This window comes from Methylobacterium aquaticum (genome assembly GCF_016804325.1).
Taxonomy (GTDB): Bacteria; Pseudomonadota; Alphaproteobacteria; order Rhizobiales; family Beijerinckiaceae; genus Methylobacterium; species Methylobacterium aquaticum_C.
Genome location: NZ_CP043627.1, coordinates 2024976 through 2081887, shown reverse-complemented (window position 1 = coordinate 2081887; position 56912 = coordinate 2024976). Strand labels below are relative to the sequence as shown.

General features: G+C 68.7%; 53 protein-coding genes, 1 tRNA gene and 4 pseudogenes (2 of these 58 cut by a window edge). 10 read left to right on the top strand and 48 right to left on the bottom strand.

What is annotated here, in order from left to right:
- The 9 genes and pseudogenes from F1D61_RS09265 to F1D61_RS09225 form a co-directional block, all read left to right on the top strand.
- Positions 1-2222, top strand: partial view of a hybrid sensor histidine kinase/response regulator gene (locus F1D61_RS09265; RefSeq protein ID WP_203157590.1) — the 3' portion only. The gene continues 100 nt to the left of window position 1, outside the view; 2222 of the gene's 2322 nt are visible here — the last part of the coding sequence; the start codon falls outside the window, past its left edge; its stop codon occupies positions 2220-2222.
- A 17-nt stretch (positions 2223-2239) separates the two neighbouring features.
- On the top strand, positions 2240-3292 hold the full coding sequence (cheB, locus tag F1D61_RS09260) for a chemotaxis-specific protein-glutamate methyltransferase CheB (RefSeq protein ID WP_203158985.1): 1053 nt from the start codon (positions 2240-2242) through the stop codon (positions 3290-3292).
- Positions 3289-5028: a response regulator gene (locus F1D61_RS09255; protein WP_203157589.1), complete on the top strand. Its 1740-nt coding sequence runs from the start codon at positions 3289-3291 to the stop codon at positions 5026-5028. The genes cheB and F1D61_RS09255 overlap by 4 nt, the downstream gene beginning before the upstream one ends.
- Positions 5025-6941, top strand: coding sequence for a response regulator (locus F1D61_RS09250; RefSeq protein WP_246775797.1), 1917 nt, complete (start codon positions 5025-5027; stop codon positions 6939-6941). Before F1D61_RS09255 ends, F1D61_RS09250 begins: the two co-directional genes overlap by 4 nt.
- Positions 6942-7161: 220 nt before the next feature.
- The gene (locus F1D61_RS09245) at positions 7162-8388 is read left to right on the top strand and encodes an efflux RND transporter periplasmic adaptor subunit (protein ID WP_203157588.1); all 1227 of its coding nucleotides are present in this window, start codon (positions 7162-7164) and stop codon (positions 8386-8388) included.
- Positions 8389-8434: 46 nt separating this feature from the next.
- A pseudogene (locus F1D61_RS09240) lies at positions 8435-11607 on the top strand (efflux RND transporter permease subunit).
- Between the two features lie 188 nt (positions 11608-11795).
- Entirely contained in the window at positions 11796-12734 is a 939-nt protein-coding gene (locus F1D61_RS09235; protein ID WP_203157587.1) for an AraC family transcriptional regulator, read from the top strand.
- Between the two features lie 110 nt (positions 12735-12844).
- The gene (locus tag F1D61_RS09230) at positions 12845-13105 is read left to right on the top strand and encodes a prevent-host-death protein (protein WP_203157586.1); all 261 of its coding nucleotides are present in this window, start codon (positions 12845-12847) and stop codon (positions 13103-13105) included.
- The gene (locus F1D61_RS09225) at positions 13102-13506 is read left to right on the top strand and encodes a type II toxin-antitoxin system VapC family toxin (RefSeq protein ID WP_203157585.1); all 405 of its coding nucleotides are present in this window, start codon (positions 13102-13104) and stop codon (positions 13504-13506) included. The genes F1D61_RS09230 and F1D61_RS09225 overlap by 4 nt, the downstream gene beginning before the upstream one ends.
- A 54-nt stretch (positions 13507-13560) precedes the next feature.
- Here F1D61_RS09225 and F1D61_RS09220 read toward each other — a convergent pair.
- The 48 genes and pseudogenes from F1D61_RS09220 to F1D61_RS08985 all read right to left on the bottom strand — a co-directional run bounded on the left by F1D61_RS09220 (position 13561) and on the right by F1D61_RS08985 (position 55867).
- Positions 13561-14831: pseudogene (locus F1D61_RS09220) on the bottom strand (aminotransferase class I/II-fold pyridoxal phosphate-dependent enzyme).
- A gap of 98 nt (positions 14832-14929) precedes the next feature.
- Positions 14930-15193 (bottom strand): PepSY domain-containing protein, encoded by a 264-nt coding sequence (locus F1D61_RS09215; RefSeq protein WP_203157584.1) that lies wholly within the window; start codon positions 15191-15193, stop codon positions 14930-14932.
- 131 nt (positions 15194-15324) lie between these two features.
- Positions 15325-15746: pseudogene (gene rplQ / locus F1D61_RS09210) on the bottom strand (50S ribosomal protein L17).
- 147 nt (positions 15747-15893) lie between these two features.
- Positions 15894-16931 carry a DNA-directed RNA polymerase subunit alpha gene (locus F1D61_RS09205; RefSeq protein ID WP_432443232.1) on the bottom strand — a complete coding sequence of 346 codons (1038 nt, stop codon included), beginning with the start codon at positions 16929-16931 and terminating at the stop codon, positions 15894-15896.
- A gap of 101 nt (positions 16932-17032) precedes the next feature.
- Positions 17033-17917 (bottom strand): MBL fold metallo-hydrolase, encoded by an 885-nt coding sequence (locus F1D61_RS09200; RefSeq protein WP_246775796.1) that lies wholly within the window; start codon positions 17915-17917, stop codon positions 17033-17035.
- 63 nt (positions 17918-17980) lie between these two features.
- Positions 17981-18370, bottom strand: a complete 390-nt coding sequence (gene rpsK / locus F1D61_RS09195; RefSeq protein ID WP_015928609.1) for a 30S ribosomal protein S11 — start codon at positions 18368-18370, stop codon at positions 17981-17983.
- 142 nt (positions 18371-18512) lie between these two features.
- Complete coding sequence (gene rpsM / locus F1D61_RS09190; RefSeq protein ID WP_048425835.1) at positions 18513-18881, bottom strand: 30S ribosomal protein S13; 369 nt, start codon at positions 18879-18881, stop codon at positions 18513-18515.
- 214 nt (positions 18882-19095) lie between these two features.
- Positions 19096-19695: an adenylate kinase gene (locus tag F1D61_RS09185; RefSeq protein ID WP_203157582.1), complete on the bottom strand. Its 600-nt coding sequence runs from the start codon at positions 19693-19695 to the stop codon at positions 19096-19098.
- Between the two features lie 186 nt (positions 19696-19881).
- On the bottom strand, positions 19882-21219 hold the full coding sequence (secY, locus tag F1D61_RS09180) for a preprotein translocase subunit SecY (RefSeq protein ID WP_203157581.1): 1338 nt from the start codon (positions 21217-21219) through the stop codon (positions 19882-19884).
- 135 nt (positions 21220-21354) lie between these two features.
- Positions 21355-21843 carry a 50S ribosomal protein L15 gene (rplO, locus tag F1D61_RS09175; RefSeq protein ID WP_203157580.1) on the bottom strand — a complete coding sequence of 163 codons (489 nt, stop codon included), beginning with the start codon at positions 21841-21843 and terminating at the stop codon, positions 21355-21357.
- Between the two features lie 10 nt (positions 21844-21853).
- The gene (gene rpmD / locus F1D61_RS09170) at positions 21854-22045 is read right to left on the bottom strand and encodes a 50S ribosomal protein L30 (protein WP_048431924.1); all 192 of its coding nucleotides are present in this window, start codon (positions 22043-22045) and stop codon (positions 21854-21856) included.
- 12 nt (positions 22046-22057) lie between these two features.
- Positions 22058-22639, bottom strand: a complete 582-nt coding sequence (rpsE, locus tag F1D61_RS09165; protein WP_203157579.1) for a 30S ribosomal protein S5 — start codon at positions 22637-22639, stop codon at positions 22058-22060.
- 157 nt (positions 22640-22796) lie between these two features.
- A complete protein-coding gene (rplR, locus tag F1D61_RS09160) occupies positions 22797-23159 on the bottom strand; it encodes a 50S ribosomal protein L18 (RefSeq protein ID WP_048444838.1) in 363 nt (120 codons plus the stop codon).
- Between the two features lie 10 nt (positions 23160-23169).
- Positions 23170-23702 (bottom strand): annotated as a pseudogene (gene rplF / locus F1D61_RS09155) (50S ribosomal protein L6).
- A gap of 36 nt (positions 23703-23738) precedes the next feature.
- Positions 23739-24134, bottom strand: coding sequence for a 30S ribosomal protein S8 (gene rpsH / locus F1D61_RS09150; protein ID WP_048425827.1), 396 nt, complete (start codon positions 24132-24134; stop codon positions 23739-23741).
- Between the two features lie 16 nt (positions 24135-24150).
- A complete protein-coding gene (gene rpsN, locus F1D61_RS09145; RefSeq protein ID WP_165085704.1) occupies positions 24151-24456 on the bottom strand; it encodes a 30S ribosomal protein S14 in 306 nt (101 codons plus the stop codon).
- A 41-nt stretch (positions 24457-24497) separates the two neighbouring features.
- The gene (rplE, locus tag F1D61_RS09140; RefSeq protein WP_203157578.1) at positions 24498-25007 is read right to left on the bottom strand and encodes a 50S ribosomal protein L5; all 510 of its coding nucleotides are present in this window, start codon (positions 25005-25007) and stop codon (positions 24498-24500) included.
- Between the two features lie 48 nt (positions 25008-25055).
- Entirely contained in the window at positions 25056-25373 is a 318-nt protein-coding gene (rplX, locus tag F1D61_RS09135; protein WP_048425824.1) for a 50S ribosomal protein L24, read from the bottom strand.
- On the bottom strand, positions 25373-25741 hold the full coding sequence (gene rplN / locus F1D61_RS09130) for a 50S ribosomal protein L14 (protein WP_048425823.1): 369 nt from the start codon (positions 25739-25741) through the stop codon (positions 25373-25375). Before rplN ends, rplX begins: the two co-directional genes overlap by 1 nt.
- Before the next feature lie 288 nt (positions 25742-26029).
- Positions 26030-26284 (bottom strand): 30S ribosomal protein S17, encoded by a 255-nt coding sequence (gene rpsQ / locus F1D61_RS09125; protein ID WP_139035991.1) that lies wholly within the window; start codon positions 26282-26284, stop codon positions 26030-26032.
- A 13-nt stretch (positions 26285-26297) separates the two neighbouring features.
- Positions 26298-26513, bottom strand: coding sequence for a 50S ribosomal protein L29 (gene rpmC / locus F1D61_RS09120; RefSeq protein ID WP_048425821.1), 216 nt, complete (start codon positions 26511-26513; stop codon positions 26298-26300).
- 14 nt (positions 26514-26527) lie between these two features.
- Positions 26528-26941 (bottom strand): 50S ribosomal protein L16, encoded by a 414-nt coding sequence (gene rplP / locus F1D61_RS09115; RefSeq protein ID WP_139035992.1) that lies wholly within the window; start codon positions 26939-26941, stop codon positions 26528-26530.
- Between the two features lie 40 nt (positions 26942-26981).
- The gene (gene rpsC, locus F1D61_RS09110; protein WP_048431917.1) at positions 26982-27713 is read right to left on the bottom strand and encodes a 30S ribosomal protein S3; all 732 of its coding nucleotides are present in this window, start codon (positions 27711-27713) and stop codon (positions 26982-26984) included.
- A 10-nt stretch (positions 27714-27723) separates the two neighbouring features.
- A complete protein-coding gene (rplV, locus tag F1D61_RS09105; RefSeq protein ID WP_048431916.1) occupies positions 27724-28107 on the bottom strand; it encodes a 50S ribosomal protein L22 in 384 nt (127 codons plus the stop codon).
- 1 nt (position 28108) lies between these two features.
- Complete coding sequence (rpsS, locus tag F1D61_RS09100) at positions 28109-28387, bottom strand: 30S ribosomal protein S19 (protein WP_048425817.1); 279 nt, start codon at positions 28385-28387, stop codon at positions 28109-28111.
- A 12-nt stretch (positions 28388-28399) separates the two neighbouring features.
- Complete coding sequence (gene rplB / locus F1D61_RS09095) at positions 28400-29236, bottom strand: 50S ribosomal protein L2 (RefSeq protein ID WP_203157577.1); 837 nt, start codon at positions 29234-29236, stop codon at positions 28400-28402.
- 26 nt (positions 29237-29262) lie between these two features.
- On the bottom strand, positions 29263-29559 hold the full coding sequence (locus F1D61_RS09090) for a 50S ribosomal protein L23 (RefSeq protein ID WP_048425815.1): 297 nt from the start codon (positions 29557-29559) through the stop codon (positions 29263-29265).
- Positions 29556-30176: a 50S ribosomal protein L4 gene (gene rplD / locus F1D61_RS09085; RefSeq protein ID WP_203157576.1), complete on the bottom strand. Its 621-nt coding sequence runs from the start codon at positions 30174-30176 to the stop codon at positions 29556-29558. Before rplD ends, F1D61_RS09090 begins: the two co-directional genes overlap by 4 nt.
- Entirely contained in the window at positions 30176-30928 is a 753-nt protein-coding gene (rplC, locus tag F1D61_RS09080) for a 50S ribosomal protein L3 (RefSeq protein WP_203157575.1), read from the bottom strand. The genes rplD and rplC overlap by 1 nt, the downstream gene beginning before the upstream one ends.
- A 47-nt stretch (positions 30929-30975) precedes the next feature.
- Complete coding sequence (gene rpsJ / locus F1D61_RS09075; RefSeq protein WP_012330343.1) at positions 30976-31284, bottom strand: 30S ribosomal protein S10; 309 nt, start codon at positions 31282-31284, stop codon at positions 30976-30978.
- Between the two features lie 80 nt (positions 31285-31364).
- A complete protein-coding gene (tuf, locus tag F1D61_RS09070; protein WP_109973750.1) occupies positions 31365-32555 on the bottom strand; it encodes an elongation factor Tu in 1191 nt (396 codons plus the stop codon).
- Between the two features lie 102 nt (positions 32556-32657).
- Entirely contained in the window at positions 32658-34733 is a 2076-nt protein-coding gene (fusA, locus tag F1D61_RS09065; protein ID WP_203157574.1) for an elongation factor G, read from the bottom strand.
- Between the two features lie 57 nt (positions 34734-34790).
- Positions 34791-35261: a 30S ribosomal protein S7 gene (rpsG, locus tag F1D61_RS09060; RefSeq protein WP_203157573.1), complete on the bottom strand. Its 471-nt coding sequence runs from the start codon at positions 35259-35261 to the stop codon at positions 34791-34793.
- A gap of 120 nt (positions 35262-35381) precedes the next feature.
- A complete protein-coding gene (gene rpsL, locus F1D61_RS09055; protein WP_048429408.1) occupies positions 35382-35753 on the bottom strand; it encodes a 30S ribosomal protein S12 in 372 nt (123 codons plus the stop codon).
- Between the two features lie 439 nt (positions 35754-36192).
- The gene (rpoC, locus tag F1D61_RS09050; protein WP_203157572.1) at positions 36193-40398 is read right to left on the bottom strand and encodes a DNA-directed RNA polymerase subunit beta'; all 4206 of its coding nucleotides are present in this window, start codon (positions 40396-40398) and stop codon (positions 36193-36195) included.
- Positions 40399-40533: 135 nt separating this feature from the next.
- On the bottom strand, positions 40534-44658 hold the full coding sequence (gene rpoB, locus F1D61_RS09045) for a DNA-directed RNA polymerase subunit beta (protein ID WP_203157571.1): 4125 nt from the start codon (positions 44656-44658) through the stop codon (positions 40534-40536).
- 354 nt (positions 44659-45012) lie between these two features.
- Positions 45013-45390: a 50S ribosomal protein L7/L12 gene (rplL, locus tag F1D61_RS09040; RefSeq protein WP_203157570.1), complete on the bottom strand. Its 378-nt coding sequence runs from the start codon at positions 45388-45390 to the stop codon at positions 45013-45015.
- A gap of 51 nt (positions 45391-45441) precedes the next feature.
- The gene (gene rplJ / locus F1D61_RS09035; RefSeq protein WP_203157569.1) at positions 45442-45975 is read right to left on the bottom strand and encodes a 50S ribosomal protein L10; all 534 of its coding nucleotides are present in this window, start codon (positions 45973-45975) and stop codon (positions 45442-45444) included.
- A gap of 527 nt (positions 45976-46502) precedes the next feature.
- A complete protein-coding gene (locus F1D61_RS09030) occupies positions 46503-48116 on the bottom strand; it encodes a B12-binding domain-containing radical SAM protein (RefSeq protein ID WP_203157568.1) in 1614 nt (537 codons plus the stop codon).
- Positions 48117-48302: 186 nt separating this feature from the next.
- Entirely contained in the window at positions 48303-49010 is a 708-nt protein-coding gene (gene rplA, locus F1D61_RS09025; RefSeq protein ID WP_048450718.1) for a 50S ribosomal protein L1, read from the bottom strand.
- Positions 49011-49022: 12 nt separating this feature from the next.
- Positions 49023-49472 (bottom strand): 50S ribosomal protein L11, encoded by a 450-nt coding sequence (gene rplK / locus F1D61_RS09020; RefSeq protein ID WP_048430287.1) that lies wholly within the window; start codon positions 49470-49472, stop codon positions 49023-49025.
- Between the two features lie 182 nt (positions 49473-49654).
- A complete protein-coding gene (gene nusG / locus F1D61_RS09015) occupies positions 49655-50188 on the bottom strand; it encodes a transcription termination/antitermination protein NusG (RefSeq protein ID WP_099903970.1) in 534 nt (177 codons plus the stop codon).
- Positions 50189-50254: 66 nt separating this feature from the next.
- Positions 50255-50560: a preprotein translocase subunit SecE gene (gene secE / locus F1D61_RS09010; RefSeq protein ID WP_203157567.1), complete on the bottom strand. Its 306-nt coding sequence runs from the start codon at positions 50558-50560 to the stop codon at positions 50255-50257.
- Between the two features lie 198 nt (positions 50561-50758).
- A tRNA-Trp gene (locus F1D61_RS09005) sits at positions 50759-50835 on the bottom strand.
- Positions 50836-51217: 382 nt separating this feature from the next.
- Positions 51218-52408, bottom strand: coding sequence for an elongation factor Tu (gene tuf, locus F1D61_RS09000; protein ID WP_109973750.1), 1191 nt, complete (start codon positions 52406-52408; stop codon positions 51218-51220).
- A 98-nt stretch (positions 52409-52506) separates the two neighbouring features.
- A complete protein-coding gene (locus tag F1D61_RS08995; RefSeq protein ID WP_203157566.1) occupies positions 52507-52887 on the bottom strand; it encodes a hypothetical protein in 381 nt (126 codons plus the stop codon).
- Positions 52888-53029: 142 nt separating this feature from the next.
- Positions 53030-54730: a lysine--tRNA ligase gene (locus tag F1D61_RS08990; protein ID WP_203157565.1), complete on the bottom strand. Its 1701-nt coding sequence runs from the start codon at positions 54728-54730 to the stop codon at positions 53030-53032.
- 111 nt (positions 54731-54841) lie between these two features.
- A complete protein-coding gene (locus F1D61_RS08985; RefSeq protein ID WP_203157564.1) occupies positions 54842-55867 on the bottom strand; it encodes an LLM class flavin-dependent oxidoreductase in 1026 nt (341 codons plus the stop codon).
- A gap of 288 nt (positions 55868-56155) precedes the next feature.
- On the opposite strand from F1D61_RS08985, the gene F1D61_RS08980 reads away from it, so the two are divergent.
- Positions 56156-56912, top strand: partial view of an SDR family NAD(P)-dependent oxidoreductase gene (locus tag F1D61_RS08980; protein ID WP_203157563.1) — the 5' portion only. 26 nt of this gene lie beyond the right edge of the window; only the first 757 of its 783 coding nucleotides appear in the window; its start codon is at positions 56156-56158; the stop codon falls past the right edge of the window.

Genomic DNA, 56912 nt, shown 5'->3' with positions numbered 1-56912 from the left:
GTCCGGCGGACTGGAACGACGTCTTCCGCCGCGCCCACAGCCTGAAGGGGGCGGCCCGGGCCGTCGACCTGCCGGCGGTGGAGGAGATCGCCCACCGGCTGGAAGCCCTGTTCGACCGGGTGGTGCAGGGCCGCACCGGCCTCGACCGGGCGACCGCCGGGGTGGTCGATCTCGCCCTCGACCGGATCGAGGGGCTGGTCGCGGGCCTCGCCGAGACCCCTGAGCCGGCGGCTCCCGCCGACGCCATCGCGGCGCTCGATGCCTGCCTGTCCGGCGCGCCGGTCCCGTCGGCCGAGCCCGCCTCCCGATCCGAGCCGGAATCCGACCCCAAGCCCGCACCCAAGACGGAGGCGAAGCCCAAGACGGAACCGAAGCCCGAGCCGAAGCCGGCGTCCGAGCCCGCCCCGCAGGACGGCGCGATTTCCTACCTGCGCATCGCCAGCGACCAGGTCGAGAGCCTGTCAAAGGCGGTGCACGACCTCACCGCCGTGCTCCAGGGCCAGGAGGCGATCGGGGGCGCGATCACGGGCCTCGAATCCGGGGCGCGGTCCTTGCGCCGCAGCGTCGACACGGTGCAGGGCCGCACCGGCGAGATGGTGGCGCTCGCCCGCCGCCTGCGCGAGGCCGGCGACCCGGCGGGGATCGCGCTCGACGGCTTCGTCGACCGGGTGCGCCGCCTCGACGGCGACCTGAGGGCGGTGATCCGCGGCATCTCGGGCCTCGCCCGGGTGCAGAGCCGCAGCACCGGCGCGGTCGATACCGCCCTGCGGCGCCTGCGCGACGATGCCGACCGGCTGCTGCTGGTCCCGGCCGAGACGGTGTTCGGCGGCTACGGCCGGATGGTGCGGGAGATCGCCCGCGAGGCCGGGCTGCCGATCGAGGTGCGGCTCCACGGCCTCGACCTCCAGGTCGATCGCGGGTTGCTGCAGGCGCTGAAGGACCCGGTGCTGCACGCCCTGCGCAACACGATCAGCCACGGTGCCGAATCCCCGGACGCGCGCCGGGCGGCGGGCAAGCCCGAGGCCCTGTCCGTCACCCTGTCGGTCGCCTCGAAGGGCAGCCAGCTCGTCGTGACGATCCGCGACGACGGCCGCGGCCCCGATCTCGCCCGCATCCTCGAGACCGGACGGCGCCAGGGCCTGGTGGCCGCGGGGGACGAGCCCGGCCCGGACGAGATCCTCGACCTCGTCTTCGCGCCGGGCTTCTCGACCGCGACGGCGGTCGACCGGATCGCCGGGCGCGGCATGGGCCTGTCGGTGGTGGCGGAAGCCGCGCGGTCCCTGCGCGGCCGGGCGTCCTTGCGGCCGGCGGAGCCCTCCGGCACCGAGGTCGTCATCACGGTGCCGCTGTCGGCCGCGCGCCAGCCGGTGCTGCTCGTCGAGGCGGCCCTGGCGCCCGGCGAGGCGCCCCAGACCTTCGGCCTGCCGAGCGGCGCGGTCGCCGGCCTCCTGCGCCTCGCCGAGCGCGACCTCGCGTCCGTGGCGGGCGAGCCGGCGGCACGGATCAAGCAGGGGGGACGGGACGTTGTCGTGCCTCTCGTTCCCCTCGCCTCGCTCCTCGGATCCGGTGTCGCTCCCCTCCCCCTCCGTGACGGCCTCGTCCGCGCCGTCCTCCTGCGCTGCGGCCCCGCGCTCGTGGCCGTCGCCGTCGACCGGCTCCTCGACGTGCGGGTGCTCCTCGTCGGCCCGGCCCCGCCCTTCGGCGGCGACCCCGCGCTGATGTCCGGCACCGTCATGCTCGCCGACGAGATGCCGGCCCTGGTGCTCGACCCGGACGGCCTGTGCGCCCGGGCGCGAACCGGCGGGCTGGTGGCCGCCGCTCCCGCGCATACGCCGGAGCGCCGCGCGAAGCGCGTGCCGACCGTGCTGGTGGTCGACGATTCGATCACCACCCGGACCCTGGAGAAGAGCATCCTGGAGGCGCATGGCTACCGGGTCTTCGTCTGCGTCGACGGGCAGGACGCCCTCGACCGCCTGCGGCGGGACGGGGCCGACGTCGACCTCGTGGTCGCCGACGTGGAGATGCCGCGCCTCGACGGGTTCGGCCTGCTCCAGGCGGTCAAGGCCGATCCGGGCTTGACGCGGCTGCCGGTGATCCTGATGACCTCCCGCGGCGATCCCGCCGACATCCGCCGGGGCCTCGATCTCGGGGCCGACGCCTACATCACCAAGCAGAAGTTCGACCAGCGCGAGCTTCTCGACACGATCGGTCAGCTGCTGTGAGCACCCCCGTCCGCGTCATGCTGGTGGAGGATTCGCTGGTGGTGCGCCAGCTCCTCGCCCACATCGTCAGCCGCGACCCGCGGCTCGCCCTCGTCGCCGCGGTCGATTCCGGCGAGGAGGCCTTGCGCGAGATCCACCGGGTCCAGCCCGACGTGATCTCGATGGACATCCGCCTGCCCGGCATCGACGGGCTCGAGACCACCCGGCGGATCATGGCCGAGCGCCCGACCCCGATCGTGGTCGTGGCCGACGCGGTCGAGGATTCCTCGCTCAAGATCTCGATGAACGCCCTGCGGGCGGGCGCGCTCAGCGTGGTCGAGAAGCCGGTCGGCACCGGGAACCGCGCCTACGAGGCGATCGCCGACCAGATCTGCACGCAATTGCGCATCATGAGCCAGGTGCCGGTGATCCGGCGCCGGCCGATCGGCGCGGAACGCCTCACCCGCGGCGATGCACCCCGGGAGGATCTTCGAGGCACGATCCCCGCGACCCAGGCGCCGAGCGTGCTGGCGGTCGCCGCCTCGACGGGGGGACCGCCCGCCTTCGCCAAGCTGCTCGGCGGCCTGCCGGCGGATTTCCCGCTCCCCGTGCTTCTCGTCCAGCACATGGGCGCGGCCTTCATGGAGGGCTTCGCCGACTGGCTGAACGGCGTCGTGCCGCTCACCGTCGTCATCGCCACCGAGGGCGTGCGGCCGCAACCCGGCCACGTCTACGTCGCGCCCGGCGACCGGCACCTCGCCCTTGGTCCCGGCGGGCTCCTGGCCCTCCTCGACGAACCGCCGGTCGGCGGGCAGCGCCCGTCGGCCACCGTTTTGTTCCGCTCCGTCGCCCGCTCGGCCGGGCCGCGGGGCTTCGGCGTGCTGCTCACCGGCATGGGCGAGGACGGCGCCACCGGCCTCCTCGACATGCATCTCGCGGGCGCGGCCACCATCGCCGAGCACGAGAGCTCGGCCGTCGTCTACGGGATGCCGGCGGCGGCGGTGCGGCTCAAGGCGGCGGGCAGCGTGCTCCCCCTCGACCTGATCGCCCCGCGGATCCTGCGGGCGGTGCAGCCGGGCTTTCCGGCGTGACGGGCTCGCCCGCTTCCTCGCCCCGCATCCTGCTGGTCGAGGATTCCGAGACCCAGGCCCTGCAATTGCGCCTCTTCCTGGAGCGCAACGGCTTTGCGGTGACGCGCCACGCCACCGCGGAAGCGGCGCTCGAGGCGATGAATCACGGCCTGCCCGACCTCGTGGTGGCCGATTACCACCTACCGGGGATGAACGGCGACGAGCTGACGCGTCAGATGCGGCTCGCCATGCGCACCCGGGCGACGCCGGTGCTGATGCTGACCGAGGCGAGCGGGCGGGACATCGAGCGCCAGGGCCTGGAGAGCGGCGCCGACGCCTACGTGCCGAAATCCGCCGACCGCGACCTGCTGCTGCTGCGCATCCGGGCGCTCCTGCGCGAGCGCACCGCCGTGCCGGCGGACGAGCCGGGCCGGACGGCGAATTTTCGCCGCGCCCGCATCCTCGTCGTCGACGGCTCGGCGACCTTCCGGGCCTATCTCTCGGCGCTGCTCGGCCAGGAGGGCCACGAGGTCGTCGCCGCCGACGGGCCCGACCAGGCGATGGCGGCGCTCGAGGCGCCTGGCAAGCATTTCGACTGCGTCACCGTGGACCTCCTGGGCACGGGCTTCGACGCCATCGCGCTGTGCCGCCGGATCGACGGCTTTCGCGTCGCCGCCACCGGCGCCGGCGCACCGGGCTTCTCCCTCGTCGGGATCGGCTCGGCCGCCTCCTCCAGCAAGGACCTCCTGGTCGAGGCCTTCTCGGCCGGCGCCGACGACGTGGTGACCAAGGACGTCTCGCCGCGGGGCGGCGATGCCGACCTCCTGGCGATCCGGGTGCGGACCCTGGTGCGCCGCAAGCTCCTGGAGGAGGATGACCGCCGGGTCGCCGACGAGGTGCGCCGCCACGCGCTCGCCGCCGAGCGCGCCAAGGCCGAGGCCACCGCCGCGGAAGCCAAGGCGGCTCTCGCCGGCGCCCTGGCGCAGGCCAACCACGACCTCGAACAGGCCAATCACCGCCTCAAGGACACCCAGGCCAAGCTCGTCCAGGCCGCCAAGATGGCGTCCCTCGGCGAGCTGGTCGCGGGCATCGCCCACGAGATCAACAATCCGCTGGCCTTCATCCTCGCCCACCAGGGCACGGTCGAGCGGCTGATCGGCGAGGTCGCGGCGGCGGTACCGGAGGGCGACCCGTCGCGGCGCGCCCTCGACAAGGCCCGCGACCGGGTCGGGTCGATGCGCCTCGGCCTGTCCCGGATCCAGGATCTCGTCGTCAACCTGCGCAAGTTCTCGCGCCTCGACGAGGGCGAGATGCAGACCGTCAACGTGCCGGACGCGATCGAGAACGTGCTGGCGCTGATCCAGCACAAGCTCGGCACGCGCATCGCCGTGCGCAAGGAGTTTGCCGGCGCGCCCGAGATCCGCTGCTCGCCGGCCCTGCTCAACCAGGTGGTGATGAACATCCTCGGCAACGCCGCCGACGCGATCCCCGATGAGGGCACCATCACGATCGAGACCGCGATCCGCGACGACCACGACGTGATCCGGATCTGCGACACCGGCCCGGGCGTGCCGGAGGATCTTCGCGAGCGTATCTTCGAGCCGTTCTTCACGACGAAGCCGGTCGGATCCGGCACCGGGCTCGGTCTCGCCATTGCCTATAGCGTCGTGCAGGCGCATAGCGGACAATTATCCGTGGAATCGTCGCCCGAGGGAGGGGCCTGCTTCGTGATCAGCATTCCGAGGCGGGCGGCATGACCATGGGTGTGACGGGCAAGGCATCGCCGCCGACGGTGCGCGGCACCATCCTGGCGGTCGACGACGAGCCGGACATTCTGGTCGCCCTCGAGGACCTGTTCGAGGACGAGTACCGGGTGATCACCACCAGCCGGCCGGCCGAGGCCCTGGAGCTGATCGCCGCCGAGCCCGACATCGACGTGATCCTGTCCGACCAGCGCATGCCGGGCCTGACCGGCGACGCCCTGCTGGCCCGGGCTCGGGAGATCTCGGACGCGCAGTCGATCCTGCTCACGGGCTATGCCGACATCTCGGCGGTGGTCTCGGCGCTCAACCGCGGCGGCATCACCGGCTACATCACCAAGCCGTGGGACCCGGCGCTCCTGCGCAACGCGGTGCGCAGCGCCTACGAGCGCCACCGCCTCGCCCGGGAACTGGCCACCGAGCGCGCCCTCCTGCGCGGCCTCCTCGACCATTCGGGCGACGCGATCGCCTTCAAGGACACCGACGGGCGCTTCCTGCGCCTCAACGCCCGCATGGCGGAGCGCCTGGGCGCTCCCTCGATCGAGGCCTGCCTCGGCCGCACCGAGGCGGCTCTTCTCGGCGCCGACGCGGAAGCGGCCGAGGCCGCCGACCGGGCGGCGATCGAATCCGGCGCGCCGACCGAGATCACGGCGGCGGGCGGCGGCCCGGAGGCGGGGCAGACCCGGGAATCCTGGAACCAGGTGACGCGGGTGCCGATCCGCGATCCCGCCGGGGCGGTGGTCCATCTCGCCGTCATCGAACGCGACATCACCGAGCAGCGCCTGCTGGAGCGGCGCCTGCGCCAGGCCGACAAGATGCAGGCGCTCGGCACGCTGGCGGGCGGCGTCGCGCACGATTTCAACAACCTGCTCACCGCAATCCTCGGGAGCCTGGAACTCGCCCTGCCGAAGGTGGCGGGGGATGCGCGCCTGACGCGGCTGATGACCAACGCCGCCCAGGCCGCGCAGCGCGGTGCGGCGCTGACCAAGCGCCTGCTGACCTTCAGCCACCGCCGCGACCTCCAGGCCCGGGTCGTCGATCTGAACGCCGTGATCCTCGGCATGGACGACCTGCTCGGGCGCAGCCTGGGCGGCTTCGTGCAGGTCGAGCGCGCCTTGAGCGACGATGTGTGGCCGGTGAAGGTCGATCCCGACCAGCTCGAACTCGCGATCCTCAACCTCTGCATCAACGGCCGCGACGCGATGCCCGAGGGCGGGGTCGTCGCCCTCGCGACCCGCAACGAGACGGTCCGGGCGAGTTCCGATCCGAACCTGAAGCCCGGCGACTATGCGGTGATCGCGATCCGCGACACCGGCACCGGCATCCCGCCGGAGATCTTGGGCCGGGTGTTCGAGCCGTTCTTCACCACCAAGGGCGTCGGCCAGGGTACGGGTCTCGGCCTCGCCATGGTGTTCGGCCTCGTCCAGCAATCCGGCGGCACGATCCGGATCGAGAGCGAGGTCGGGCACGGCACCACGGTGCTGCTCTACCTGCCGCGCTCCCACGAGGCAGTGGAGGCGGGCCCCGTCGCGGCGAGCACCCCGGTCCCGGCGCCGCGCCGGGCCCGCATCCTGGTGGTCGACGACGATCCCCAGGTCCGCCACGTCACCGCCTCGTTCCTCAACGGCTTCGGCTACGACGAGACCGCGGTGCCGAGCGGCGAGGCGGCCCTCGAACGGCTGGAGACCGCGCGGTTCGACCTCGTCGTCGCCGACCTGGCGATGCCCGGCATGAGCGGCATCGACCTCGCCGAAGCGGTGCGCGGCCGTTGGCCGGCCTTGCCCTTCCTCCTCGTCACCGGGCACGCCGAGGCGGTGCGGATCCCGCCGGATTTCTCGGTGCTGGAAAAGCCCTTCCTCTCCGCCGACCTGGCGGCCCGGGTCGCGGCCCTGCTCGCGCCGGAGGGCTGACTCCGTAGCCGCCTCATCTTCTCTCGCACCTTCGATCTAGTACGGTCGAACTAAGACGGACGAGTGTATCGCCGGCGGCACAGCCGGCCGCGAAATGTTCGGGCCTGGAATCCATTCACGCTTGCGTCAGCAACTTTGGCTGAGTATTGCCCGCGCGTTGCCGATCGGTGATTCCCGTCGCGCCGCGACCCTGCGCCCGCCGTCGAAGAGTGTGACGAACATGCCCCGGACGCTGAGACCGATCAGCCAAGTCGTCATCCTGGCCGTCGTGGCCGCCGGGGCGGTCGTCGCCTATCCTTATCTGCGCCCGGGCCACCGCCAGGAACCGATCGCCACCTTCGCGGACGTGCCGGCCAAGCCGGCCTCGGGCAAGCCCTTCACCCTCACGGCGTCCCAGCTCGCCACGGTGTCGAGCGAGCCGGTGGTCAAGCGCCGGTTCTTCGAGGAGATCGCCACCGAGGGCAAGATCGGGGTCGACGAGTACCAGGCGACGCCGGTCTTCTCGCCCTATCCCGGCCGCGTGATCGCGATCTTCGCCCGGGCCGGCGATCAGGTGAAGCGCGGCGAGCCGCTGTTCTCGGTCCAGGCCAACGAGATGGTGCAGGCACAGAACGACTACCTCGCCGCACTCAACGTGCTGAACAAGAGCCGCTCGCAGCTCACCTTCGCGCAGGCCGCCGAGAAGCGGCAGCGCGACCTCTACGAGACCCGGACCACGACCTTGCGCGAGTTGCAGACCGCGCAGAACGACCTGACCTCGGCCACCAACGACAACCGCACCGCCGAGGTCGGGCTCGAGGCGGTGCGCAACCGCCTGCGCATCCTGGGGCTTCGCGACGAGGACATGGCCGCCCTCCAGAAGGGCTCGGCGATCAACCCCAACACCCCGATCAACGCCCCGCTCAGCGGCACCATCATCCAGCGCAAGATCGGGCCCGGCCAGTATGTCGGCTCGAGCGGCGAGCCGTCCTACATCATCGGTGACCTGTCGAAGGTCTGGCTCATCGCGCAGCTGCGCGAGGCCGATGCCGCCAAGGTCGAGGTCGACGAGAAGGTGACCTTCCGGGTGCCGGCCCACCCGGAGAAGACCTTCGAGGGGAAGATCAACTTCATCGGCACCTCGGTCGACCCGGCGACCCGGCGCATCACCGTGCGGGCCGAGATCGACAACCGCCAGGGCCTGCTCAAGCCCGAGATGTATGCGAGCGTCCGCATCATCAACGAGCGCGAGAACCTGTCCCACGCCGTGCCCCGCGCCGCGGTGATCCTGGAGGGCAACAAGGCCAGCGTCTGGGTGCTGCGAGCCGACAACTCCGTCGAGAGCCGGCCGGTCCGGGCCGGCATCGTCGACGGCTCGACCGTCGAGATCCTCGACGGATTGCGGGAAGGCGAGCGGGTGATCTCCCGCGGCTCGCTCTTCATCGACCGGATGTCGACCCAGAGCTGACGCGCTCCTCGCCCCCGTTCCCTTCCAGCCTTTCGGATCAACGGCCATGACCGGCATCGTCGGCCTCGCCCTGCGCCAGCGCGCCCTCGTCGTCCTGGCCTTCGTGGCCCTGATGCTCGGCGGGCTCGCGGCATTCCAGAGCCTCAACATCGAGGCCTATCCCGATCCGACGCCGCCGATGGTGAACGTCATCACCCAGGCGCCGGGCCTCTCGGGCGAGGAGATCGAGCGCTACATCACGGTGCCGATCGAGGTCATCACCTCGGGGCTCCCCGACCTCAAGCAGGTCCGCACCGTCTCGCTCTACGGCCTGTCCGACGTGAAGCTGCAATTCGGCTTCGCCAACAGCTACCGCGAGGCCGAGCAGCAGGTGCTCAACCGGCTCGCCCAGCTCGACACCCTGCCGAACGGCGCCAAGCCGACCATCTCGCCGGTGAGCCCGATCGGCGAGATCTTCCGCTACAAGCTCGTCGCGCCGGACGGCTACAGCGTGCTCGACCTGAAGACGCTCCAGGACTGGGTGCTGCGCAAGCGCTTCCGCGCCGTGCCGGGCGTCATCGACGTGATCGGCTGGGGCGGCAAGACCAAGACCTTCGAGATCGGCGTCGACCTCGACCGGCTGATGGCCCATGGGCTCACCCTCTCGGGCGTGGTCAAGACCCTCAACGACAGCAACCTCAATGTCGGCGGCAACCGCATCACCCTGGGGAGCCAGTCGGCGGTGGTGCGCGGCGTCGGCCTGATCCGCTCCGTCGACGACATCGGCGAGACGGTCCTGGCCCAGTCGGGCGGCGCGCCGGTCCTTGTGAAGGACGTCGCCACCATCACCATCGGCCACCAGCCGCGGCTCGGCATCGCCGGGATGAACGACGACGACGACATCGTCCAGGGCATCGTGCTGATGCGCCGCGGCGAGCGCTCGACGCCGTCGATCGAGGCGGTGAAGGCCGAGGTGGCGAAGATCGAGGCCGCCGGCATCCTTCCCCCGGCGTCAGGATCGAGCGCATCTACGACCGCGCCGACCTCATCGCCGTCACCACCCACACCGTCCTGCACAACATGATGGTCGGCATCCTGCTGATCCTGGTGGTGCAGTGGCTCTTCCTCGGCAACCTGAGGAGCGCGATCATCGTCGTGGCGACGATTCCCTTCGCGCTGTTCTTCGCCGTCATCATCCTGGTGGCGCGGGGGGAATCCGCCAACCTCCTCTCCGTCGGGGCGCTGGATTTCGGCCTGATCGTCGACGGCACGGTCATCATGGTCGAGGCGATCTTCCGCCGCCTGTCCGGCCACGGCCCGCCGCTCCCGCCGGGGCTCGCCGGCGCCAAGGGCATGCCGCGCAAGCTCGGGCTGATCGCGCTCGCCTCCTCCGACGTCAGCCGCTCGATCGTGTTCGCGGCGGTCATCATCGTCACCGGCTTCCTGCCGCTCTTCACCCTGTCGGGGGTCGAGGGCAACATCTTCGGGCCGATGGCCCAGACCTATGCCTACGCTCTGGCGGGCGGCCTCATCGCCACCTTCACGGTGACGCCGGTGCTGTCGGCCTACCTGCTGCCGGACCACATCCACGAGGTCGAGACGATCCTGGTCCGCGCCCTCGACCGGGCCTACCGGCCGGTGATCCGGGCCGCACTCGCCCACCGCACCCTGACCCTGGGCTTCGCCGGCCTGATCTTCCTCGGCGTCGCCGTCGAGGGGCGCAATCTCGGCCTCGAATTCCTGCCGAAGCTCGAGGAGGGCAACCTCTGGATCCGCGCCACCATGCCGGCGACGATCTCGCTGGAAGAGGGCAACACCTACGTCAACCGCATCCGCCGGGTGATCGCCGAGGTGCCGGAGGTCGAGCGGGTGGTGTCGCAGCACGGCCGGCCCGACGACGGCACCGATGCCGCCGGCTTCTTCAACGGCGAGTTCTTCGCGCCCCTGAAGCCCGCCGAGCAATGGCGCGAGGGCATGAGCAAGGACGCGATGACCGGCGCGCTGCTGGAGCGCCTGCGCACCGAGTTCCCGGGCGTCGAGTTCAACCTGTCGCAGTATCTCCAGGACAACGTCGCCGAGGCGGTGTCGGGCATCAAGGGCGAGAATTCGTTCAAGGTGTTCGGGCCCGACCTGCAGACGCTCACCGACGTGGCGCGCGAGGTCGAGGCAGTGCTGAAGCGGGTACCCGGCGTCACCGATCTCGGCGTCTTCACCTCGCTCGGCCAGCCGACGGTGCAGATCAACGTCGACCGGACCCGGGCCGCCCGCTACGGCCTGACCCCGGGCGACATCAACACCACGGTCCGCACCGCGATCGGCGGCGATTCGGCGGGCGAGCTCTACGATACCGGCAGCGAGCGCCACTATCCGATCATCGTGCGGCTGGCCTCGCAGTACCGCCAGAGCGTGCGGGCGATCCGCGAATTGCGCATCGCCGGCCAGACCCAGACCGGCACGCCGGTCCAGATCCCCCTCAATGCCGTCGCCGACGTCGAGCTGGTGTCGGGGCCGGCCTACATCTACCGCGAGGGCCAGGAGCGCTACCTGCCGGTGAAGTTCAGCGTCCGCGACCGCGACCTCGGCAGCACGATCATCGAGGCCCGCGAGCGCGTCGCCCGCGAGGTGAAGCTGCCGCCCGACTACCGGCTCGAGCTGGTCGGCGAGTTCAACAACATGCAGGGCGCGCTCGCCCGCCTCTCGGTCACCGTGCCGCTGGCGATCCTGCTGATCGCCGTGCTGCTCTTCGTCAATTTCGGCTCGCTGGTCGACACGCTGCTGGCGCTCTCCGTGATCCCGATGGCGGTGGCCGGCGGCGTGGTGGCCTTGGCCGTCACCGAGACGCCGTTCTCGGTCTCGGCGGCGATCGGCTTCATCGCGCTCCTCGGCATCGCGGTGATGGACGGCATCATCGTGCTCACCCACTACAACGGCCTGATCGCCCGCGGCGAGGCGCGGGCCGAGGCGATGCTGAAGACCTGCACCACCCAGATGCGCCCGGTGGTGATGACCTGCGTCGTCGCCGGCGTCGGCCTCCTGCCGGCCGCCTTCTCGCAGGGCGTCGGCTCGCAGGTGCAGAAGCCGCTCGCCCTGGTGGTGGTCGGCGGCATGAGCCTGGCGCCGATCCTGATCCTGATCATCCTGCCGGTCTTGATCCTGCTGTTCTCCCGGCGGCGGCCGGCGGCGATCCCCATGCCGGCGGAGCCGGGCGCCGCGGCACCGGCCGGGGCGGCGATGCATTGACGGGAGGGCCGCGCCCGCCCCCGACCGAACCGGACGGCCGAGGCTCCCGGTCCTCGGCCGCCTCGGGCGGGCATCACGGGCGATGTCGCGGAGGGACGACGCGCGATCGTCGAACCCGTCCCGAATGAGTCTGGCCAGCGGCGCGCCATGAGCTAACATCGCCCGACATCGCAATCCGCAGACGTGCCGTGACCCTCGTTCCCCGGTCCCTCTTCACGACGGACGCCCTGCCCGAGCGCGACCGTTTCGAGGCGTGGCGCAGCCTGTTCTCCGCCCACGACCTCGACGCCGACCCGGTCGGGTTCTCGGGCAGCATCGAGACGGTCGTGGTGGGTGCGATGGCCCTGCGCGTGATGAATGCCACGTCCCAAGGCCCCGCCCGCTCCCGATCGCAGATCCGGCGCGACGGCCAGGACGGCTTCATCCTGCATCTGAGCCGCCACGCCTACAGCGTGGAGACCGAACGCGGCATCGTGGAGGTTCCGGCGGGCGCGGTCAGCCTCAACGACCTGTCGCAGCCCTATCGCCGCAGCCGGGTGCCGGAGACGGGCTCGCTGATCCTGGCTCTGCCGCGATCCGCCATTGCCGCCGTGGTACCCGACGAAGAGGCGTTGCACGGCTTGATCCTGCATGGCGGCGCAGGCCGCCTCCTGGCCGATCACATCCGGAGCCTGGCCATGAACAGCCAGGCCGTCACGACGATGGACGCGGCCCATCTCGCCCAGGCGACGCTCCACATGGTCGCGGCCTGCGCCCGCCCGAGCCTGGAGACGGCCGCCGGCGCCAGCGCGCCGCTCGATGCCGCCCGGCTCAGGACCGCCAAACGCTTCCTTCGCGATCATCTCTCCACGCCGCTCCGGATCGACGCGATGGCGAAGGCGCTCGGCATGTCGCGCTCGCAACTCTACCGCCTGTTCGAGCCGGAGGGCGGGGTCGCCCGCGCCCTCGCGCGCCAGCGCCTCGCCGCGATCCGGACGGCGCTCGAGGATCCTCTCGAGCGTCGGTCCATCGGGGAGATCGGAGAGGCTTACGGCTTCGGCAATGCCGCGTTCCTCAGCCGCGCGTTCCGGCAAGCCTATGGCGTGAGCCCGCGGGATTACCGGGCAGCCACCCGCGGGACCTCTTGATCCACGCTGCCCGGACCGCGACCGATACCGCCCCCGCGGGCTCTCCCCGACTGACTCGACGGACGGGCTTGTGTAGAGGTCGTTATCGTGACGCAACAGGAGGTGTCGCCTTGGCCGATCAGCACCGGGACGACGCTCCGCCCGAGCGGGTTGGCCTACGGACGTTCCGGGCGCAGATGAAGGCGTATCTCGATCAGGCCCGGCAGGGCCGGTCCTTCGCCGTCACGTCGCATGGTGTGGTGATCGCCGAGATTCGTCCCCCGTCGCAGCCCGAACCGCCGCCCCGCCAACCGGGCGCGCTCAAGGGCAGGATCCGCATGACGGAGGATGCCGGCCGGGTCTCCGCGACGATCGAGGGCGACGAGAGGTGAGGCTGCTCCTCGGAACGCCGGCCCTGCTCCGGTGGCTCGGCGACGATCCCCGCCTCGGCGAGCGGGCGCGGGACCGCATCGCGGATCCCCGCAACACGGTGATGGTCAGCGCCGTCTCGCTCTGGGAGATCACGGATGCGATCCGCCTCGGCACCCTGGAGGCCGAGATCCGGGACATCCTCCAGGCGGTCGAGACAGGCGGCTTCACCTGGCTCGACCTGCGTCCCGAACACCTCCGGGCGCTGCGCAAGCTGCCGTTCGGGCCGGAGCACCGGGATCCGTTCGGCCCGATGCTCATTGCCCAGGCCATGGCCGAGCAGGCGGTGCTGGTCTCCGACGATCCGGCCGTGCCCCGCGTGATGATGCGGTTCATCCGGTGCTCGGGCCGGCGCGACGGCTGAGCCTGGTCCCGAACCATCCCGGGCGTGAGCGGTTCGGGACCGACGAGGCGGTTCCTACGCCGCGACCTGCCCGCTCCCGCCATTCTCCCGGCTCTCGACTGCGGCAAGCAGCACGCAGGTCGCCACGACCTCGGCCGCCGCCTCGACCTCGGCCGGCTTCGGATAGGACGGGGCGAGGCGCAGCAGGCGGTCCTGCGGGTCGCGGCCATAGGGATGGGTGGCGCCGGCCGGCGTCAGCGCCAGGCCGCAGGCGGCGGCGAGCGTGACGACGCGGGTGGCGCAACCCTCCGGTACTTCGAGCAGGATGAAGTACCCGCCCTCCGGCTCGCTCCAGCGCGCGACGCCGGTGCCGCCGAGATGGCGGCTCAGGGTCTCGGTGACGGCCTTGAACTTCGGCGCCAGCAGCCGGCGATGGCCGTCCATCAGCGCGTCGAGGCCGGCCTGGTCGCGCAGGAAGCGGATGTGGCGCAGCTGGTTGAGCTTGTCCGACCCGATGCTGCGCTTGCCGGCATTCGCCAGATACCAGCGGATGTTGGCCTCCGACGAGGCCAGCATGGCGAGGCCCGCGCCGGCAAGCGTCACCTTCGAGGTCGAGGCGAAGACGATCGCCCGGTCCGGGTGGCCGGCCTCCGCGCAGGCCTCGAGGATGTTGCGGAGGTTGGGGCGCCGCTCGGTCAGGTGGTGGAGCGCGTAGGCGTTGTCCCAGAACAGCCGGAAATCCGGCGCGCCGGTCTCCATCCGGGCCAGCCGCGCGACGGTGGCGTCGGAATAGGTCTCACCGCCGGGGTTCGAATATTGCGGCACCGCCCACATCCCCTTCACCCGGGATCGCGAACCTCCCGCTCGACCACGTCCATGTCCGGCCCATCGGCGGTCATCGGGACCGGGATCATGCCGATGCCGTAGGTCTCGCACAGGGCGAAGTGGCGGTCGTAGCCCGGCACCGGGCAGAGGAAACGGATCTCCTCCTCCTTCGACCAGGGTTGCGTCCCGCCGGGCACGCCCTTGAGCAGCGCGTAGACGATGCAGTCGTGCATCAGCGCGAGGCTCGAATTGTTACCCACGGCGATCCGCTCCGGCGGCGCGCCGAGCACCGGGGCGAACAGCGCCCGCACCTCGGCGAGGCCCTGCACGCCGCCGTAATTGCGCGCATCCTCGCCGGCTTCCGTGCGGTGGTCGCGGTTGCCGGGGAGGGCCGCCAGGCCCTCTGACAGGTCGAGCTGCTCGGGCGAGGGCTTGCCCCGGGTCATGTCGAGCTTGAGGCCGCGCTCCTGGAGAGCAGCGTAGCGGGCCTGGAGGTCGGCGAGCGAAGGAATGGTGGTCATCGGACAAGATCGCTGGTGGACGAAAAAGCGCGTCACCTTTGCGCCTCCCGCCGCCGGGAATCCAGCCTCTCGCGCGTCGATCGCTCGCCGGAACCGCCCTACTTGCCGGCCTTCTCCGACAGGATGGCGCCGGTGCGGGGGTCGGCCTTGAACTTCATCGGCTTGCCGTCCTTCATCCCCTCCCCTTCCCAATGGCCGTCATCGGCCTCGATCTCGGAGATCTGGCTGTAGCCGGCGGCCTCGACCTTCTGGATCACCTGGCCGATCGGCATCCAGTCGGCGCCGACCTTGTCGGCGAGCGCGGCCGTGCCGGTGCCGGCGAGGATCAGGGCGGCGAGGGCCGGAATGGTCAGCTTGGTCATGGGGCGATCGTCTCCTGTGGCATGCGGCGTGTGCCGCAGGGAAATCGCCTGTCGGGCCCGCGCGGTTCCCGACCAAAAAGAAAGGCGGCCCGCGAGGGCCGCCTTCGAAGGCATCGAAAAGGTCGAGCGGATTACTCCGCCGGGGTCTCGTCGGCGACCTGGACCGGGCCGGAATCCTTGCCGCGGGCATCGACGTCGCGGTCGACGAACTCGATCACCGCCATCGGGGCGTTGTCGCCGTAGCGGAAGCCGGCCTTCATGATGCGGCAATAGCCGCCCGGGCGGCCGGCGTAGCGGGCCCAAGCACGTCGAACAGCTTCTTGACCATCACCTCGTCGCCGCGCAGCGCCGCGATCGCCTGGCGGCGGGCGTGCAGGTCGCCGCGCTTGCCCAGCGTGATCAGCTTCTCGACCACGGGACGCAGGTCCTTGGCCTTCGGCAGGGTGGTGATGATCTGCTCGTGCTTGATCAGCGCGGCCGACATGTTCGAGAACATCGCCTTGCGATGCTCGACGGTGCGGTTGAAGCGACGACCCCGGAAACCGTGACGCATGGCTGTCTCCTTTGGTTCTCGGCCGCCGTGCCACGGGTCGGCCGTCCTTTGTGGTGAGTGCGGATTCCCGCCACTCCGGATGCGCCATCATGGGGGGCGCATCCGGAGTGGCGGCGCGGGACGAGGCCCGCGCCGCCGAAACAGGGCCTAGTAGTGCTCCTCGAAGCGCTTGGCCAGGTCCTCGATGTTCTCCGGCGGCCAGCCGGGCACGTCCATGCCGAGGTGCAGGCCCATGGCGGCGAGCACTTCCTTGATCTCGTTGAGCGACTTGCGGCCGAAGTTCGGCGTGCGCAGCATCTCCGCTTCGGTCTTCTGGATGAGGTCGCCGATATAGACGATGTTGTCGTTCTTGAGGCAGTTGGCCGAGCGGACCGACAGTTCGAGCTCGTCGACCTTCTTGAGCAGGGCCGGGTTGAAGGGCAGCTGCGGCGCCAGCGGCGCAGCCTCTTCCTTGCGGGGCTCCTCAAAGTTGACGAAGATCTGGAGCTGGTCCTGGATGATGCGGGCGGCATAGGCCAGCGCATCCTCGGGCGAGACCGCACCGTTGGTCTCGACCGTCATGGTCAGCTTGTCCTTGTCGAGATCCTGGCCCTCGCGGGTGTTCTCGATGCGGTAGGACACCTTGGTGACCGGCGAGAACAGCGCATCGACCGGGATCAGGCCGATCGGCGCGTCCTCGGGCCGGTTGCGCTCGGCCGGGACGTAGCCCTTGCCGGCCGACACGGTGAACTCCATGCGGATCTCGGCCCCGTCATCCAGGGTGCAGAGCACCAGGTCGGGATTGAGGATCTGCACATCGCCGATCGTCGCGATGTCGCCCGCCGTGACCAGGCCCGGGCCGGTCTTGCGCAGGGTCATGCGCTTGGGGGTGTCGCTCGACGAGCGGATGGCAATCGTCTTGATGTTGAGGACGATGTCGGTGACGTCCTCGCGCACGCCGGGAATCGACGAGAACTCGTGCAGCACGCCGTCGATCTGGACCGCGGTGACGGCCGCGCCCTGGAGCGACGAGAGGAGGACACGGCGCAGGGAGTTGCCGAGGGTGGTGCCGAAGCCGCGCTCCAGCGGCTCGGCCACCACGGTGGCGATCCGCTTCGGGTCGTGCCCGGGGGTGACCTCGAGCTTGTTCGGCTTGATCAGCTCTTGCCAGTTCTTCTGAATGACCACGTTCGCACCTCTCGCCAACTTACACCGGGGCGGCCTTGGACAGGCCCTCCCCTCGCGGTCTCCCCCGCGCCCGGGAGACACCGCCGTCCTGATCTCTCACACGGTCGGAGCAGGGGCGGTCAGGACGCCGCGCTCCACTGCTCCGGGACCCAGGCGAAGCCGGCGCCGTCGCGCCGGACCTTGCCGAGGGCCGGAAACTCGAGATGCATCCCGGCGACCAGAAGACGGTCGGCCGCCGCCCGGTCGAGGATGCGCTTGCGCGTGGCGGCGGCCATCGCGCCGTCCACGTCGAAGGACAGGGTCGCCTCTGCCTGGGCGAACTGGATCGCCGGCAGATGCACCACGTCGCCCCAGATCAGCAGGCTGTGATCGCCCGACTGGACCCGGTAGGCGGTGTGGCCGGGCGTGTGGCCGGGCGCCAGGATCGCCTCGATTCCCGGCAGCACCTCGCCTTCGCCGGCCCGGCGGATCCGGTCGCCGTAGGCCGCGACGAGCGCGTGGGCGCGGCGAAAACCGGCCTTCGCGCCCTCCGGCGCCCGCCCCTCGGCCCCGTCGGCGAGCCAGTAGGCGGCCTCGGCTTGCGGGATCACCACCTCGGCATTCGGATAGAGCGCCGCGCCGTCCGGTCCCGTCAGCCCGCCGATGTGATCGGAATGCAGGTGGGTCACCAGCACGGTGCCGATGGCGTCGGCCGCCACGCCGCAGGCCGCGAGGGCCTTCGGCAGGTGCCCGAGGGAGGCGGGACCGCCCGCGCCCATCCCGGCATCGACCAGGACCGGGGCCGGTCCGCCGAGGATCAGGAAGGCGTTGACGGTGATGCGCGGCGCCTCAGCCGAACGGAAACCCTCGATCTGGAGCCGGGCGGCCTCCTCCGAGGAAATTCCCTGCACCAGCGAGAGCGACGCATCGAGGTGACCGTCGTTGAGGGCGACGACAACGCGATCGCCCAGCGTCCAGGGAAGGACGCCGGGCCGGATGCTGTCGGCGGTGAAGGGGTTCGACACGCAATCCTCTTCGCGGACCGTCGGCCGGGAGGCCTCTGGCGAAGCCTCCCGGCCGGTGGACGATCAGACGCGGCGGCGCTTGCGCGGGCGGCAGCCGTTATGCGGGATCGGGGTCACGTCGCGGATCGACGTCACCGTGAAGCCCGCCGCCTGGAGCGCGCGCAGGGCCGACTCGCGGCCCGAACCGGGGCCCGAGACCTCGACCTCGAGGGTGCGCATGCCGTGCTCGGCGGCCTTGCGGCCGGCATCCTCGGCCGCGACCTGGGCGGCGTAGGGGGTCGACTTGCGGGAGCCCTTGAAGCCCATGGCGCCGGCGGACGACCACGAGATCGTGTTGCCCTGGGCGTCCGTGATGGTGATCATCGTGTTGTTGAACGAGGCGTTCACGTGGGCGACGCCCGACACGATGTTCTTGCGTTCGCGACGGCGGACGCGGGTTGCTTCCTTGGCCATACTGTCTTTCGATCCTTCAGGCGCGCCCGTGGTGCCAGGCGCTCGGGACGTCTCTTACGAGTCGCGGTGACGGCGCTCGCGCACCGCCGGTAACGGGCGGGACCGAGAGACGGCCCCGCCGATCGGTCTAGCGGATCGCGGCTTACTTCTTCTTGCCGGCGATCGGCTTCGCCTTGCCCTTGCGGGTGCGAGCGTTGGTGTGGGTGCGCTGGCCGCGGACCGGCAGGTTGCGGCGGTGGCGCAGGCCGCGGTAGCAGCCGAGATCCATCAGGCGCTTGATGTTCATCGAGACTTCGCGGCGCAGGTCGCCCTCGACGACGTAGTCGCGGTCGATCGTCTCGCGGATCTGCAGCACCTCGGCATCGGTGAGCTGGTTCACGCGACGCTCGGCCGGGATGCCGACCTTCTCGGTGATTTCCTCGGCCTTCTTGGCACCGATGCCGTGGATGTACTGGAGCGCGATGACGACGCGCTTGTTGGTCGGGATGTTGACGCCGGCGATACGGGCCATGGTGTTCCTGCTCTCCATCACGCCCAGGGCTTCACGCCCGGACGGCTGTTCTTCTGGTGTCGCGCGCGTCCGGTGGAGGCCGGCCCCTGCACGCTCGTCCCGACGGCAAATCGGCCCGGAGCGGCCTCCAGAGAGGCACGCCGGGCCGTCCAAGTCTGAACGAAGGAGCGCCCACTAGCGCGGGCGCGAACCGTTGTCAACTATCGGCCTTCCGTCACGCCGACACGGTCTGGAACGGGGCGAGCAGCGTTTCGAGCTGCCTGGTCACCTCGTCGATCGGCGCCATGCCGTCGACCTGGCGCAGCAGGCCGGTGCCGGCATAATGGGCCGAGAGGGGCGCGGTCTGGTTGCGATAGGCCTCGAGCCGGGTCTTGAAGACCTCCGGCGTGTCGTCCTTGCGCACCGGCTCGCCGCGGGCCTCGGTCTCGGCGGCACGCTTGGCGATCCGCCCGACCAGCGCGTCCTCGTCGACCTTGAACTCGACCACCGCGTCGAGCGCCAGGCCCTTCTCGGACAGCATCGTCTCGAGGGCGACGGCCTGCGCCACCGTGCGGGGGAAGCCGTCGAGGATGAAGCCGGAGCGGGCATCCGCCTCCTCGATCCGGTCGGCGACGATGCCGATCACGACGTCGTCGGAGACGAGCGCCCCGCTCTCCATCAGGGCCTTGGCCTTGAGGCCGACCGGGGTGCCGGCCGCCACCGCGGCCCGCAGCATGTCGCCGGTCGAAAGCTGCGGGATTCCGAACCGCTCGACGATCCGCGCCGATTGGGTGCCTTTCCCGGCGCCGGGCGGGCCGAGCAGAATGATCCGCATAACCTGTCACTCCCCCTGCACCGCGTCCCGCACGGGATCCTTGCCTCCCGGGGCGCGGCCTGTCTGCTTGTTCTAACCCGAGACCGGCTCTCGGCCGTATCAGACCATGCGCCAAGGTCCTGCCCCGGCGCAAGGGCGCCGTACCGGGCCGGTTGTACCGGCCCGGTCGGCTGTCGCCCGGATGCCTCAGCGCCGGCGGGCGCCGCGCAGCTTCGCCTTCTTGACCAGGCCCTCGTACTGGTGCGCCAGCAGATGGCCGTGGACCTGCGCCACCGTGTCCATGGTCACCGAGACCACGATCAGCAGCGAGGTGCCGCCGAAGTAGAACGGCAGCGAGGCGTAGGAGACCAGGATCTCGGGGATGAGGCAGATGATGGTCAGGTAGGCGGCGCCGATCACGGTGATGCGCGACAGCACCTTGTCGATGAACTCGGCGGTGCGCTCGCCCGGCCGGATGCCCGGGATGAAGCCGCCATGCTTCTTCAGGTTGTCCGCCGTCTCCTGCGGGTTGAACACTACGGCGGTATAGAAGAACGCGAAGAAGATGATCAGGGCGGCGTAGAGCAGCATGTAGAGCGGCCGGCCGTGCCCGAGATAGGTCGCCATGGTGGCGATGATGCCGGTGCCGTTCGGATCGGTCTGGAAGCTGGCGGCGGTGGCCGGCAGCAGCAGCAGCGACGAGGCGAAGATCGGCGGGATGACGCCCGACGTGTTGAGCTTGAGCGGCAGGAACGAGGTCTGGCCCTCGTACATCCGGTTGCCGACCTGGCGCTTGGGGTAGTTGATCAGGAGGCGGCGCTGGGCGCGCTCCATGAACACGATGAAGTAGACCACCGCCGCCGCCATCACCACGACGCCGAGGATCACCACGGTCGAGAGGGCGCCCTGGCGGCCGAGCTCGAGGGTGCCGGCGATCGCCTGGGGCAGATGCGCGACGATACCCGCGAAGATGATGAGCGAGGAACCGTTGCCGATGCCGCGCGACGTGATCTGCTCGCCGATCCACATCAGGAACAGCGTGCCGCCGGTCAGCGTGATGACGGTCGAGACCAGGAAGAACGGCCCGGGATCCTGGACGATGCCGCCGGAGCTCTGCAACCCAACCGCGATGCCCCAGGCCTGGAAGATCGCCAGCACCACCGTGAGGTAGCGGGTGTACTGGTTGAGGACCTTGCGGCCGGACTCACCCTCCTTCTTCAGCGCCTCGAGCGACGGCACCACCGAGGTGAGCAGCTGCACGATGATCGACGCGGAGATGTACGGCATGATGTTGAGCGCGAAGATCGCCATGCGCTCGACGGCACCGCCGGAGAACATGTTGAACAGGCCGAGCACGCCGCCCTGGGCATTGGCGAAGCTCTGGCGCAAGGCGTCGGGATCGATGCCGGGCAGCGGGATGTAGGTCCCGAGCCGGTAGACGATCAGGGCGCCCAGGGTGAACCAGATGCGCTTCTTGAGCTCTTCGGCCTTGGCGATGGCGCCGAAATTGAGGTTGGCGGCGAGCTGCTCGGCTGCAGAGGCCATGGGTGACGTGTCCTCAGGGATCGGGATCCGCGGCGGGCCGCGGTCAGGGATGCGTCAGCACCCCCCAAAACACGAGCGGCGGCCTCGCGCTGGAAGCACGGGCCGCCGCCGATGATCGGTGACTTAAAGTGTGGCTTACGCCGACGCAACAGCCTCGTCGGCGGTCGCGAGCGACTGAGTCACCGAGCCGCCGGCCTTCTCGATCGCCTCGACGGCCGACTTGGACGCGCGGGAGACCTGGAAGGTCAGCTTGGCGGTGAGCTCGCCAACGCCGAGGATCTTCACGCCGTCGCGGGCCTTGGAGACCACGCCGGCGGCGATCAGCGCCTCGAGGGTCACGGGCGCCGAGGCGTCCAGGCGGCCGGCATCGACGGCCTCCTGGATGCGCCCGATATTGACCGCGTTGAGGTCGGTCGCGCCCGGGTTGTTGAAGCCGCGCTTGGGCAGGCGACGGTGGAGCGGCATCTGGCCGCCCTCGAAGCCCTTGATGGCGACGCCGGAGCGCGCCTTCTGGCCCTTCACGCCGCGGCCGCCGGTCTTGCCCTTGCCGGAGCCGATACCACGGCCGACGCGCATCCGCTTCTTGGTTGCGCCTTCGTTGTCACGGATTTCGTTGAGCTTCATCGTGCCCTCCTCACGCCGCGTCGTCGAGAACGCGCACGAGGTGATGCACCTTCGCGATCATGCCGCGGACAGACGGGGTGTCCTCGAGCGTGGCGATGCGGTGCATCTTGTTCAGTTTCAGGCCGATCAGCGTCTGACGCTGGCTGGCCTCGCGGCGGATCGGGGAGCCGATCTGCTGCACGCGGACGGTCTTCTCAGCCATCTCGTGCCTCCCTTACGCGGCGTCGGCCGAATCGGCCGAGGGGGCCGAGTCGGCGTCGCGACGACGGGCCTGCAGGGCCGAGACCTTGAGACCGCGGCGGGCCGCGACCGAACGGGGCGAATCCTCGTTCTTCAGCGCGTCGAAGGTGGCGCGCACGAGGTTGTAGGGGTTCGAGGAGCCGAGCGACTTCGCCACGACGTCCTGCATGCCCAGCGTCTCGAAGACGGCGCGCATCGGGCCGCCGGCGATGATGCCGGTACCGGCCGGAGCCGCACGCAGGATGACCTTGCCGGCGCCGTGACGGCCCTGCACGTCGTGGTGCAGCGTACGACCCTCGCGGAGCGCCACGCGGACGAGACCGCGCTTGGCGGCTTCCGTCGCCTTGCGGATGGCCTCGGGAACCTCACGGGCCTTGCCGTGACCGAAACCGACGCGACCCTTCTGGTCGCCGACGACGACGAGAGCCGCGAAGCCGAAGCGACGGCCGCCCTTCACCACCTTCGCGACGCGGTTGATGTGGACGAGCTTGTCCACGAACTCGCTGTCGCGCTCCTCGCGGTCGTCGCGGCGACGACCCTCACGCTCACGTGCCATGTTGTGTGTCCATCGACTGACGCGGGCGGCGGTCCCGCTCGCTAGTGTGTCATCCGCCGTAATGAGAGAGGGAGCCCCCGGGCCCCCTCGCCTCATGGGACATCGTGCCGATCCCGACGGGGCGGCGCCGCGTGGGCGCCCTCCCCTCTCGCCGGGATCAGAAGTCCAGGCCGCCCTCGCGGGCCGCGTCGGCCAGGGCCTTGACCCGGCCGTGATAGAGGTAGCCCGAGCGGTCGAAGATGACCTGGGTCACCCCGGCCGCCTTGGCGCGCTCCGCCACCAGCTTGCCGACCTCGGTCGCGGCGGCCTTGTCGGCGCCGGTCTTGAGGCGGGCACGCAGGTCCTTGTCGAGGCTCGAGGCGGCGGCCAGCGTGTGGCCGGTCGCGTCGTCGATGACCTGGACGTAGATCTGCTTGGAGGAGCGGAACACCGAGAGCCGCGGACGGCCGTTGGCCGCCTTGCGGATCGCCCGCCGGACGCGCGCGCGGCGCCGATCGAGCAGTTCGATTTTGCGAGACATCCGGCGGTCCTTACTTCTTCTTGCCTTCCTTGCGGAAGATGAACTCGCCGGCATACTTCACGCCCTTGCCCTTGTAGGGCTCGGGGCCGCGATAGTCGCGGATCTCCGCCGCGACCTGGCCGACGCGCTGCTTGTCGATGCCGGTGACGACGATCTCGACCGGCTTCGGCGTCACGATCGTGATCCCCTCGGGGATCGCGTACTCGACGTCGTGGCTGTAACCGAGCGACAGCTTGAGAACCTTGCCGGCGACGGCGGCGCGGTAACCGACGCCGCTGATCTCCAGCTTCTTCTCGTAGCCCTTGGTCACCCCCTCGACCAGGTTCGACACCTGGGCGCGGGAGAGGCCCCACATCGCGCGGGCCTCCTTGGTCTGCGACCGGGCTGGACCGAGATCGCGCCGTTCTCCTGGGTCACCGACACCTGGTCGGGAACGCGGAAGTTCAGCTCGCCCTTCTGGCCCTTGATCTTGACGTTCTGGCCGTCGACGGTGGCGGTCACGCCGGCCGGGACGGTCACGGGCTTCTTGCCTACGCGGGACATGCTCGTCTTTCCTTTTCGGCTGTCAGGGTCTGCAGGTCAGAAGACCTTGCAGAGCACCTCGCCGCCGACGTTGCGCTCGCGCGCCTCGTGGTCGGCCATGACGCCCTGAGGGGTGGAGACGATGGTGATGCCCAGGCCGTCGGCGACGCGCGGCAGGGTATCGACCGACGAGTAGACCCGGCGGCCCGGCTTGGAGACGCGCTCGATAGAGCGGATCACCGGCTGGCCGTCGAAGTACTTGAGTTCGATGGCGAACTCGGTGCGCCCGTTGCCGTAGTCGGTCGTGGCGTAGTCGCGGATGTAGCCCTCGGACTTCAGCACGTCGAGGACGCGGGCCCGCAGCTTGGAGCCGGGGGTCTGCACGACATTGCGACGGCGCATCTGGCCGTTGCGGATGCGGGTGAGCATATCGCCCACGGGATCGTTGATCATCTGTGGCGCGCTCCCCTTACCAGCTGGACTTGACCAGGCCCGGGATCAGACCCCGGGATCCCAGGTCGCGGAGGGCGACGCGGGAGATGCCGAGCTTGCGGTAGTAAGCCCGGGGACGGCCGGTCATCTCGCAGCGGTTGCGGATGCGGGTCGCGCTGGAATTGCGGGGCAGCTCCGCCAGCTTGAGGCGCGCCTCGAAGCGCTCCTCCATCGACAGCGACTCGTCGTTGGCGGTCGCCAGCAGCGCCTCGCGCTTCGGCGCGTAGCGCTTCACGAGCTCCCGCCGCTGCTTGTTCTTCTCGATCTTGCTCGTCTTAGCCATGTTCTAGCTCTCCAGTGTCCGCGTATGGGGGCGGAACGCCCTCACTGCCGGAACGGGAAGTTGAAGTGCTTCAGGAGCGCCCGGGCCTCGGCATCGGTCTTGGCGGTGGTCGCCACGACGATGTCCATGCCCCAGGTGTTCTGGGCCTTGTCGTAGTTGATCTCGGGGAACACCAGGTGCTCCTTGATCCCGAGGGCGTAGTTGCCGCGCCCGTCGAACGACTTCGGGTTCAGGCCGCGGAAGTCACGCACGCGCGGCAGCGCGATGGTGATCAGGCGGTCCATGAACTCGTACATCCGCTGCTTGCGCAGCGTGACCTTGCAGCCGATCGGCATGTTCTCGCGGACCTTGAAGGTCGCGATCGCCTTGCGGGCCCGGGTGATGACCGGCTTCTGGCCGACGATCAGGCCGAGATCCTCGGCGGCCACGGTGGCCTTCTTGGAGTCCTGGGTCGACTCGCCGACGCCCATGTTGACGACGATCTTCTCGATCGCCGGCACCTGCATCGGGTTCGTGTAGCCGAACTCCTCGATCAGCTTCGGACGCACCACTTCCTCGTAGTGCTTCTTGAGCCGCGGGTGTACCCGTCCTTCAGATCCTCAGCCATCGATCAGATCTCCCGAGCGCTTCGCGAAGCGAACCTTGCGCCCGTCCTCCAGAATGCGAAAACCAACCCGGGTGGGCTTGCCGTCCTTGGGGTCGGCGACCGCCAGGTTCGACAGGTGGATCGCCGCCTCCTTGGAGATGATCCCACCCTCGGAGGTCTGGGTCTGGCGCGTGTGGCGCTTCACCAGGTTGATCCCCCGGACCAGGGCCCGATCTTCCTTCGGCATCACCTGGATGACCTCGCCGGTGCGACCCTTGTCGCGGCCGGTCAGGACGACGACCTTGTCGCCCTTCTTCACCTTCGCAGCCATTACAGCACCTCCGGCGCCAGCGAGATGATCTTCATGTGGTTGCGAGCACGCAGCTCGCGCGGCACGGGTCCGAAGATACGCGTGCCGATCGGCTCCTTCTGGTTGTTGATCAGCACCGCCGCATTGCGGTCGAAGCGGATCACCGAACCGTCGGCCCGACGGACATCCTTGGCGGTGCGGACGACGACCGCCTTCATGACGTCGCCCTTCTTCACGCGGCCCCGCGGAATAGCCTCCTTCACCGACACCACGATGATGTCGCCGACGCCGGCATACTTGCGCTTGGAACCGCCGAGCACCTTGATGCACATCACGCGACGTGCGCCGGAATTGTCGGCGACGTCCAGATTCGTCTGCATCTGGATCACGGCCTAACGCCCTTTCCTTGTTTCAGGCAGGTCTCCGTCGGGCACGATTGCCCGGCGGACGGCAGCCTGATGGGGATCTCGCGTCCCCGTCCATTAAAAGACCGCGCAGCAACGCGATTGCCTCGCGCTGGCGCGGTCAACGAACGCGATGAGGAGCGTCACACGCCCTTCATGTTTCGGTGGAGGCCGGCCGATTACACCGGATCGGCTCTCATGGCAAGGGACCGAGGCACCGAAAGGCGCTCGGTCCTGAGCCCGGCGAGAGGGACGCCCATGAGGCGCCCCGTCTTACGCCTCTGCGGTCGCGACGGCCTCGCCCTCGACCAGCTTCCAGGTCTTGAGCTTGGAATAGGGCCGCGACTCCTCGATGAACACCTGCTGGCCGACCTTGGCCACGTTGTTCTCATCGTGGGCGTGGTAGTTCTTCGACCGGCGGATGGTCTTCTTCATCACCGGGTGGGTGAAGCGACGCTCCACCTTCACGACGACGGTCTTGTCCTGCTTGTCGCTGACGACGACGCCCTGCAGCACGCGCTTCGGCATGGTGGTAACTCCCTTAGCCCTGTGCCGCCTGCAGCGTCTTCTGGCGCTGCAGCGTGCGGACGCGGGCGATGTCGCGGCGCACTTCGCGCACCCGGGCGACGTTCTCGAGCTGACCCGTGGCCCGCTGGAAGCGCAGGTTGAACTGCTCCTTCTTCAGGTTCAGGAGCTCTTCGCCGAGCTGATCCGGCGACAGCGCGCTCAGGTCAGACAGCCTCTGGCTCGACTTCATCTCGAATATTCTCCTCAGTCGGCGATGCGCTGGATGAAGCGCGTGCGGACCGGCAGCTTGGCGGCACCCAGGCGCAACGCCTCGCGGGCGATGTCCTCGGCCACGCCGTCGATCTCGAACATGATGCGGCCCGGATGCACGCGGGCGGCCCAATACTCGGGAGCGCCCTTGCCGGAGCCCATGCGGACTTCGGTCGGCTTCGCGGTCACGGGGACGTCGGGGAAGATCCGGATCCAGACCCGGCCCTGACGCTTCATCTCGCGGGTGATCGCGCGGCGGGCCGCCTCGATCTGACGCGCGGTGATCCGCTCCGGCTCCATGGCCTTGAGGCCGTAGGAGCCGAAGTTCAGATCGGTTCCGCCCTTCGCGAAGCCGTGGATGCGGCCCTTGAACTGCTTGCGGAACTTCGTCTTCTTGGGTTGCAGCATGGCAGCCTCTCAAAACTGAAGGGCGGGGGAAGCGCGGCCCTTAGGCCGCGTCCCGTCCGCCGCGCTCGCCGCGCTCGCGGTCACGACGTCCGCCGGAACGGCCGCCCTCCTCGTGCGCGCGCTTGTCCTGGGCCATCGGGTCGTGCTCGAGGATCTCGCCCTTGAACACCCACACCTTGATGCCGCAGGTCCCGTAGGTGGTGAACGCCGTGGCCGTGCCGTAATCGACGTCGGCGCGCAGGGTATGCAGGGGCACGCGGCCCTCGCGGTACCATTCGAGCCGGGCGATCTCGGCACCGCCGAGGCGGCCGGAGCAGTTGATGCGGATGCCCTCGGCGCCCAGACGCATCGCCGACTGCACGGCGCGCTTCATGGCGCGACGGAAGGCGACGCGGCGCTCGAGCTGCTGGGCGATCGAGTCGGCCACCAGGGTGGCGTCGATCTCGGGCTTGCGCACCTCGACGATGTTGATCGTCACGTCGGCCTTGGTCATCGAGTTGACGAGCTTGCGCAGCTTCTCGATGTCCGCACCCTTCTTGCCGATCACCACGCCCGGGCGACCCGAGTGGATGGTGACGCGGCACTTCTTGTGCGGGCGCTCGATGACGATCTTGGAGACCGCGGCCTGCTTGAGCTGCTTGAGCAGCGCTTTGCGGATCGCGACGTCCTCGTGCATCAGGCGAGCGTACTCGCCCTTGTTGGCGTACCAGCGCGAGTCCCAGGTCCGGTTGATGCCGAGACGCAGACCGATCGGATTGACTTTCTGACCCATCGGTCCCTCCTCAGGCGGCTTCGGCCGGGACTTCGCGCACCACGATGGTGAGGTTCGCGAACGGCTTCAGGATGCGGGCGCCACGGCCGCGGGCGCGGGCGTGGAAGCGCTTCAGGACGAGCGCCTTGCCGACATAGGCCTCCTTCACGACGAGATCGTCCACGTCCAGGTCGTGGTTGTTCTCGGCGTTGGCGATGGCGCTCTCGAGGCACTTGCGGACGTCGACCGCGATCCGCTTGCGCGAGAACTGCAGGTCGGCGAGCGCGGTCGAGACCTTCTTGCCGCGGATGAGCTGAGCCACGAGGTTCAGCTTCTGCGGGCTGACGCGCAGCATGCGCGCCACGGCCTTGGCCTCGTTCTCGGGGAGCGCGCGGGGTGCTGCTGCCTTGCCCATCTTAGCGCCTCTTCGCCTTCTTGTCGGCCGCGTGACCGTGGAAGGTGCGGGTCGGCGAGAACTCGCCGAACTTGTGACCGACCATTTCCTCGGAAACGTAGACCGGGATGTGCTTCTGCCCGTTGTAGACCCCGAAGGTCAGACCAACGAAATGCGGAAGGATCGTGGAGCGACGGCTCCAGATCTTGATCACCTCGTTGCGGCTCGCGCCGCGCGCGGCGTCCGCCTTCTTGAGGAGGTAGCCGTCGATGAACGGCCCCTTCCAGATTGAACGTGCCATGGGACGAAGCCCTTACTTCTTGCGGTTGTGGCGGCTCGACACGATGAACGTGTCGGTGCGCTTGTTCGAGCGGGTCTTCTTGCCCTTCGTGGGGACACCCCACGGCGTGACAGGATGACGACCGCCCGAGGTGCGACCCTCGCCGCCGCCGTGCGGATGGTCGACCGGGTTCATCGCGACGCCGCGGTTGTGCGGGCGCTTGCCGAGCCAGCGATTCCGGCCGGCCTTGCCGAGCGAGATGTTCATGTGGTCGGGGTTCGAGACCGCGCCCACGCTGGCGTAGCACTGGCCGTGCACCAGGCGCTGCTCGCCCGAGTTCAGGCGCAGCGTGACGTAGCCCTGGTCGCGGCCGACGATCTGGGCGTAGTTGCCCGCGGACCGGGCGATCGCCCCGCCCTTGCCGATCTTCAGCTCGACGTTGTGCACGATCGTGCCGACCGGCATGTTGCCGAGCGGCATGGCGTTGCCCGGCTTGATGTCGACCTGCTCGCCCGACACCACCTTGTCGCCGGCCTTCACGCGCTGCGGCGCGAGGATGTAGCTCTGCGCCCCACCCTCGTAGGACACCAGCGCGATGAACGCCGTGCGGTTCGGATCGTACTCGATCCGCTCGACGGTGCCGACCTTGCCGGCGTGCTCACGCCGCTTGAAGTCGATGTTGCGCAGGGTCCGCTTGTGACCACCGCCGCGGAAGCGGACGGTGATGCGGCCGAGGTTGTTGCGGCCGCCGGTGGACGACTTGCCCACCGTCAGCGACTTGACCGGCTTGCCCTTGTAGAGCTCCGAACGGTCCACGATCACGAGCTGGCGAAGGCTCGGCGTGACCGGCTTGAATGTCTTCAAAGCCATTGGCTTGTTCCTTTACGCCGTTCCCCTCAGAGCCCGGTCGTGACGTCGATCGTCTGGCCCTCTTCGAGGGTCACGATCGCCTTTTTCACGTCCGAACGCTGGCCGCGCTGACCGCGGAACATCTTGGCCTTGCCCTTGGTGACGAGCGTGTTGACGCTCTTCACCTTGACCTCAAAGAGCTTCTCGACCGCTTCCTTGATCTGCGGCTTCGTCGCCTTCGGGGCCACCCGGAACACAACCTTGTTGAGCTCCGAGAGGTTCGTCGCCTTCTCGGTGATGACCGGGGAGACGATCACGTCGTAGTGGCGCGGATCAGCGCTCATTTGAATCGCGCCTCCAGCGCATCGACGGCGGCGCGGGTCAGCACGAGCTTCTCGCGGCGCAGGATGTCGTAGACGTTGATGCCCTGCACCGGCAGGACGTCGATCTGCGGCAGGTTGCGGGCCGCACGGGCGAAGTTCTGGTCGAGCTCGGCGCCGCCGATGATCAGGGCGTTCGAGAGCGACAGCTTGCCGAACCGCTCCTTGAGCGCCTTGGTCTTGCCCTCGTCGAGACGGGCATCGTCCATGACGATCAGCTCGGCGCTCTTGACCTTGGCCGAGAGAGCGTGGCGGAGCGCCAGCGCCCGGACCTTCTTGGGCAGGTCGTGGGCGTGCGAGCGGGTGACCGGACCGTGGGCGCGGGCGCCGCCGCGGAACTGCGGGGCCGAGGCCGCGCCGTGACGGGCGTTACCGGTGCCCTTCTGCTTGTACAGCTTCTTGGTCGTGCGGGCGATCTCGCCGCGCTGCTTGGTCTGGTGGGTACCAGCCTGGCGCTTGGCGAGCTGCCAGCGGACGCAGCGCTGCAGCAGGTCGGCGCGGGGCTCGAGGCCGAAGATGGCCTCGTCGAGCTCGACCGAGCCGGCCTCGCCGCCGTCGAGCGTGGTGATCTCGAACTTCATCACGCGTTCTCCTCGGTGGCCGGAGCCGCGGGAGCCTCGACCTGGGCCTCGCCGTTGGTCTCCTGCGGAGCAGCGGACTGCTCGCGGAACTTGCCCGGCATCGGCACGTCGGCCGGCAGCTTACGCTTCACGGCGTCACGGACGAAGATCCAGCCGCCGTCGACACCCGGGACCGAGCCCTCGACCAGGATCAGGCCGCGCTCGACGTCGGTGCGCACGACGCGCAGGTTCTGGGTCGTGACCCGCTCGACACCGAGGTGACCCGGCATCTTCTTGTTCTTGAAGGTCTTGCCCGGGTCCTGACGGCCGCCGGTCGAACCGATCGAACGGTGCGAGATCGACACGCCGTGGGTGGCGCGCAGACCGCCGAAGTTCCAGCGCTTCATGCCGCCGGCGAAACCCTTACCGGTGGTCGTGCCCGTCACGTCGACGAACTGACCCTCGAGGAAGTGGTCCGCGGTGATCTCGGCGCCGACCGGGATGATCGCATCCTCGGTCACGCGGAACTCGGCCAGCTTGCGCTTCGGCTCGACCTTCGCGACGGCGAAGTGGCCGCGCTGGGCCTTGGTGACGTTCTTGACCTTGGCCTTGCCGACACCCACCTGGAGCGCGACGTAGCCGTTCTTCTCGACCGTGCGGTGGGCGACCACCTGGCACTGATCGACCTTGAGCACCGTGACCGGAACATGCTCGCCGGCGTCCGTGAAGACGCGGGTCATGCCGACCTTCTGTGCAATGACTCCTGAGCGCATGGTTCTCCCCCGCGCAGCCTAGTGAAGCTCTAAGAACCCGCAGGTCCTCAGAGCTTGATCTCCACGTCGACGCCGGCGGCGAGGTCGAGCTTCATCAGCGCGTCCACGGTCTGGGGCGTCGGATCGACGATGTCGAGCACGCGCTTGTGCGTGCGCATCTCGAACTGCTCGCGCGACTTCTTGTCGATGTGGGGCGAGCGGTTGACGGTGAAGCGCTCGATCCGGGTCGGCAGCGGGATCGGCCCGCGGACCTGGGCCCCGGTCCGCTTCGCCGTCGAGACGATCTCGCGGGTCGACGAATCCAGGATGCGATGATCGAACGCCTTCAGGCGAATACGGATGTTCTGGCCGTTCATGTGATGTCTACCTCGCGACGGGATGGGGCGGGCACGAGGCCCGCCCCGTCACCTGTCCGCTCGTGGAAGCGCCTGGACGCTTACTCGGTGATGGAGGCGACGACGCCGGCGCCGACGGTGCGGCCGCCCTCGCGGATGGCGAAGCGCAGCTTCTCTTCCATCGCGATCGGAACGATCAGCGTCACGTCCATCGTCACGTTGTCGCCCGGCATCACCATCTCGGTGCCCTCGGGAAGCTGACACACGCCCGTCACGTCCGTCGTCCGGAAGTAGAACTGCGGACGGTAGTTGGTGAAGAACGGCGTGTGGCGGCCGCCCTCCTCCTTCGTCAGGATGTACGCCTCGGCCTTGAACTTCGTGTGCGGCTTCACCGAACCCGGCTTGCACACGACCTGGCCGCGCTCCACGTCCTCACGCTTCGTGCCGCGCAGCAGCACGCCGACGTTGTCACCCGCCTGGCCCTGGTCGAGCAGCTTGCGGAACATCTCGACGCCGGTCACCGTGGTGGTGGTGGTGGCGCGGATGCCGACGATCTCGACCGACTCGCCGACCTTCACGATCCCGCGCTCGACGCGACCCGTCACCACCGTGCCGCGGCCCGAGATCGAGAACACGTCCTCGATCGGCATCAGGAACGGCAGGTCGATCGGACGCTCGGGCTGCGGGATGTAGGCATCCACCGTCTTCATCAGCTCGAGGATCGCCTCGTGGCCGATCTTCGGCTCGCGGTTCTCCAGCGCGCACAAAGCCGAGCCCTTGGTGATCGGGATGTCGTCGCCCGGGAAGTCGTACTTCGAGAGCAGCTCGCGCACCTCGAGCTCGACCAGCTCCAGGAGCTCCGGGTCGTCGACCATGTCGACCTTGTTCATGAACACCACCAGCGCCGGAACGCCGACCTGGCGCGCCAGCAGGATGTGCTCGCGGGTCTGCGGCATCGGGCCGTCGGCCGCCGACACCACCAGGATCGCGCCGTCCATCTGCGCCGCGCCGGTGATCATGTTCTTCACGTAGTCGGCGTGCCCGGGGCAGTCGACGTGCGCGTAGTGCCGGTTCGGGGTCTCGTACTCGACGTGCGCCGTCGAGATCGTGATGCCGCGCGCCTTCTCCTCCGGCGCCTTGTCGATCTGGTCGTAGGCCGTGAACGTCGCGCCGCCCGACTCCGCCAGAACCTTCGTGATCGCCGCGGTCAGCGAGGTCTTGCCATGGTCAACGTGACCGATGGTGCCGATGTTGCAGTGCGGCTTCGTCCGCGAAAACTTTTCCTTGGCCATCGCCAAAACTCCGTCGATCGAATGCGTGCGGTTTAGTCTGGAAAGGTGCCCGCCGTGGCGGGCACCGAAGCTCGGAGCAGGCCCGATACCGGGCCCGACTCATCAAGCGTACTTGGCAACCACCTTCTCGGCCTCGCCGCGCGGGACCTCTTCGTAGTGGTCGAACTGCATCGTGAAGTTCGCGCGGCCCTGGGTGAAGGACCGCAGCTGGTTCACGTAACCGAACATGTTGGCGAGCGGCACCATCGCGTTGATGACGTTCGCGTTGCCGCGCATGTCCTGGCCCTGGATCTGGCCGCGGCGGGAGTTGAGGTCGCCGATGACCGAACCGGTATAGTCTTCCGGGGTCACGACCTCGACCTTCATCACCGGCTCGAGCAGAACCGAACCGCCCTTCTGCAGGGCCTCGCGGAGCGCCGCCCGGGAGGCGATCTCGAAGGCCAGCGCCGAGGAGTCGACCTCGTGGTAGGCGCCGTCGACCAGCTCCACCTTGATGTCGACCACCGGGAAGCCCGCCAGGATACCGGCGGTCAGCACGCTGTTGAGGCCCTTCTCGACGCCCGGGATGTACTCCTTGGGCACCGAGCCACCGATGATCTTCGACTCGAACGCGTAGCCGGCACCCGGCTCGTTCGGCTCGACCACGAACTTCACCCGCGCGAACTGGCCGGTACCACCGGTCTGCTTCTTGTGGGTGTAGTCGATCTCGGTGCGCTTGGTCAGCTTCTCCCGGTACGCGACCTGCGGCTGGCCGATATTGGCCTCGACCTTATAGGTGCGCTTCAGGATGTCGACCTTGATGTCCAGGTGGAGCTCGCCCATCCCCTTGAGAATGGTCTGGCCCGATTCCTGGTCCGTGGAGACGCGGAAGGACGGATCCTCGGCGGCGAGCTTCGAGAGCGCGATGCCGAGCTTCTCCTGGTCCGCCTTGGACTTGGGCTCGACGGCGATCTCGATGACCGGCTCCGGGAACTCCATCTTCTCGAGGATCACGGCCTTGGTCGGGTCGCACAGCGTGTCGCCGGTGCGGGTGTCCTTGAGACCCGCGAGCGCCACGATGTCACCGGCGAACGCCTCCTTGATGTCCTCGCGGTTGTTCGCGTGCATCAGGAGCATGCGGCCGACCCGCTCCTTCTTGTCGCGGGTCGAGTTGATGACGTTCGCGCCCGACTCGACCTTGCCCGAATACACGCGGCAGAAGGTGATCGTGCCGACGTGGGGATCGTCCATGATCTTGAAGGCGAGCATGGAGAAGGGATCGGAGTCGAGCGGACGCCGAACGACCTCTTCCTCGGTCTTGTAGTCGATGCCCTTGATCTCGCCGCGGTCGGCGGGAGACGGCAGGTAGTCGACTACGCCGTCGAGCAGGGGCTGCACGCCCTTGTTCTTGAACGCCGAACCGCACATCACCGGGTGGAAGGCGCGGCGCTGCACGGCGGTCCGCACCAGCTTGCGCATGGTGTCCTCGTCCGGCTCGGCGCCGTCGAGGTAGGCCGCCATGGCGTCGTCGTCCATCTCGACGCAGGCCTCGACGAGCTTGGTGCGGTACTCCGCAGCCTGGTCGGCGAGGTCGGCCGGGATCTCCTCCTCGGAGTAGTTGGCGCCGAGCGCCTCACCCGACCACACGATCGCCTTCATCTTGATCAGGTCGATCACGCCCTTGAAGGAGCTCTCGGCGCCGATCGGCAGCTGCAGGCAGACCGGCTTGCCGGCGACGCGGTCGATGATGTCCTCGACGCACTTAAAGAAGTCGGCGCCGATCTTGTCCATCTTGTTGACGAACACGATGCGCGGCACGTCGTACTTGTCGGCTTGGCGCCACACCGTCTCGGTCTGCGGCTCGACGCCCTGGTTGCCGTCGAGCACGCACACGGCGCCGTCGAGCACGCGGAGCGAGCGCTCGACCTCGATGGTGAAGTCGACGTGGCCGGGGGTGTCGATGATGTTCAGGCGCTTGTCGCGCCAGAAGCAGGTGGTCGCAGCCGAGGTGATCGTGATGCCACGCTCCTGCTCCTGCTCCATCCAGTCCATCGTAGCGGCGCCCTCATGGACCTCGCCGATCTTATGGGACTTGCCGGTGTAGTAGAGGATCCGCTCCGTCGTCGTGGTCTTGCCGGCATCGATGTGGGCCATGATGCCGAAGTTGCGGTAGTCCTCGATCGCGTGCGTGCGGGGCATCGGGGGGCTCCTGAAGAAGGGGGCCGCCGCACCAGACGGGCGGCGGCGAAGCAGCGGTTACCAGCGGTAGTGCGAGAAGGCGCGGTTGGCCTCGGCCATCCGGTGGGTGTCCTCGCGCTTCTTCACGGCGTTGCCGCGGTTGTTGGCGGCGTCGAGCAGCTCGGCCGACAGGCGCTCGACCATCGTGCGGTCGTTGCGCGAACGGGCGGCCTGGATCAGCCAGCGGATCGCCAGGGCCTGGCGGCGCTCGGTGCGGACCTCGACCGGGACCTGGTAGGTCGCGCCGCCGACGCGGCGGGACCGGACCTCGATCGCCGGGGCGACGTTGTCGAGCGCGGCGCGGAACACCTCGATCGGGTTCGCCTTGGCCCGGGCCTCGATGATGTCGAACGCGCCGTACACGATGTTCTCGGCGACCGACTTCTTGCCCTCGTACATCACCGAGTTCATGAACTTGGTGAGGACGATGTCGCCGTACTTGGCGTCGGGGATGATCTCGCGCTTCTCGGCGCTGTGGCGGCGGGACATCGCTCGCTCCGTCTTTAAGGTCTAAAAATCAACTGTTGTGTCCCAACGCAGGCCGCCTGGAGCCCTTATAGGCCGGCGACATCCTTGCGGGACAGGCGATCGTACTTACCGGTCGGCGTCTTACTTCGGACGCTTGGCGCCGTACTTCGAGCGACGCTGCTTGCGGTTCTTGACGCCCTGCGTGTCGAGCACGCCGCGCAGGATGTGGTAGCGCACGCCCGGAAGATCCTTCACGCGGCCGCCGCGGATCATCACCACGGAGTGCTCCTGAAGGTTGTGACCCTCGCCCGGGATGTAGCCGATGACCTCGAAGCCGTTGGTCAGGCGCACCTTGGCGACCTTACGAAGCGCCGAGTTCGGCTTCTTCGGGGTCGTGGTGTAGACGCGGGTGCAGACGCCGCGCTTCTGCGGGCAGGCATCGAGAGCCGGCACCTTGTTGCGGGCCTTCTGCGCCTTCCGCGGATTGGCGATCAGCTGGTTGATCGTCGGCATGCCATTCCTCTCGCAACGCATCGCCGTCCTGGCGACCGTCGTTTCGCAAAATCTCGTCTGAACGACCGTCGCTTCGTGATGAAGCGCAACGCAAATCGCGCCCCAGGCTGAAAACCAGCCTTTGGCGCGCCATGCGAGCAGAGGACCACCAGGGAACGAGCCCCAGCGATCATGCCGGTCTGACACGTGTCAGTCGCTTGAAGTTCGGTCGCGTTTAGGAGACTTGGATCGAGGCACGAGGGGCACGTCGATCAGCTGTCGCCTACGGCCAGCCGTTCAGTAGGTGGGGCTAATACGGTCTCGTCCCGCGGTCGTCAAGCGGAAACTTTCCCTTAAAGCTTGGCTGCTTACGCGAAAAGGCCGGCGCCCCCGGGGAGGGAGCGCCGGCCTTTGTCTTCTGGTCCGGCGGGCCGATGCGCCCGCCCGCAAGCCCCCTGCCCTACTCGGCGGCGGGAAGCTGCTCGGCGACCGCCGCGCCGCTCTCGGCCGACTTCTGGGCCATGATCAGGCCGTCGCGGCGGCGCGCGATCGACTTGATGTCGGCGATCATCGCGCCGGTTCCCGCCGGGATCAGCGAGCCGACGATGACGTTCTCCTTCAAGCCCTCGAGGTTGTCGACCTTGCCGTTGACCGCCGCCTCGGTGAGGACGCGGGTGGTCTCCTGGAACGAGGCCGCCGAGATGAACGAGCGGGTCTGCAGCGACGCCTTGGTGATGCCGAGCAGGACCGGGACACCCTGGATCGGCTTCTTGCCCTCGGCGAGCAGCTTCTCGTTGAACTCGGCCAGCTCCATCCGGTCGATCTGGTCGCCCGTCAGGATCTCGGAATCGCCGCCATCGGTGATCTCCACCTTCTGCAGCATCTGCCGGACGATGACCTCGATGTGCTTGTCGTTGATCGACACGCCCTGGAGCCGGTAGACCTCCTGGATCTCGTTGACGAGGTAGGCTGCGAGCTCCTCCACGCCCTTGATCGCCAGGATGTCGTGCGGCGCCGGGTTGCCGTCGACGATGAAGTCGCCGAGCTCGACCACGTCGCCGTCCTGCAGGTGGATGTGCTTGCCCTTCGGGATCAGGTACTCCACCGGCTCGGAGCCGTCATGCGGGGTCAGGCTCAGGCGGCGCTTGTTCTTGTAGTCGCGCCCGAACGAGATCGTTCCGGACTTCTCGGCGATGATCGCCGCGTCCTTCGGCCGGCGCGCCTCGAACAGCTCCGCCACCCGCGGCAGACCGCCGGTGATGTCGCGGGTCTTGGCGCTGTCGGTCGAGACGCGGGCGAGGATGTCGCCGGCCTTGACCCGGGTGCCCGGATCGACGCCGATGATCGCCTCGACCGGCAGGATCGAGCGGGCATCCGAACCGCGCGGGAGCTTCTGCACCCGGCCGTTCTGGTCGTGGATCGCGAGCGCCGGACGCAGGTCCGCCGTCCGCGCCGAGCCGCGCCAGTCGATGACGACGCGCTTGGCGATGCCGGTCGACTCGTCGGTCGTCTCGGTGATCGACTGGCCGTCGATCAGGTCCTCGTAGGCCACGATGCCGTCGATCTCGGTCAGGATCGGCCGGGTGTAGGGATCCCACTCGGCGATGCGCTGGCCGCGCTTGATCGCGTCACCCTCGTCGACCCGGACGCGGGCGCCGTATTGCAGGCGGTGGACCGCCCGCTCGGTGCCGTCCGGCCCCACGATCACCACCGCGACGTTGCGGCCGATGGCGACCAGGTCGCCGTCGGAGTTGCGCGCGAGACCGCGGTTGCGGATCCGCACCGTGCCCTCGAAGCTCGACTCGATGAAGGACGAGTCGGCGATCTGGGCCGCGCCGCCGATGTGGAAGGTGCGCATCGTGAGCTGGGTGCCCGGCTCGCCGATCGACTGCGCCGCGATGACGCCGACGGCCTCGCCCATGTTGACGGGCGTGCCGCGGGCGAGGTCGCGCCCGTAGCAGGTGGCGCAGACGCCGTTCCGGGTCGCGCAGACCAGGACCGAGCGGATCTTCACCTCCTGGATGCCGGCCTTGGTGATCGCCTCGAGGTGCTTCTCCTCGATGGTCTCACCCTTGGCGACGATGATCGAGCCGTCGTTGGCGACCAGGTCCTCGGCCGTGGCGCGGCCGAGGATGCGGGTCGCCAGCGAGGCCACGACCTGGCCGGCATCGATGATGGCGCGCATCCGGATGCCGTTCTCGGTGCCGCAATCGGTCTCGCGGATCACCGCGTCCTGCGCCACGTCGACGAGGCGGCGGGTCAGGTAGCCCGAGTTGGCGGTCTTGAGCGCGGTATCGGCGAGGCCCTTGCGGGCGCCGTGCGTCGAGTTGAAGTACTCGAGAACGTCGAGGCCTTCCTTGAAGTTCGAGATGATCGGGGTCTCGATGATCTCGCCCGAGGGCTTGGCCATCAGGCCGCGCATCGCCGCGAGCTGCTTCATCTGCGCCGGCGAGCCACGGGCACCCGAGTGGCTCATCATGTAGATCGAGTTGACCTGCTTGTCGGCGCCGTGCTCGTCCTTCTGCACGGACGAGATGCGGTTCATCATCTCGCCGGCGAGACGGTCGGAGCACTTGGCCCAGGCGTCCACGACCTTGTTGTACTTCTCGCCCTGGGTGATCAGGCCGTCCTGGTACTGCTGCTCGTAATCCTTCACGAGCGTGCGGGTCTCGTCGACGATCGACCACTTGTTGTCCGGCACCACCATGTCGTCCTTGCCGAACGAGATGCCGGCGCGGAAGGCGTGGATGAAGCCGAGACCCATGATGCGGTCGCAGAAGATCACCGACTCCTTCTGACCGCAATGGCGGTAGACGGTGTCGATCATCGCCGAGATCTCCTTCTTCGTCATCAGCTTGTTGACGACGTCGAAGGGGACGCGCTTGTGGCGTGGCAGCACGCTGGACAGGATCACCCGACCCGGCGTGGTGTCGTAGATCCGGCTGACCTCGTTGCCATCCGAATCGAGGCCGCGCCAGCGCCACTTGATCTTGGTGTGCAGCGTGACCGTGCGGGCCGCCAGCGCGTGCTCGAGCTCGCCGAAATCGCCGAAGACGCCCTTCATCGGGTTCTTCGGATCGTTCGGCTTGTGCTCACCGGGCGAACCGTCGGCGACGATCGACAGGTAGTAGAGGCCGAGCACGATGTCCTGCGACGGCACGATGATCGGCGCGCCGTTGGCCGGGTGCAGGATGTTGTTCGTCGACATCATCAGGACGCGCGCTTCCAGCTGCGCTTCCAGCGACAGCGGGACGTGCACGGCCATCTGGTCGCCGTCGAAGTCGGCGTTGAACGCGGCGCAGACCAGCGGATGCAGCTGGATCGCCTTGCCCTCGATCAGCTTCGGCTCGAAGGCCTGGATGCCGAGGCGGTGCAGCGTCGGCGCCCGGTTCAGCATCACGGGATGCTCGCGGATCACCTCGTCCAGGATGTCCCAGACCTCCGGCTTCTCCTTCTCGACGAGCTTCTTGGCCTGCTTCACCGTGGCCGAGAAGCCCTTGGCGTCGAGCCGCGCGTAGATGAACGGCTTGAACAGCTCGAGCGCCATCTTCTTCGGCAGCCCGCACTGGTGCAGCTTCAGCTCCGGGCCGACCACGATGACCGAGCGGCCGGAATAGTCGACGCGCTTGCCGAGCAGGTTCTGGCGGAACCGGCCCTGCTTGCCCTTCAGCATGTCGGCGAGCGACTTCAGCGGGCGCTTGTTGGCGCCCGTGATGACGCGGCCGCGGCGGCCGTTGTCGAACAGCGCGTCGACCGCCTCCTGCAGCATCCGCTTCTCGTTGCGGATGATGATGTCGGGCGCGCGCAGCTCGATCAGCCGCTTGAGGCGGTTGTTACGGTTGATGACGCGGCGGTAGAGGTCGTTGAGGTCCGAGGTCGCGAAGCGGCCGCCGTCGAGCGGGACGAGCGGGCGCAGGTCCGGCGGGATCACCGGCACGACGGTCAGGATCATCCATTCCGGCCGGTTGCCCGACATCTGGAACGCCTCGATGATCTTGAGGCGCTTCAGCAGCTTCTTGGGCTTCAGCTCGGAGGTGGTGGTGGCGATCTCCTCGCGCAGGTCGGCCGCGATCTTGTCGAGGTCGAGCTCCTGCAGGATGCGCCGGATCGCTTCCGCGCCGATCATGGCGGTGAAGCTGTCCTCGCCGTACTCCTCCTGCGCGCGCAGGTACTCCTCCTCGCTGAGGAGCTGACGCTCCTTCAGCGGGGTGAGGCCCGGCTCGATGGTGACGTAGGACTCGAAGTACAGGATGCGCTCGAGGTCCTTGAGCGCCATGTCGAGAAGCAAGCCGATGCGGCTCGGCAGCGACTTCAGGAACCAGATATGGGCGACGGGCGCCGCGAGCTCGATATGGCCCATGCGGTCGCGACGGACGCGCGCGAGGGTGACCTCGACGCCACACTTCTCGCAGATCACGCCCTTGTACTTCATGCGCTTGTACTTGCCGCACAAGCACTCGTAATCCTTGATCGGCCCGAAGATCCGGGCGCAGAACAAGCCGTCACGCTCGGGCTTGAACGTGCGATAGTTGATGGTCTCGGGCTTCTTGATCTCGCCGTAGGACCAGGACAGGATCTTCTCAGGCGACGAGATCGAGATCTTGATCTGGTCGAAGCTCTGAGGCTGAGCCTGCTGGTTGAAAAGATTCATGACCTCTTGGTTCATGATCTGCTCCTTGGCTGACGGGGCGCCGCGAAGGGCCGAGCCGGGGCCGCCGTCTGATGAAACGGGTTTCGGCGGCTGGGGCCCTGGTGGATGAGGGCCCCGCCGCCGTCGTCAGTCGATTGAGGCGGAAGGGGCCTACTCGGCCGCCTCCGGAGGCGCCTCGAGCTGGTCGTTCGCCGCGCGCTTGGAGGACAGCAGCTCGACGTTGAGGCCGAGCGACCGCATCTCCTTCACCAGCACGTTGAAGCTCTCCGGGATGCCCGCCTCGAAGGTGTCGTCGCCGCGCACGATGGCCTCGTAGACCTTGGTGCGGCCGGCGACGTCGTCGGACTTCACCGTCAGCATCTCCTGCAGCGTGTAGGCGGCGCCGTAGGCTTCCAGCGCCCACACCTCCATCTCGCCGAAGCGCTGGCCGCCGAACTGCGCCTTGCCGCCCAGCGGCTGCTGGGTGACGAGCGAGTACGGGCCGATCGAGCGCGCGTGGATCTTGTCGTCCACCAGGTGGTGCAGCTTCAGCATGTAGATGTAGCCGACCGTGACCTTGCGGTCGAAGGGCTCGCCGGTGCGCCCGTCGTAGAGCGTCGACTGGCCCGAGCGGTCGAGACCCGCCATCTCCAGCATGGTCTCGATGTCGGCTTCCTTGGCGCCGTTGAACACCGGGGTGGCCATCGGGACGCCGCGGCGCAGGTTGTTGCCGACCTCGGCGAGATCCTGGTCGGTCAGGCCGGCCAGCTCGGACTCGCTGTAGATCGCCTTCATCCGCTCGCGTAGGGGCTCGATGTCGTGGGTGCGCAAGTAAGCATCCACGGCCTGGGACACCTGCCGGCCGAGGCCCGCGGCGGCCCAGCCCAGATGGGTCTCGAGGATCTGGCCGACATTCATCCGGCTCGGCACGCCGAGCGGGTTGAGCACGATGTCGGCGTGCGTGCCGTCCTCCAGGAACGGCATGTCCTCGATCGGGACGATGCGCGACACGACACCCTTGTTGCCGTGCCGGCCCGCCATCTTGTCGCCGGGCTGGATCTTGCGCTTCACCGCCACGAAGACCTTGACCATCTTCATGACGCCGGGGGGCAGCTCGTCGCCGCGCTGCAGCTTCTCGACCTTGTCGAGGAAGCGCTGCTCGAGGCGCTTCTTCGACTCGTCGTACTGCTTCTGCATCGCCTCCATCTCGGTCATGAGACGGTCTTCGACGACGGCGAATTGCCACCACTGCGAGCGGGGGTAATCCGCCAGCAGCTCACGGGTCAGCAGGGTCTCCTTCTTGAAGCCTTTCGGCCCGGCGACCGGCGACTGGCCGACCAGGAGATCGCCCAGACGCGCATAGGTGTTGCGGTCGAGGATCGCCTGCTCGTCGTCGCGGTCCTTGGCGAGACGCTCGATCTCCTCGCGCTCGATCGCTTGCGCGCGCTCGTCCTTGTCGACGCCGTGGCGGTTGAACACCCGGACCTCGACGATCGTGCCGGTGACGCCCGGCGGCACCCGCAGCGAGGTGTCGCGCACGTCCGAGGCCTTCTCGCCGAAGATGGCGCGGAGGAGCTTCTCCTCGGGCGTCATCGGGCTCTCGCCCTTCGGGGTGATCTTGCCGACCAGGATGTCGCCCGCGTGGACCTCGGCACCGATATAGACGATGCCGGCTTCGTCGAGGTTCTTGAGCGCCTCTTCCGAGACGTTCGGGATGTCGCGGGTGATTTCCTCCGGACCCAGCTTGGTGTCGCGGGCCATCACCTCGAATTCCTCGATGTGGATCGAGGTAAACACGTCATCCTTCACGATCCGCTCGGAGAGCAGGATCGAGTCCTCGAAGTTGTAGCCGTTCCACGGCATGAACGCGACGAGCACGTTGCGGCCGAGCGCCAGCTCGCCGAACTCGGTCGAGGGACCGTCGGCGATGATGTCGCCCTTCTTCACCACGTCGCCGACGCGGACGAGCGGCTTCTGGGTGATGCAGGTCGACTGGTTCGAGCGCTGGAACTTCTGCAGCCGGTAGATGTCGACGCCGGGCTTCGAGGCGTCGGCCTCGTCGGTGGCGCGGATGACGATACGGGTCGCATCGACCTGGTCGATGATGCCCGCGCGCCGGGCGCCGATGGCGGCCCCCGAATCGCGCGCCACCACCGCTTCCATGCCGGTGCCGACGAAGGGCGCGTCGGCGCGAACCAGCGGCACCGCCTGGCGCTGCATGTTCGAGCCCATCAGCGCGCGGTTGGCGTCGTCGTTCTCGAGGAACGGGATCAGCGCCGCGGCGACCGACACGAGCTGCTTCGGGCTCACGTCCATCAGGTCGACCCGCTCGGGGCCGACGACGATCACCTCGCCCGCCCGCCGGCAGACCACGAGGTCCTCCGTGAGCTTGCGGTTCTCGTCCATCTGCGCGTTGGCCTGGGCGACGTGGTACTTCGCCTCCTCCATGGCGGACAGGTAGGCGACCTCGTCGGTGACCACGCCGTCGCGCACGCGGCGGAACGGGGTCTCGATGAAGCCGTACTTGTTGACGCGCGCGAAGGTGGCGAGCGAGTTGATCAGGCCGATGTTGGGGCCTTCCGGCGTCTCGATCGGGCAGATCCGGCCATAGTGGGTCGGGTGCACGTCGCGCACCTCGAAGCCGGCGCGCTCGCGGGTCAGACCGCCCGGGCCGAGCGCCGAGAGACGACGCTTGTGCGTCACCTCGGAGAGCGGGTTGGTCTGGTCCATGAACTGCGACAGCTGCGACGAGCCGAAGAACTCGCGCACCGCGGCCGCCGCGGGCTTCGCGTTGATCAGGTCCTGCGGCATCACGGTGTCGATGTCGACCGACGACATCCGCTCCTTGATGGCGCGCTCCATGCGAAGCAGGCCCAGCCGGTACTGGTTCTCCATCAGCTCGCCGACCGAGCGCACCCGGCGGTTGCCGAGATGGTCGATGTCGTCGATCTCGCCCTTGCCGTCGCGCAGATCCACCAGGGCCTTGACGACCGCCAGCATGTCCTCGCGCCGCAGCGTCCGCACGGTGTCGGCCGCGTCGAGGTCGAGGCGCATGTTCATCTTCACCCGGCCGACGGCCGAGAGGTCGTAGCGCTCCGCGTCGAAGAACAGCGAGTGGAACATCGCCTCGGCGGTCTCGAGCGTCGGCGGCTCGCCCGGGCGCATCACCCGGTAGATGTCGAACAGCGCGCCCTCGCGGGCCGAGTTCTTGTCGACCGCCAGCGTGTTGCGGATGTAGGGGCCGATGTTGACGTGGTCGATGTCGAGGACCGGGATCTCCTCGATGCCGACATCGGTCAGGCCCTTGAGGACCTTCTCGCTGATCTCGTCGCCGGCCTCGGCGTAGATCTCGCCGGTCTTGTAGTTGACCATGTCCTCGGCGATGTACTGGCCGATCAGGTCCTCGTCGGTGGCGCGCAGCGCCTTCACGCCCTTCTCGGCGATCTGGCGGGCGTTGCGGGCGGTCAGCTTCTTGCCGGCCTCCAGCACCACCTCGCCCGAATCGGCGTCGATCAGGTCGGCCGAGGCCTTGAAGCCCTTCAGCCGCTCGGCATCGTAAGGCACGCGCCAATCGTGCCCGTCACGCACGTAGGTGACGCGGTTGTAGAAGGTCGACAGGATCTCCTCGCCGTCGAGGCCGAGCGCGAAGAGCAGCGAGGTGACGGGGATCTTGCGCTTGCGGTCGATGCGCGCGTGCACGATGTCCTTGGCGTCGAACTCGACGTCGAGCCAGGAGCCGCGATACGGGATGATGCGCGCCGCGAACAGGAGCTTGCCCGAGGAGTGGGTCTTGCCCTTGTCGTGGTCGAAGAACACGCCCGGCGAGCGGTGCATCTGCGAGACGATGACGCGCTCGGTGCCGTTGACGATGAAGGTGCCGTTCTCCGTCATCAGGGGCATGTCGCCCATGTAGACGTCCTGCTCCTTGATGTCCTTGACCGACTTGGCGCCGGTATCGGGATCGACATCGAACACGATCAGCCGCAGGGTCACCTTCAGCGGGGCGGCGAAGGTGATGCCGCGCTGGCGGCACTCGTCGACGTCGTATTTCGGCTGCTCGAACGTGTACTTGACGAACTCGAGAAGCGCGGTCGAGGAGAAGTCGGAGATCGGGAAGACGGACTTGAAGACCGATTGCAGGCCCTCGTCGGCGCGCCCGCCTTCGGGCTCGTCCACCATCAGGAACTGGTCGTATGACGCCTTCTGGACCTCGATGAGGTTCGGCATCTCGGCGACTTCCCGAATCTTGCCGAAGAATTTGCGAATGCGCTTGCGACCGACCAGCGTGTTGGCCATGGGTTGACCTCGCTCCTCATCCACCGCTTATACGGCCCCGGTGGGACGCCGGCCGAATCGAGCCCGCATCAGACCTGCCGTGACCGTGCGGACCGCCCGTGCACCGGCCGCCCGCATCCCTTGAAAACCTATATGGTGATCCGAACCCCGGATCCCGAGGGGGGCGCCAAGTGTCCCTCACAAAACTCCAGACTGGCGTCGTGGCTCGCTTCGGCCATGTCGGCGCAGCGGGAGTTTTGTGAGAAGCACCTGAAGCGACCATAGCCCGCGAGCGCGAGGCCCGCGGGCTGGTGGCCCCGGACCGGCCTGAGACCGGTCCGGAGCGCGCGGCGGGCCGGGCGGCCCGCCACCGTCTTACTTGAGCTCGACCTTGGCGCCGGCCTTCTCGAGCTGGGCCTTGAGCTTGGCGGCGTCGTCCTTGGACACGCCCTCCTTGATCGGCTTCGGAGCGCCCTCGACCAGGTCCTTGGCCTCCTTAAGGCCGAGGCCGGTGATCGCGCGGACCTCCTTGATGACCTCGATCTTCTTGTCGCCGGCCGAGGCCAGGACAACGGTGAACTCGGTCTGCTCCTCGACGGGGGCGGCAGCGGCACCACCGGCCGGGCCGGCGGCGACGGCGACGGCGGCAGCCGCCGAGACGCCCCACTTCTCCTCGAGCATCTTCGCGAGCTCGGCAGCCTCGAGAACGGTCAGCGAGGACAGGTCGTCGACGAGCTTGGCAAGGTCAGCCATTTTTCACTTCCTGATGTTGTCGATTTGAACGGTTTGGTCTCGAACAGCCCGTCAGGCCGCTTCGTCGGTCTGGGCGTCGCCGGTCTTGGCATAGGCCCCGAACACGCGCGCGAGCTTGGCAGCCGGCGCGTTGACGACCTGGGCGATCTTGGTCGCGGGAGCCTGGACCAGGCCCACGATCTTGGCGCGCAGTTCGTCGAGGGACGGCAGCGAGGCCAGGGCCTTCACGCCGTCCGGGTTCAGGGCGGTCGTCCCCATGGCTCCGCCGAGGATGACCAGCTTCTCGTTGGCCTTGGCGAAGTCCACCGCCACCTTGGCGGCCGCGACCGGATCGCTCGAATAGGCGAGCAGGGTCGGGCCCTTCAGGAGGGGCTGAATGGAGGCGACGTCCGTGCCTTCGAGAGCGATGTTGGCGAGGCGGTTCTTCGCGACCTTCACGGTGGCGCCGGCCTGCTTCATCTGCGAGCGCAGCTTCTGCATGTCGGCGACCGTGAGGCCCTTGTAGTGGGCCACGACGACGACGGAGGTGCTGGTGAACACCCCGTTGAGCGTCGAGACGAGATCAGCTTTTGCTGCTCTGTCCACCTTGGCTCTCTCCGGTTGGCGGAACCCGGATGGGCCCCGCCGGTTGCAGTTGCCGCCCAGGATGAGCCGGGGCCTTCACAGGAAGACCGCGGCGTCCCGAACGACGCTTTCACGGCCCTGCCCCCGATGCCAAGGACCGTGCGGTCCCTCGCCTCGGGCGAGATGGTTCAAACCGACGCCCCGCTCGGCCCGGGTAAGGCCAGGGGGCGGTGAAACTCGGTCTTCCCCGTCTGTGCAGGCTTTGCGGTTTAAGCCGGCGGATGCCGGCGCCTGCAGTCTCGGACAGGACATGGCCGGACGGGGCGCGAGGGGTTTCCCCCTGAGCCCTTCCGGCCACTTTGGTCACCCGGTCGCCCGGGGACCTCTCTCCAGGACCGGCCTGTCGGCCGAATCCTTTCGATCTCGGAAACGTGGAGCCGGGTCTATAGCGGCGTGCAAACGCCTTGCCAAGGGCCCCGGCAAGGGAAATTTCGCCCGGTGCGGGGAAATTCGGTCGCAGGGTCTGATTTCCCGTCAGACCCTCCGGCTCATGCCGCCTGCCGGGCCCCTCCCCTTGCGGCGGCCTCCGCCTTGGCTTTGTCCTGCGCTGCGTAGAACGAGGCGTTGTGCTCGCCGCGCAGGGCCTCGCGGGTGAAGCGGATCAGGTGGTGGGCGACGAAGCCCATGTTGAACACCGCCTCGATCTGTCCGCGCTTGAGGGCGTAGGCCGCCGCGCGCCAGAACGGCTTGCGGTAATCGGAGAACAGGCCGACCCGGGTGACGATGTTGAAGCCGAGGATCAGGCCGCGGCGCAGGTTGGTCAGCGTCAGCTTGCCCGATGTCGGCGTGGTGATCCGGTTCGGGTAGGTGACGTCGCATTGGCGCTTGAAGCGCTCGAACAGCTGCTCGGGCGAGTAGGCATGGGCGATGGCCCGGCGCCAGGATCCCACCACGTCGTCGTGCGGCCGCTTGAAGAGCACGTTCGATTCGAGGCTGGCATCGTGGACGAGCCGGCCCTCTTTCTCCAGCCGGTCCCAGAGCGGGGTCTTGGGCAGGGCCTGGAGCAGGTTGATGGTGAGGACCGGGATCGCCGAGCGGTCGATGAAGTCGATCAGGTTCTGCTCGGACTTGTCGGTGTCGGTGTCGAGGCCGAGGATGATGCCGGAGGTCACCTCCAGCCCGTAGGAGTTCAGGGTCTCGATCGCCTCGTACATCGGCACGGCGGCGTTGTGGGTCTTGTCGATGCCCTTGAGCGCGTCGGCCTCCGGGGTCTCGATGCCGACGAACACCGTCATGAAGTTGGCCTGGCGCATCAGCTCGAGGATCTCGGGCTGCTTGGCCATGTTCAGCGTCGCCTCGCAGGCGAACTGGAGGGGAAAGTTGTTCCGCTTCTGCCACTCCACCAGGTGGGGCAGCATCTCGCGGGTTGCCTTGCGGTTGCCGATGAAGTTGTCGTCGACGAAGTAGACCACCGCCGGATGCGCCGGCTGCGCCACGATGGCGTCGAGCTCGGCGCAGAGCTGCTCGGGGGTCTTCAGCCGCGGCTGGCGGCCGTAGAGCTGCGGGATGTCGCAGAACTCGCAGCGATACGGGCAGCCCGACGAGAATTGCAGCGAGCCGATCAGGTAGCGCTTGAGCGGCACCCGCTCGTAGGCCGGGGCCGGGAAATCGGACAGGGCGAGCCGGTCGGCGGTCTCGAAGCGCTCGGGCTCGGCCGGCACCGCCACGGTCTCGTCGAGGCGCCGGATCAGCCTGTCGGTGGCGTCGCCGATCTCGCCGAGATGGAGGTAGTCGAAATCCGGGTACTTCTCCGGCGCGCCGGAGACCGAGGGGCCCCCTAAGACCGCGACCTTGCCGGCGGCATGCGCCCGGCGGCCGATCTCGTGGATCTGGCCTTCCTGGATGTGCATGCCCGACACGAAGACTGCGTCGGCCCAGGCGAAGTCGTCGGGACTGGCCCGAGCGATGTTCTCGTCGATGAACCTCACCTCCCATGCCTGCGGCATGTAGGCGGCGATCACCAGGAGCCCCTGCGGCGGCATGAAGGCCTTGACGCCGCCCATCAGCGGATAGGCGTGCGAGAAGGTGCCGAACGAGGGCGTGTAGGCGGGGAAGACGCAGAGGATGCGTCGCGAGGAGGAGACCGGGACGGTGCTGCGCATGGCACCGTATCTAGCACAGCGGCGCCGGAAGGCTGCCCCGCCGCGTCAGGTTTTCGCCGCGTCGCGGCACGCGACGGAGGGCCGCGATGCCGCAGCGACAGGGGCCGTGGGCTCCCTCAAACGCGAAGCGCCCGGTCCGTTGCCGGACCGGGCGCCTCATGTCGTGATGCGACAGTCGCGTCGGCGTCAGGCGCCGGCGGCGACCAGCACGCTCGACGGGTCCACCTTCACGCCCGGGCCCATCGTCGAGGAGACGGCGATGCGCTGGATGTAGGTGCCCTTGGCGCCGGCGGGCTTCGCCTTGGCCACGGCATCCGCGAAGGCGCGGATGTTCTCGACGATCTTCTGCTCGTCGAACGAGACCTTGCCGATGCCGGCGTGGACGATGCCCGCCTTCTCGACGCGGAACTCGACCGAGCCGCCCTTGGCGCCGGCGACGGCGCCCTTCACGTCCATGGTGACGGTGCCGACCTTCGGGTTCGGCATCAGGCCGCGCGGGCCGAGCACCTTACCGAGGCGGCCGACCAGCGGCATCATGTCCGGGGTGGCGATGCAGCGATCGAAGTCGATCGTGCCGCCCTGGATCGTCTCGAGCAGGTCCTCGGCGCCGACGATGTCGGCACCGGCGGCCCGCGCCTCGTCGGCCTTCGGGCCACGGGCGAACACCGCCACCCGCACGGTCCGGCCGGAGCCGTTCGGCAGGTTGCAGACGCCGCGGACCATCTGGTCGGCGTGGCGGGGGTCGACGCCGAGATTCATCGAGACCTCGAAGGTCTCGTCGAACTTGGCGGTGGACCGCTCCTTGATCAGCTTCACCGCGTCGGCGAGCGGATAGAGCTTGGTGACCTCGATGCCCTCGCGGGCGGAGCGGATGCGCTTGCCTGTCTTAGCCATGTCGCCCTCCCCTTACGCGGTGATCTCGAGACCCATGGCGCGGGCGGAGCCGCGGATCATGGCGACGGCGGAATCGACCGAATCGCAGTTCAGGTCGGGCATCTTCTTCTCGGCGATCTCGCGGATCTGCGCCTCGGAGACCTTGCCGGCGGGCGCGCCCTTGCCGGGGGTCTTCGAGCCGGAGGCCGGCTTCTTGCCGATCTTCAGGCCGGCGGCCTTCTTCAGGAAGAAGGAGACCGGGGGCTGCTTCATCTCGAAGGTGAAGGAGCGGTCCTGATACGCGGTGATGATCACCGGGATCGGGGTGCCCTTCTCGATCTGCGCGGTCTTCGCGTTGAAGGCCTTGCAGAATTCCATGATGTTGAGGCCGCGCTGACCGAGCGCGGGGCCGATCGGCGGCGACGGATTGGCGGCGCCGGCCGGGACCTGAAGCTTCACGTAGCCCGTGATCTTCTTCGCCATGGGACTGCTCCCAGAGTAGCCCTATCGATTGAGGGCGGTTGCAGGTCGCGGTGCGGCCCGGACTCCCGGAGGCGTATCCGGGCGGGCCTTCCGCGGGTGAGGGGCGGTTCCTTGCGGGGGACGCGATTCCGGGGCGTGATGCCACGCCCCGGGCGACTCCCGAAAGATACCGCCGGTGACGATCAGAGCTTCTCGACCTGACCGTATTCGAGTTCGACCGGGGTCGCCCGGCCGAAGATGGAGACCGCCACCTTGAGGCGGGAGCGGCTCTCGTCGACTTCCTCGACGATGCCGTTGAAGGAGGCGAAGGGGCCGTCCGCGACGCGGACCTGCTCGCCGACCTCGTAGGCGATCGAGGCCTTCGGGCGCTCGGTGCCTTCCTGGACCTGGCCCTTGATGCGCTCGGCCTCGGCATCCGGGATCGGCACCGGCTTCGACTTGTCGGCGCCGAGGAAGCCCGTGACCTTCGGGGTGTTCTTGATGAGGTGGTAGACCTCGTCGGTGAGGTCGCACTTCACCAGCACGTAGCCGGGGAAGAACTTGCGCTCGGCATCGACCTTGCGGCCGCGACGCACCTCCACGACCTTCTCGGTCGGGACCATGACCTCGTCGAACTTCTCCGTCAGGCCGCGCTGCGCCGCCTGGTCCTTGATCGACTGCGCGACCTTGTTCTCGAAGTTCGAATAGGCGTGGACGATGTACCAGCGCTTCGACACGGCGTTCACTCCAGTCCGGCGGCGGCCCCGTCGCGGGCCGGCATCTGCCGGGTCATCTCTGCTCGATCAGGCCCCGATGCCCAGCACCAGCGTCACCGCGTAGCGCAGCACCTGGTCGACGACGGTGAAGAACACGCTCGCCACCACCACCATGACGAACACCATCAGGGTGGTGACCAGGGTCTCCTTGCGGGTCGGCCAGGTGACCTTCCGGCCCTCGTCGCGCACCTGCTGGAGGAACTCGAACGGACCCACGCGCTTCTGCGCCGGACGCGTGGGCGGCGTCGGCGAAGCGCCGCCGCGGGCCGGCGGGGTGCTGCGGGAGGCGTTGCGCCCGAGGTCCATCTTCTTCGTCGCTTCGTTCGATGCCATGGCTCGGACAACCGATGCGCTCGAAACCAACGGCGGCCAAGCGAGCCTGAAGGATCACCCCGGCCCGCACTGCCGCCTGTTCGATCTGGGATGGGCGCAGCGTCTAGCGCAGTTGCCTGCACTTGTCGACTGTCCCGGACGGATTGTTATTCGGAGATCTGCCGGTGATGGCGGAGGCTCCGGTCGGCTCGCGGTCCTTGGCAGGAGTGGAGGGACTCGAACCCCCAACCCCCGGTTTTGGAGACCGGTGCTCTGACCAGTTGAGCTACACTCCTGCAGCGCCGCGGCGCGACCGCTCTGTAGCCGGATCTCCGGCCCGGATGCAAGCGGAATGTCGCGACAGGATGCGACATCGGCGCGATCGCCCGGCGCGTGGCCGCGACCGCGCCCGGCTCCGTCGCCTTGCAGGGCATCCCAGGTGCCCTGACAGCCCGAGCAGGCTCGGCAGGGCCTCACCGGCCGGGATTCCGCAGCACCGGCCTCCCCGGGACGACCCCGTCCTCAAATGCCCACGCGGTGGGCCTCGAAGGCGGGCTCCGGGGTGAAGTGCCGAGAGCCGGATCGCATTCCAGCCACGAAAAAGGGCGGGCGCCCGTTCAGGCACCCGCCCCTTCGCTTCGGCGCCCGGGGCCGCCTCGCGGCCCCGGGCCCGTCGACTTACTCGGTGATGGAGGCGACGACGCCGGCGCCGACGGTGCGGCCGCCCTCACGGATGGCGAAGCGCAGCTTCTCTTCCATCGCGATCGGAACGATCAGCGTCACGTCCATCGTCACGTTGTCGCCCGGCATCACCATCTCGGTGCCCTCGGGAAGCTGGCACACGCCCGTCACGTCCGTCGTCCGGAAGTAGAACTGCGGACGGTAGTTGGTGAAGAACGGCGTGTGGCGGCCGCCCTCCTCCTTCGTCAGGATGTACGCCTCGGCCTTGAACTTCGTGTGCGGCTTCACCGAACCCGGCTTGCACACGACCTGGCCGCGCTCCACGTCCTCGCGCTTCGTGCCGCGCAGCAGCACGCCGACGTTGTCGCCCGCCTGGCCCTGGTCGAGCAGCTTGCGGAACATCTCGACGCCGGTCACCGTCGTCGTCGTCGTCGCGCGGATGCCGACGATCTCCACCGACTCGCCGACCTTGACGATCCCGCGCTCGACGCGGCCCGTGACCACCGTGCCGCGGCCCGAGATCGAGAACACGTCCTCGATCGGCATCAGGAACGGCAGGTCGATCGGACGCTCGGGCTGCGGGATGTAGGCGTCGACCGTCTTCATCAGCTCGAGGATCGCCTCGTGGCCGATCTTCGGCTCGCGGTTCTCCAGCGCGCACAAAGCCGAGCCCTTGGTGATCGGGATGTCGTCGCCCGGGAAGTCGTACTTCGAGAGCAGCTCGCGCACCTCGAGCTCGACCAGCTCCAGGAGCTCCGGGTCGTCGACCATGTCGACCTTGTTCATGAACACCACCAGCGCCGGAACGCCGACCTGGCGCGCCAGCAGGATGTGCTCGCGGGTCTGCGGCATCGGGCCGTCGGCCGCCGACACCACCAGGATCGCGCCGTCCATCTGCGCGGCACCGGTGATCATGTTCTTCACGTAGTCGGCGTGCCCGGGGCAGTCGACGTGCGCGTAGTGACGGTTCGGGGTCTCGTACTCGACATGCGCCGTCGAGATCGTGATGCCGCGCGCCTTCTCCTCCGGCGCCTTGTCGATCTGGTCGTAGGCCGTGAACGTCGCGCCGCCCGACTCCGCCAGAACCTTCGTGATCGCCGCGGTCAGCGAGGTCTTGCCATGGTCAACGTGACCGATGGTGCCGATGTTGCAGTGCGGCTTCGTCCGCGAAAACTTTTCCTTGGCCATATCCCTCACCTGCGGCAAGCCCGCCCACGACGTCCAGCCGGGCGGAAGGCGCGGCCCGCTTAGAGGGTTAGCGCCGGTTGATCAAGTCCGGCATCGTCTCAGGGTGTCCCGGCGACGCGCCGGCGGCCGACGCTGCGGGCATAGGCCTCCGCCGTCTCGCGCTCGTGGTCGGAGAGCAGCTGCTCGACCGCACCGACGAGGTCCGGCGCCTCCGTGAAGCCCGCGGCGACGAGGGCCACGGCCTTCGCCCGCGCGGCGTCGCGCTTGGCCGGCAGGCAGATGTGCTGGGCCCGCACGGCGAAATGCTCCGGCGTCTCGTGACGGACCCGCGCCGCGGCGGATTCCCGCGCCAGGCAGCCCTTCAGCCGCGCGATCGCCGCCGCCTCGCGGGCCGGCCGCGCCACCTCGATGGCGTGGGATTCCGTGACGTGGCTCGACCCCGACAGGGCGATGAGCAGGAGCGGCATCACGGCGCGCATGGCGAGGTCCCGGGGCGTTTGTTCCTGATATGTTCCATACCACCACTGATTCCCTGCTGCCAAGGTAACCGGGGGACGGGATGGGGACAACGCGGTCCGGCCCCCATCCGAGGTGGTGGGAACCGGGCCGGGGGTCAGGCGGTCAGGCCGCTTCCGGGGCCTTGCGGCTCTCGAGGAAGGCCGCGTGCTCCTCGGCGAGCGCCCCCGACAGGGCACGGGCGATCAGCGCGCGGGTCTCCTCGACGCCATAGAGCGCGACGAAGGAGCCGAAGCGCGGGCCCCGGGCCTCCCCGAGCAGGATGCCGTAGAGCGTGGTGAACCAGGTCTGCGACACGCCCGGCCGCCCGTCCGGGCTCTTCGACTTGCCCGACAGGTCCGGGAAGTGGCGCCGCCCGACCTCGTAGACCGCCGCCTGCAGCGCCTCCGGATCGGTGGAGCCTCCTTGCGTGGCGAGCGTGTCGGAGAGGTCAGCCAAGGCCGCCGCCTCCTCCGCGCTCGGAGCCCGGTAGGTCTTGGCCGGACGCACGAAATCGCGGAAGTAGCGCACGGCGTGGTGGACCAGCCGGTCGAGGCGCGGATGCGTCTCGGGCGAGGCCTCGGGGGCGTAGCGGCGGATGAAGCCCCAGAGCACCGCCGGATCCTCGGTATTGGCCACCGCCACGAGGTTGAGCAGCATCGCGAACGGGATCGCCCCGCCATTCCCCACCCGCTCCGCTTCCGGCGGCGCGCCGGCGTGCAGGTGCCAGACCGGGTTGCCGAGCTTCAGCTTCGCGTCCTGGCCCGGGAACTTGTCGAGGAACGACAGGTAGTCGTCGACGTGACGCGGGATGACGTCGAAATGCAGCCGCTTGGCCTCCCGCGGCTTGTTGTACATGAAGAGCGCCAGGCTCTCGGGCGTGCCGTAGGCCAGCCACTCGTCGATGGTGAGGCCGTTGCCCTTCGACTTCGAGATCTTCTGCCCCTTCTCGTCGAGGAACAGCTCGTAATTGAAGCCCTCCGGCGGCTCGGCACCGAGCGCCCGGGCGATCTGCCCGGACAGCTTGACCGAATCGATCAGATCCTTGCCGGCCATCTCGTAATCGACGCCGAGCGCGACCCAGCGCATCGCCCAGTCGGGCTTCCATTGCAGCTTGGCGTGGCCCCCCGTCACCGGGGTCTCGTAGGCCTCGCCCGTGGCGGGATCGCGCCACACGATGGTGCCGGACGAGACCTTCACCTCGTCGATCGGCACCTGCATCACATGGCCGGTGACCGGGTGGAGCGGCAGGAACGGCGAGTAGGAGGCCGAGCGCTCGGCGCGCAAGGACGGCAGCATCACCGCCATCACGGCGTCGTAGCGCTCGAGCACCCGCAGCAGGGTCGCGTCGAACCGGCCCGAGCGGTAGCACTCGGTCGCGGACAGGAATTCGTAGTCGAAGCCGAACTTGTCGAGGAAGCGGCGCAGTTCGGCGTTGTTGTGAGCGCCGAAGCTGTCATGGGTGCCGAACGGGTCCGGCACCGCGGTGAGCGGCTTGTTGAGGTTGTCGGCCAGCAGCGCCTTGTTCGGCACGTTCTCCGGCACCTTGCGCAACCCGTCCATGTCGTCCGAGAAGGCGACGAGGCGGGTGGGCACGCTGTCGTTGGTCAGCGTCCGAAAGGCCTGGCGCACCATCGAGGTGCGGGCGACCTCGCCGAAGGTACCGATATGCGGCAGGCCCGAGGGGCCGTAGCCGGTCTCGAACAGCACCTCGCCTTTGCCCGTCCGCTCCAGCCGGGCGACGAGCTTGCGCGCCTCCTCGAAGGGCCAGGCGGACGCGGAGGCGGCGGCCTCCGCCAGGGCGGGATCGATGCTGAATGCGGACATGGCGAGGGGGTTTTCGGCCTGTGAGGCCGCGGGCGCGGCCTTCGGTTGAGCGTTTCGGGAGCCCGGCACCCTATGGGCCGCGCTCCCGAGGGTCAACGCGAGGCGATCCGCTCAGGCGTGAGCGGGTTCGCGCCGATCCGCCGCGGCCCGCTGCGGCTCGTTCATGATGTCGGCCAGGATCTCGTAGGAGCGCAGGCGCGCCCGGTGGTCGTGGATCGCGGCGGCCACCATCAGCTCGTCGGCCCCCGTGCGGGCCGCGATCGCCGCGAGGCCCTGGCGCACCGTCTCGGGCGAGCCGACCACCGAGCAGGCCAGCATGCCCGAGGCCTGCAGCTTCTCGTGGCCCGACCAGTAGGTCTCGATGTCGTCGATCGGCGCCGGCAGCTGGCCGCGGGTGCCGCGGAAGATGTTGGTGAAGGCCTGCTGCGCCGAGGTGAACAGCCGCCGCGCCTCCCCGTCCGTCTCGGCCGCGATCACGTTGACGCCGACCATCGCGTGGGGCTTGGCCAGCTGGCCCGAGGGCTCGAAGCGGGCGCGGTAGACCTCGAGCGCCTGCATCAGGGCGTCGGGGGCGAAATGCGACGCGAAGGCGTAGGGCAGGCCGAGCATCGCGGCGAGCTGCGCCCCGAACAGGCTGGAGCCGAGGATCCACAGCGGCACGTTGGTGTCGGTGCCCGGCACCGCCTGGATCACCCGGCCGGCATCGAGCGGCCCGAGCAGCGTCTGGAGTTCGAGCACGTCCTGGGGGAAGTGGTCGGAGGCGGCGGGGTCGCGGCGCAGCGCCCGCAGGGTGCGCTGGTCGGTGCCGGGCGCCCGGCCGAGGCCCAGATCGATGCGGCCCGGATAGAGCTCGGCCAGCGTGCCGAACTGCTCGGCGATCACCATCGGCGAGTGGTTCGGCAGCATGATGCCGCCCGCCCCGACCCGGATGCGGTGCGTGCCCCCGGCGATGTAGCCCACCACGACGGAGGTCGCCGCGCTGGCGATGCCGGTCATGTTGTGGTGCTCGGCCACCCAGTAGCGGGTGAAGCCCCAGCGGTCGGCGTGCTGCGCAAGGTCGAGCGTGTTGCGCAACGCGTCGCCGGGCGTGGACCCTTTCGGGATCGGCGCGAGGTCGAGGACGGAGAGTGGCGGCATCGGCGGGTTCCGGATGTGGGAGTGCGTGTCCCCTGCTGGCGTTCAAGATTTGGGTTGAGGGCGGCGGTTGCAAGCGCGTGAGGCTGATGCGTGACATGCATGGGCGGCGCGGGCCAGCAGGTTCCAGCACAGGCGAGCCAACATACCAGCTCTTCGGATGTCTCGATCGGGCGGATACTTCCACCCATCCCGGGATTTCGAAAGCGGGCCTTGCCCGGGTCCGGCGTTTCACCGATGCTGGCTGCTGCGCCCGCGGCAGCGACGAGACGGGCGGTCCGAGGAGGATCCATGGCGGGCGTGTTCGATCTCACCGGCCGGGTGGCGGTGGTCACCGGCGGCAATGGCGGCATCGGGCTCGGGATGGCGGAGGCCCTGGCCGGGGCCGGCTGCGCGGTCTCGATCTGGGGCCGCGACGCGGAGAAGAACCGGCACGCCCTCGAACGCCTGACCGCCACCGGCAGCCCGGTCGCGGCCGAGATCTGTGACGTCTCCGACCCCGAGGCGGTGCAGCGCGCCTTCGACGCGACGCTCGCCCGCTTCGGCCGGGTCGACGGGATGTTCGCCAATGCGGGCGTGGCCGGCGGCGGGCGGCGCTCGTTCCTGGAGCGGGACGCGGCGGAGTGGCGACAAACCTTCGCGGTCAACCTCGACGGGGTGGTGGCGAGCTTCCAGGTCGCCGGCCGGCACATGGCCGAGCGCGCCGGCCAAGGCGACGCCTTCGGGCGGCTCGTCGCCACGTCGAGCGTCGCCTCGCTGCTGGGCGCTGCGCGCAACGAGCATTACGGCGCCACCAAGGGGGCGCTCAACGCGATGGTGCGGGCGCTGGCCGTCGAACTCGCCCGCTACGGCGTGACCGCGAATGCGATCCTGCCGGGCTGGATCGAGAGCGAGATGACCGCCGGCTTGATGGCGAACGAGAAGTTCGTGACCTTCAACCTGCCGCGCATCCCCGCCCGCCGTTTCGGCCGACCGGAGGACTTTGGCGGGATCGCCGTCTACCTGATGAGCGGGGCTTCCGCCTACCATACCGGCCAGGTGCTGGTGA

Excerpts from the sequence above, each read along its gene's own strand:
- cheB (WP_203158985.1), top strand. The coding sequence starts at position 2,240 with ATGCTGGTGGAGGATTCGCTGGTGGTGCGCCAGCTCCTCGCCCACATC.
- F1D61_RS09250 (WP_246775797.1), top strand. The coding sequence starts at position 5,025 with ATGACCATGGGTGTGACGGGCAAGGCATCGCCGCCGACGGTGCGCGGC.
- F1D61_RS09245 (WP_203157588.1), top strand. The coding sequence starts at position 7,162 with ATGCCCCGGACGCTGAGACCGATCAGCCAAGTCGTCATCCTGGCCGTC.
- F1D61_RS09215 (WP_203157584.1), bottom strand. The coding sequence starts at position 15,193 with ATGACCAAGCTGACCATTCCGGCCCTCGCCGCCCTGATCCTCGCCGGC.
- rpsK (WP_015928609.1), bottom strand. The coding sequence starts at position 18,370 with ATGGCCAAGGAAGCAACCCGCGTCCGCCGTCGCGAACGCAAGAACATC.
- rpsM (WP_048425835.1), bottom strand. The coding sequence starts at position 18,881 with ATGGCCCGTATCGCCGGCGTCAACATCCCGACCAACAAGCGCGTCGTC.
- F1D61_RS09185 (WP_203157582.1), bottom strand. The coding sequence starts at position 19,695 with ATGCGGATCATTCTGCTCGGCCCGCCCGGCGCCGGGAAAGGCACCCAA.
- secY (WP_203157581.1), bottom strand. The coding sequence starts at position 21,219 with ATGGCCTCTGCAGCCGAGCAGCTCGCCGCCAACCTCAATTTCGGCGCC.
- rplO (WP_203157580.1), bottom strand. The coding sequence starts at position 21,843 with ATGAAGCTCAACGAAATCCGTGACAACGAAGGCGCAACCAAGAAGCGG.
- rpmD (WP_048431924.1), bottom strand. The coding sequence starts at position 22,045 with ATGGCTGAGAAGACCGTCCGCGTGCAGCAGATCGGCTCCCCGATCCGC.
- rpsE (WP_203157579.1), bottom strand. The coding sequence starts at position 22,639 with ATGGCACGTGAGCGTGAGGGTCGTCGCCGCGACGACCGCGAGGAGCGC.
- rplR (WP_048444838.1), bottom strand. The coding sequence starts at position 23,159 with ATGTCTCGCAAAATCGAACTGCTCGATCGGCGCCGCGCGCGCGTCCGG.
- rpsH (WP_048425827.1), bottom strand. The coding sequence starts at position 24,134 with ATGATCAACGATCCCGTGGGCGATATGCTCACCCGCATCCGCAACGGC.
- rpsN (WP_165085704.1), bottom strand. The coding sequence starts at position 24,456 with ATGGCTAAGACGAGCAAGATCGAGAAGAACAAGCAGCGGCGGGAGCTC.
- rplX (WP_048425824.1), bottom strand. The coding sequence starts at position 25,373 with ATGGCTGCGAAGGTGAAGAAGGGCGACAAGGTCGTCGTCCTGACCGGC.
- rpsQ (WP_139035991.1), bottom strand. The coding sequence starts at position 26,284 with ATGCCGAAGCGCGTGCTGCAGGGCGTCGTCGTCAGCGACAAGCAGGAC.
- rpmC (WP_048425821.1), bottom strand. The coding sequence starts at position 26,513 with ATGAAGTCGAGCCAGAGGCTGTCTGACCTGAGCGCGCTGTCGCCGGAT.
- rplP (WP_139035992.1), bottom strand. The coding sequence starts at position 26,941 with ATGCTGCAACCCAAGAAGACGAAGTTCCGCAAGCAGTTCAAGGGCCGC.
- rpsC (WP_048431917.1), bottom strand. The coding sequence starts at position 27,713 with ATGGGTCAGAAAGTCAATCCGATCGGTCTGCGTCTCGGCATCAACCGG.
- rplV (WP_048431916.1), bottom strand. The coding sequence starts at position 28,107 with ATGGGCAAGGCAGCAGCACCCCGCGCGCTCCCCGAGAACGAGGCCAAG.
- rpsS (WP_048425817.1), bottom strand. The coding sequence starts at position 28,387 with ATGGCACGTTCAATCTGGAAGGGGCCGTTCATCGACGGCTACCTCCTC.
- rplB (WP_203157577.1), bottom strand. The coding sequence starts at position 29,236 with ATGGCTTTGAAGACATTCAAGCCGGTCACGCCGAGCCTTCGCCAGCTC.
- F1D61_RS09090 (WP_048425815.1), bottom strand. The coding sequence starts at position 29,559 with ATGAGCGCTGATCCGCGCCACTACGACGTGATCGTCTCCCCGGTCATC.
- rplD (WP_203157576.1), bottom strand. The coding sequence starts at position 30,176 with ATGAAGTTCGAGATCACCACGCTCGACGGCGGCGAGGCCGGCTCGGTC.
- rplC (WP_203157575.1), bottom strand. The coding sequence starts at position 30,928 with ATGCGCTCAGGAGTCATTGCACAGAAGGTCGGCATGACCCGCGTCTTC.
- rpsJ (WP_012330343.1), bottom strand. The coding sequence starts at position 31,284 with ATGAACGGCCAGAACATCCGTATTCGCCTGAAGGCGTTCGATCATCGC.
- tuf (WP_109973750.1), bottom strand. The coding sequence starts at position 32,555 with ATGGCCAAGGAAAAGTTTTCGCGGACGAAGCCGCACTGCAACATCGGC.
- fusA (WP_203157574.1), bottom strand. The coding sequence starts at position 34,733 with ATGCCCCGCACGCACGCGATCGAGGACTACCGCAACTTCGGCATCATG.
- rpsG (WP_203157573.1), bottom strand. The coding sequence starts at position 35,261 with ATGTCCCGCCGCCACAGCGCCGAGAAGCGCGAGATCATCCCCGACGCC.
- rpsL (WP_048429408.1), bottom strand. The coding sequence starts at position 35,753 with ATGCCGACGATCAACCAGCTGATCGCCAATCCGCGGAAGGCGCAGAAG.
- rpoC (WP_203157572.1), bottom strand. The coding sequence starts at position 40,398 with ATGAACCAAGAGGTCATGAATCTTTTCAACCAGCAGGCTCAGCCTCAG.
- rpoB (WP_203157571.1), bottom strand. The coding sequence starts at position 44,658 with ATGGCCAACACGCTGGTCGGTCGCAAGCGCATTCGCAAATTCTTCGGC.
- rplL (WP_203157570.1), bottom strand. The coding sequence starts at position 45,390 with ATGGCTGACCTTGCCAAGCTCGTCGACGACCTGTCCTCGCTGACCGTT.
- F1D61_RS09030 (WP_203157568.1), bottom strand. The coding sequence starts at position 48,116 with ATGCGCAGCACCGTCCCGGTCTCCTCCTCGCGACGCATCCTCTGCGTC.
- rplA (WP_048450718.1), bottom strand. The coding sequence starts at position 49,010 with ATGGCTAAGACAGGCAAGCGCATCCGCTCCGCCCGCGAGGGCATCGAG.
- rplK (WP_048430287.1), bottom strand. The coding sequence starts at position 49,472 with ATGGCGAAGAAGATCACGGGCTACGTGAAGCTTCAGGTCCCGGCCGGC.
- secE (WP_203157567.1), bottom strand. The coding sequence starts at position 50,560 with ATGGCATCGAACGAAGCGACGAAGAAGATGGACCTCGGGCGCAACGCC.
- tuf (WP_109973750.1), bottom strand. The coding sequence starts at position 52,408 with ATGGCCAAGGAAAAGTTTTCGCGGACGAAGCCGCACTGCAACATCGGC.
- F1D61_RS08995 (WP_203157566.1), bottom strand. The coding sequence starts at position 52,887 with ATGCGCGCCGTGATGCCGCTCCTGCTCATCGCCCTGTCGGGGTCGAGC.
- F1D61_RS08990 (WP_203157565.1), bottom strand. The coding sequence starts at position 54,730 with ATGTCCGCATTCAGCATCGATCCCGCCCTGGCGGAGGCCGCCGCCTCC.
- F1D61_RS08985 (WP_203157564.1), bottom strand. The coding sequence starts at position 55,867 with ATGCCGCCACTCTCCGTCCTCGACCTCGCGCCGATCCCGAAAGGGTCC.